The sequence below is a fragment of the Pseudoalteromonas piratica genome (assembly GCF_000788395.1).
In the GTDB taxonomy this organism is placed as follows: Bacteria; Pseudomonadota; Gammaproteobacteria; order Enterobacterales; family Alteromonadaceae; genus Pseudoalteromonas; species Pseudoalteromonas piratica.
The window spans coordinates 1,065,343-1,123,013 of record NZ_CP009888.1 but is presented as its reverse complement, the minus strand read 5'-3'; the positions used below and the strand labels follow the sequence as shown (position 1 = coordinate 1,123,013).

At 37.5% G+C, this 57,671-nt stretch carries 47 protein-coding genes and 1 tRNA gene (2 of these 48 only partly in view); 4 read left to right on the top strand and 44 right to left on the bottom strand.

The window, feature by feature from the left end; translation table 11 throughout:
- Positions 1 to 460, bottom strand: partial view of a DUF4214 domain-containing protein gene (locus OM33_RS21975; protein ID WP_081991010.1) — the 5' end (the start) only. Its footprint begins 4,106 nt before the window's first position; 460 of the gene's 4,566 nt are visible here — the first part of the coding sequence; it begins with the start codon at positions 458 to 460; its stop codon lies beyond the left edge, outside the window.
- Between the two features lie 90 nt (positions 461 to 550).
- The gene (locus OM33_RS05100) at positions 551 to 7,183 is read right to left on the bottom strand and encodes a DUF4214 domain-containing protein (protein ID WP_038639569.1); all 6,633 of its coding nucleotides are present in this window, start codon (positions 7,181 to 7,183) and stop codon (positions 551 to 553) included.
- Between the two features lie 437 nt (positions 7,184 to 7,620).
- Between OM33_RS05100 and OM33_RS05095 the strand changes: the two genes are divergently transcribed.
- Positions 7,621 to 9,042 (top strand): phosphomannomutase, encoded by a 1,422-nt coding sequence (locus OM33_RS05095; protein WP_038639566.1) that lies wholly within the window; start codon positions 7,621 to 7,623, stop codon positions 9,040 to 9,042.
- A 48-nt stretch (positions 9,043 to 9,090) separates the two neighbouring features.
- On the opposite strand, the gene wecB is transcribed toward OM33_RS05095, so the two are convergent.
- The 21 genes from wecB to gspG all read right to left on the bottom strand — a co-directional run bounded on the left by wecB (position 9,091) and on the right by gspG (position 31,769).
- The gene (gene wecB, locus OM33_RS05090; protein ID WP_038639563.1) at positions 9,091 to 10,203 is read right to left on the bottom strand and encodes a non-hydrolyzing UDP-N-acetylglucosamine 2-epimerase; all 1,113 of its coding nucleotides are present in this window, start codon (positions 10,201 to 10,203) and stop codon (positions 9,091 to 9,093) included.
- Between the two features lie 8 nt (positions 10,204 to 10,211).
- On the bottom strand, positions 10,212 to 11,450 hold the full coding sequence (wecC, locus tag OM33_RS05085; RefSeq protein ID WP_038639561.1) for a UDP-N-acetyl-D-mannosamine dehydrogenase: 1,239 nt from the start codon (positions 11,448 to 11,450) through the stop codon (positions 10,212 to 10,214).
- Positions 11,451 to 11,559: 109 nt separating this feature from the next.
- The gene (locus OM33_RS05080) at positions 11,560 to 13,269 is read right to left on the bottom strand and encodes a tetratricopeptide repeat protein (RefSeq protein ID WP_038639558.1); all 1,710 of its coding nucleotides are present in this window, start codon (positions 13,267 to 13,269) and stop codon (positions 11,560 to 11,562) included.
- Between the two features lie 9 nt (positions 13,270 to 13,278).
- Entirely contained in the window at positions 13,279 to 15,144 is a 1,866-nt protein-coding gene (locus OM33_RS05075) for a polysaccharide biosynthesis protein (protein WP_052140899.1), read from the bottom strand.
- Between the two features lie 117 nt (positions 15,145 to 15,261).
- On the bottom strand, positions 15,262 to 16,440 hold the full coding sequence (locus OM33_RS05070; RefSeq protein WP_038639553.1) for a DegT/DnrJ/EryC1/StrS family aminotransferase: 1,179 nt from the start codon (positions 16,438 to 16,440) through the stop codon (positions 15,262 to 15,264).
- The gene (locus OM33_RS05065; protein WP_038639549.1) at positions 16,433 to 17,089 is read right to left on the bottom strand and encodes an HAD family hydrolase; all 657 of its coding nucleotides are present in this window, start codon (positions 17,087 to 17,089) and stop codon (positions 16,433 to 16,435) included. The genes OM33_RS05070 and OM33_RS05065 overlap by 8 nt, the downstream gene beginning before the upstream one ends.
- Positions 17,076 to 18,041, bottom strand: coding sequence for an ATP-grasp domain-containing protein (locus tag OM33_RS05060; protein ID WP_038639546.1), 966 nt, complete (start codon positions 18,039 to 18,041; stop codon positions 17,076 to 17,078). The genes OM33_RS05065 and OM33_RS05060 overlap by 14 nt, the downstream gene beginning before the upstream one ends.
- The gene (locus tag OM33_RS05055; RefSeq protein WP_038639543.1) at positions 18,031 to 18,630 is read right to left on the bottom strand and encodes a sugar transferase; all 600 of its coding nucleotides are present in this window, start codon (positions 18,628 to 18,630) and stop codon (positions 18,031 to 18,033) included. Before OM33_RS05055 ends, OM33_RS05060 begins: the two co-directional genes overlap by 11 nt.
- A complete protein-coding gene (locus tag OM33_RS05050) occupies positions 18,627 to 19,844 on the bottom strand; it encodes a glycosyltransferase family 4 protein (RefSeq protein ID WP_038639540.1) in 1,218 nt (405 codons plus the stop codon). Before OM33_RS05050 ends, OM33_RS05055 begins: the two co-directional genes overlap by 4 nt.
- 122 nt (positions 19,845 to 19,966) lie before the next feature.
- Positions 19,967 to 21,520: a hypothetical protein gene (locus tag OM33_RS05045; RefSeq protein WP_038639538.1), complete on the bottom strand. Its 1,554-nt coding sequence runs from the start codon at positions 21,518 to 21,520 to the stop codon at positions 19,967 to 19,969.
- A gap of 320 nt (positions 21,521 to 21,840) precedes the next feature.
- Entirely contained in the window at positions 21,841 to 23,928 is a 2,088-nt protein-coding gene (locus tag OM33_RS05040; RefSeq protein WP_038639535.1) for a secretin N-terminal domain-containing protein, read from the bottom strand.
- A 15-nt stretch (positions 23,929 to 23,943) separates the two neighbouring features.
- Positions 23,944 to 24,444 carry a hypothetical protein gene (locus OM33_RS05035; RefSeq protein WP_038639532.1) on the bottom strand — a complete coding sequence of 167 codons (501 nt, stop codon included), beginning with the start codon at positions 24,442 to 24,444 and terminating at the stop codon, positions 23,944 to 23,946.
- Positions 24,437 to 24,973: a hypothetical protein gene (locus tag OM33_RS05030; protein WP_199922506.1), complete on the bottom strand. Its 537-nt coding sequence runs from the start codon at positions 24,971 to 24,973 to the stop codon at positions 24,437 to 24,439. Before OM33_RS05030 ends, OM33_RS05035 begins: the two co-directional genes overlap by 8 nt.
- 1 nt (position 24,974) lies before the next feature.
- Positions 24,975 to 26,117, bottom strand: coding sequence for a hypothetical protein (locus OM33_RS05025; protein ID WP_038639527.1), 1,143 nt, complete (start codon positions 26,115 to 26,117; stop codon positions 24,975 to 24,977).
- Positions 26,118 to 27,011 carry a type II secretion system minor pseudopilin gene (locus OM33_RS05020; RefSeq protein WP_038639524.1) on the bottom strand — a complete coding sequence of 298 codons (894 nt, stop codon included), beginning with the start codon at positions 27,009 to 27,011 and terminating at the stop codon, positions 26,118 to 26,120. It lies immediately after the preceding gene.
- Positions 27,008 to 27,715, bottom strand: coding sequence for a type II secretion system protein (locus tag OM33_RS05015; protein ID WP_038639520.1), 708 nt, complete (start codon positions 27,713 to 27,715; stop codon positions 27,008 to 27,010). Before OM33_RS05015 ends, OM33_RS05020 begins: the two co-directional genes overlap by 4 nt.
- The gene (locus tag OM33_RS05010) at positions 27,697 to 28,107 is read right to left on the bottom strand and encodes a prepilin-type N-terminal cleavage/methylation domain-containing protein (RefSeq protein WP_038639517.1); all 411 of its coding nucleotides are present in this window, start codon (positions 28,105 to 28,107) and stop codon (positions 27,697 to 27,699) included. The genes OM33_RS05015 and OM33_RS05010 overlap by 19 nt, the downstream gene beginning before the upstream one ends.
- Complete coding sequence (locus OM33_RS05005; protein ID WP_038639514.1) at positions 28,094 to 28,492, bottom strand: prepilin-type N-terminal cleavage/methylation domain-containing protein; 399 nt, start codon at positions 28,490 to 28,492, stop codon at positions 28,094 to 28,096. The genes OM33_RS05010 and OM33_RS05005 overlap by 14 nt, the downstream gene beginning before the upstream one ends.
- Positions 28,479 to 29,675, bottom strand: a complete 1,197-nt coding sequence (locus OM33_RS05000; RefSeq protein WP_052140898.1) for a type II secretion system F family protein — start codon at positions 29,673 to 29,675, stop codon at positions 28,479 to 28,481. The genes OM33_RS05005 and OM33_RS05000 overlap by 14 nt, the downstream gene beginning before the upstream one ends.
- Before the next feature lie 9 nt (positions 29,676 to 29,684).
- Positions 29,685 to 31,349, bottom strand: a complete 1,665-nt coding sequence (locus tag OM33_RS04995) for a GspE/PulE family protein (protein ID WP_038639508.1) — start codon at positions 31,347 to 31,349, stop codon at positions 29,685 to 29,687.
- Between the two features lie 9 nt (positions 31,350 to 31,358).
- A complete protein-coding gene (gene gspG, locus OM33_RS04990) occupies positions 31,359 to 31,769 on the bottom strand; it encodes a type II secretion system major pseudopilin GspG (protein ID WP_038639505.1) in 411 nt (136 codons plus the stop codon).
- A gap of 152 nt (positions 31,770 to 31,921) precedes the next feature.
- On the opposite strand from gspG, the gene OM33_RS04985 reads away from it, so the two are divergent.
- Together OM33_RS04985 and OM33_RS04980 are read left to right on the top strand one after the other, a co-directional pair.
- Positions 31,922 to 33,139 carry a lipopolysaccharide biosynthesis protein gene (locus OM33_RS04985; RefSeq protein ID WP_038639501.1) on the top strand — a complete coding sequence of 406 codons (1,218 nt, stop codon included), beginning with the start codon at positions 31,922 to 31,924 and terminating at the stop codon, positions 33,137 to 33,139.
- Positions 33,129 to 34,274, top strand: a complete 1,146-nt coding sequence (locus tag OM33_RS04980) for a glycosyltransferase (RefSeq protein WP_038639498.1) — start codon at positions 33,129 to 33,131, stop codon at positions 34,272 to 34,274. The genes OM33_RS04985 and OM33_RS04980 overlap by 11 nt, the downstream gene beginning before the upstream one ends.
- Before the next feature lie 198 nt (positions 34,275 to 34,472).
- Here the strand turns inward: OM33_RS04980 and OM33_RS04975 are convergent, their stop codons facing one another.
- The 12 genes from OM33_RS04975 to OM33_RS22320 all read right to left on the bottom strand — a co-directional run bounded on the left by OM33_RS04975 (position 34,473) and on the right by OM33_RS22320 (position 47,914).
- On the bottom strand, positions 34,473 to 35,777 hold the full coding sequence (locus tag OM33_RS04975) for an oligosaccharide repeat unit polymerase (protein ID WP_081991008.1): 1,305 nt from the start codon (positions 35,775 to 35,777) through the stop codon (positions 34,473 to 34,475).
- Positions 35,778 to 35,782: 5 nt separating this feature from the next.
- On the bottom strand, positions 35,783 to 36,694 hold the full coding sequence (locus tag OM33_RS04970) for a Wzz/FepE/Etk N-terminal domain-containing protein (RefSeq protein WP_038639493.1): 912 nt from the start codon (positions 36,692 to 36,694) through the stop codon (positions 35,783 to 35,785).
- A gap of 14 nt (positions 36,695 to 36,708) precedes the next feature.
- Complete coding sequence (locus OM33_RS04965; protein ID WP_038639490.1) at positions 36,709 to 37,983, bottom strand: hypothetical protein; 1,275 nt, start codon at positions 37,981 to 37,983, stop codon at positions 36,709 to 36,711.
- Positions 37,984 to 37,992: 9 nt separating this feature from the next.
- Positions 37,993 to 39,057, bottom strand: a complete 1,065-nt coding sequence (locus OM33_RS04960; RefSeq protein WP_038639488.1) for a DegT/DnrJ/EryC1/StrS family aminotransferase — start codon at positions 39,055 to 39,057, stop codon at positions 37,993 to 37,995.
- A gap of 2 nt (positions 39,058 to 39,059) precedes the next feature.
- Positions 39,060 to 39,644 (bottom strand): acyltransferase, encoded by a 585-nt coding sequence (locus OM33_RS04955; protein ID WP_038639485.1) that lies wholly within the window; start codon positions 39,642 to 39,644, stop codon positions 39,060 to 39,062.
- Positions 39,644 to 40,591 (bottom strand): Gfo/Idh/MocA family oxidoreductase, encoded by a 948-nt coding sequence (locus OM33_RS04950; protein WP_038639483.1) that lies wholly within the window; start codon positions 40,589 to 40,591, stop codon positions 39,644 to 39,646. The genes OM33_RS04955 and OM33_RS04950 overlap by 1 nt, the downstream gene beginning before the upstream one ends.
- Positions 40,592 to 40,608: 17 nt before the next feature.
- Positions 40,609 to 41,913 (bottom strand): UDP-N-acetyl-D-glucosamine 6-dehydrogenase, encoded by a 1,305-nt coding sequence (gene wbpA, locus OM33_RS04945; protein ID WP_038639480.1) that lies wholly within the window; start codon positions 41,911 to 41,913, stop codon positions 40,609 to 40,611.
- A gap of 22 nt (positions 41,914 to 41,935) precedes the next feature.
- Complete coding sequence (locus tag OM33_RS04940; protein ID WP_038639477.1) at positions 41,936 to 43,057, bottom strand: glycosyltransferase family 4 protein; 1,122 nt, start codon at positions 43,055 to 43,057, stop codon at positions 41,936 to 41,938.
- 1 nt (position 43,058) lies between these two features.
- Entirely contained in the window at positions 43,059 to 45,713 is a 2,655-nt protein-coding gene (locus OM33_RS04935; RefSeq protein WP_038639474.1) for an SLBB domain-containing protein, read from the bottom strand.
- A 109-nt stretch (positions 45,714 to 45,822) separates the two neighbouring features.
- Complete coding sequence (locus OM33_RS04930) at positions 45,823 to 46,596, bottom strand: DUF481 domain-containing protein (RefSeq protein WP_038639471.1); 774 nt, start codon at positions 46,594 to 46,596, stop codon at positions 45,823 to 45,825.
- A gap of 9 nt (positions 46,597 to 46,605) precedes the next feature.
- Entirely contained in the window at positions 46,606 to 47,430 is an 825-nt protein-coding gene (locus OM33_RS04925) for a mechanosensitive ion channel domain-containing protein (RefSeq protein ID WP_038639468.1), read from the bottom strand.
- Between the two features lie 97 nt (positions 47,431 to 47,527).
- Positions 47,528 to 47,914 carry a YbaN family protein gene (locus OM33_RS22320; RefSeq protein ID WP_081991007.1) on the bottom strand — a complete coding sequence of 129 codons (387 nt, stop codon included), beginning with the start codon at positions 47,912 to 47,914 and terminating at the stop codon, positions 47,528 to 47,530.
- A 113-nt stretch (positions 47,915 to 48,027) separates the two neighbouring features.
- Between OM33_RS22320 and OM33_RS04920 the strand changes: the two genes are divergently transcribed.
- Positions 48,028 to 48,103, top strand: a tRNA-His gene (locus tag OM33_RS04920).
- 334 nt (positions 48,104 to 48,437) lie between these two features.
- Here OM33_RS04920 and lpxC read toward each other — a convergent pair.
- The 9 genes from lpxC to murD all read right to left on the bottom strand — a co-directional run.
- Positions 48,438 to 49,349, bottom strand: a complete 912-nt coding sequence (lpxC, locus tag OM33_RS04915) for a UDP-3-O-acyl-N-acetylglucosamine deacetylase (protein ID WP_038639465.1) — start codon at positions 49,347 to 49,349, stop codon at positions 48,438 to 48,440.
- Between the two features lie 91 nt (positions 49,350 to 49,440).
- Positions 49,441 to 50,664 carry a cell division protein FtsZ gene (ftsZ, locus tag OM33_RS04910; RefSeq protein WP_038639463.1) on the bottom strand — a complete coding sequence of 408 codons (1,224 nt, stop codon included), beginning with the start codon at positions 50,662 to 50,664 and terminating at the stop codon, positions 49,441 to 49,443.
- A 48-nt stretch (positions 50,665 to 50,712) separates the two neighbouring features.
- Positions 50,713 to 51,945, bottom strand: coding sequence for a cell division protein FtsA (gene ftsA, locus OM33_RS04905; protein ID WP_038639460.1), 1,233 nt, complete (start codon positions 51,943 to 51,945; stop codon positions 50,713 to 50,715).
- A 7-nt stretch (positions 51,946 to 51,952) separates the two neighbouring features.
- Complete coding sequence (locus OM33_RS04900) at positions 51,953 to 52,741, bottom strand: cell division protein FtsQ/DivIB (protein ID WP_038639455.1); 789 nt, start codon at positions 52,739 to 52,741, stop codon at positions 51,953 to 51,955.
- Positions 52,742 to 53,656: a D-alanine--D-alanine ligase gene (locus OM33_RS04895; protein WP_038639452.1), complete on the bottom strand. Its 915-nt coding sequence runs from the start codon at positions 53,654 to 53,656 to the stop codon at positions 52,742 to 52,744.
- A complete protein-coding gene (murC, locus tag OM33_RS04890; RefSeq protein ID WP_199922529.1) occupies positions 53,653 to 55,062 on the bottom strand; it encodes a UDP-N-acetylmuramate--L-alanine ligase in 1,410 nt (469 codons plus the stop codon). Before murC ends, OM33_RS04895 begins: the two co-directional genes overlap by 4 nt.
- Positions 55,063 to 55,095: 33 nt before the next feature.
- Positions 55,096 to 56,154, bottom strand: coding sequence for an undecaprenyldiphospho-muramoylpentapeptide beta-N-acetylglucosaminyltransferase (gene murG / locus OM33_RS04885; RefSeq protein ID WP_038639444.1), 1,059 nt, complete (start codon positions 56,152 to 56,154; stop codon positions 55,096 to 55,098).
- Positions 56,151 to 57,323 (bottom strand): cell division protein FtsW, encoded by a 1,173-nt coding sequence (ftsW, locus tag OM33_RS04880; protein WP_038639441.1) that lies wholly within the window; start codon positions 57,321 to 57,323, stop codon positions 56,151 to 56,153. Before ftsW ends, murG begins: the two co-directional genes overlap by 4 nt.
- On the bottom strand, positions 57,320 to 57,671 hold the 3' portion of the coding sequence (murD, locus tag OM33_RS04875) for a UDP-N-acetylmuramoyl-L-alanine--D-glutamate ligase (RefSeq protein WP_038639438.1). It continues 956 nt past the right edge of the window; only the last 352 of its 1,308 coding nucleotides appear in the window; its start codon lies beyond the right edge, outside the window — the gene reads right to left on this strand; its stop codon occupies positions 57,320 to 57,322. Before murD ends, ftsW begins: the two co-directional genes overlap by 4 nt.

The following is a 57,671-nucleotide window of genomic DNA, read 5'->3' as shown; positions in this document are numbered from 1 at the left end:
AAGATAGTGATACTATTTCTATAACGTCTTTCTCTCTGTCGTACAGAAACACATCAGCAAAACCATTTGAATCACCCGGTACAAGATTATCAAGCTTTGAAACAAACACGATATAGCGACCATTAGGCGATATTTGAGGGATTACATCATCCTCATGAAAAAAATCTGAGCCAACTTGTGCAATTGACTGTGTATGCTTTAAATGGACATCTCTTAAATATAGTTCGCAGGTACGGTCATACCTTGATTGGTTTGGCTTATGAATAAGCGTTTGGGCACATGACACAAAAACGTTATAGCGGCCATCATCAGATATTGCCCCACCTTTTGAGGACTCATTATTATATTCATAGTCAGTTTTTGTAACGAGCTTTTCTGCATACCATTGCGCAGAGGAAGGTAAAGAGATAACGAGCAAAAAAATCGCTATCGATATCCGTATCACTTTATTATCCGTCATAACTAATTAACTTTTAATCAGCACTTTATAATACTCCTGTTAGGCAACAGTTGAAACCCACAGATAAGTGGGTTTCAATCTTTTTTATTTCTAAAAACGATTACTGTATTCCACTGAATTAAATAGTGTATTGAGCAAACTAGCCTCATTATTACTCTCTAATAACGCTGCACCATCAGTTAATTCTTGCGCTGTAATCGTTCGCTCAAGTAGATAATGATACAACACCACCGTTTCAACCTTCGACGCGATCCGCGCTTTACCTTCAGACGATTCACTAAAACCAGATATCATAAGGCCTCTCGATGTCCCTGAATCTAACCGCCCTACCCAATAAGCCTTACCACCGGCATCAGCAGAGCGGCCAAGTATATTCAAGTAAACTTGCTCAACAAAGTCTTCGTTATTCAAGCTCCCGTAACGCGTTGCAAACTCACCACTGCCTGCAAATGCATTCGCTATCGTACTTAAGCTTGTGCCTGCATCATATCTTCCCTGCCAATAACTTAAGCCATTAAAATCCGGATTTCGTAAGAAGACTGAAAAATACAAACGTACTACTGGCTGTTTTATATTTATAAATTCATCTGATGAAAGTAACGCTTCTGCTACAACCCAATCACCTCGACTTGCTGCGCTGCCTACTGCACTTGCCTTCGTTACTAAGCCATCTACCGACCAATACTCTGATGATAAATCGCGGTAAGCTTGCCTTACAAACTCACTGTCATTATTCACTGGGTTATTGTTCGAAACCTCACTATCACTGCCTTCAACAAATTCCACAATATCAGGAATTTCATCACCGTCAGTATCAACTTTCATATCGATACTATTTTGATGGCGTAAGTAGTACGCACTATTACCTAACAGAGTTTTAACATACGACATTAAACCGTTTGCATCATTTTTATACCAAGTGGTATAGGTTGTCGCTTCACTGTCTGTTAATGCACGTTTATTCAAAATTAAGCTGAGTACTCTGACACGTTGCTCTGAGTCCTTTTCCGTCGCCGCATTCGTGCTATATTCTGCTGAGTTTATAAAGTTTAACATCAATTGTGCACGGCTTATCGTGTCTGCATCCAGGCGTCCCGACCAATAACTTAACCCATTTGCATCTGGTGCTCTACCAAGCACATTTTGATAAACCAAGGTCACAAATGCCTCACTGCTTAAATCATTACCATATCGATTTGTGAACTCCGTTGAGTTAACAAACCCCTCAACCATTTGTAGTTGACTTATACGGCTTGTACTTAAGCGTTCACGATAAAACACAACCCCTGTAAAATCTGCCTGTCTACCCAATACAGCTTTATAAGTACGACCTATAAAACCCATTAGTGCAAAATCTGAATTAGAATCGAGCAATAAATCATGATAAAGCTGAGCCGCTGTTGCATTGCCACCATTAACATCTGCTACCTTGAGGTCAATCTCAGTACTGCCCGCGCCTAAATCCTTTAAATAAGCAGTGGAAAAATAACGTTTGGACATCGTGTCTACATAAGCCTGCAACACTAAGTCTCGCTCTACATTTATAATATCATTATCTTTTATTTCTCTGTCTTTAGACTCCAACAATTCCAGTACCAATGGGCGTCCATCATTATCTGAGTCAGTCCAAGTATCTGAGTGGTTACTTTTGTTTAAACCAAGATATTGTTCTAAATCATCAGACCAGCCATCTCTGTCGGTATCACTATTCGTAAGGGGATAGCTATCATGACCATCCGGAACACCATCATCATCCGAATCAGACTTTGTTGGATTTGTTCCAAGCTCTAAATGCTCAATTCCATCAAGCAAGCCATCACCATCTGAATCCGGGTTATAAATACTAGTACCTAAGCTTCTCTCAAGAAAATCTGATAATCCATCCCCATCCGAGTCTAGATTTGGCGTTATTTGGACACGCTGAGACCAATTACTACATATATACTCATCACATGCTTTTAAATACACTGACACTGTATTTGTTATATTTGAAAGTTGAATGTTGAGACCACTTGTTGTTGCAGCTAGGACTCCATTTCCTCCATTGGGTGGCGCAATAAAAACCTTGTAATGTGTAGCGTCTGTTACTGCATTCCAAAATAATCCAATTTTTCCTGTCGCTTCTAACGCTTGAATTGAAGTAATTGAAGGACTACTAAGCGAGTAATGTAGGGATCTTTCTTTAACATCTGAATCAGTACAGAGCCCATTAGCAGAACAATAATTTACAAGTATCCTAAATGCACCCAAATGGTCATTTGAAATCAACGTTGAATAGCCAATTGATTCAGATTTCAGCTCAGATTTAGCAAGACTTTTTTCGAAAACTACTTCTTGCTTAACCTGAGAGAAAGCTTTAATTCTTACTAAATCAAAATCATCTCTTCTTAAATTTAGACGAAAATCAACCTTATTATCTTGATAAGCATACATTTTTTCTTGCGAGTATGTAGGTCTAATATGTGAAGCGGATAATGGCTCTCTAGCCTTAATAGAAAAATCATTAAACAGCACTCGACCATTATCATCTGATCCAAATTTAAAATATTTAAAATATTTGTCTAATTCAGCATCAACAACACCTTGATAAACCAACTCATCATCAACAAAAAGACTAAATTGACCATTTTCAAAATGAGTGATTTTTACCTTATGCCATGTCTCATGACGCAAACTAGTAATTGGTATAATCGTTTTATTCAAAATATTCAGATTAAATGAATCAACTAAATAACTATCTCCAGACAAAGAGCCACAATTATTTGAGTAATCTGTTGGTGGAGATACATATGCAATTTTAAATAATGTCGCCGATGACAAAGTTGTGAAATTTGGCATATCACTATTAATCGCAAATATATCATTACATCCTAGAGAAGAAATAGCAGAGATTGGAATATATAAATTAAAACCTATTTCAACCCCTTTACCAGTGTAAAACTTTTGGTTAACTCTCAAATTTTTAAATGAAAATGCATTATTTTTACCAGCATAGCTGTCATACTTAGCATTAACATTAGAAGGGGCTGCACTAGCCACATCTTCAATCCTATCTGTGTAAGCTGACAGACCTACCCCTTCGACCGAACTCACCTCAGAGCAAATTGCTGTACTATCGATACATTGTTTTACATCAAATTTAACTGTGGTGTTTTGATAGCTTGGTTTCAGTGATAAATGTATAGAGTGGCTATAATTATGCAATACTCTTTCTACCAAGCTTCCATCCTCTGGAGAGGTGTAAGAGACACGATATTCTAACCAGTCGATATTTCTAGTTGGCTTTAGTTTAACCACCTGAATTTCGTTATTTGAAGCAAACATTTCAGGAGGTGGTAACTCATTAGGGTAAGCTTCAAGATAAAAATACCTTGGCGAGGAAAAGACCTCACAAACATTGTTTGATGAACAACTTTCTACCCAAAAATAATATTTCTGGCCGCGAATAGGATTAGCAAAAAGGAAAGTTCCATTACCTTCTTCGGCAACACGCTGCTTTAACCCATCGGCTGATGTAGATACCAGCAGTTTATATGTGAAAGTATTATTTGGCCTGCTTATCTGAAGAGTAATTGCGTCACTATAATCGTTGTACCATAGGCCACTAATCACACCTAGATTAAATTTTGAGCCATCTGGTATTTTGCCCGAGTAAAAAAGCTGTGGCTCCCCCCATTCAGAGCACCCTTTAGCTGTGCAAGCACGAACAACATAATAAACCGAACGGTTATACTCTTGGTTTATTTCAAAGTTAGGGAGTGCTTGCTTTCCACGTGAATATGTAGTGCCAACAACACTAGAACGTTCACCTATTTCATAATAAGCAGCACCTGTAACAGACTGCACATTAACAGTTAATCGAACATCTTTGTCATTCTGACTAGGAGATATACTACTGATTGATGGTTTATTTGGTATTACATCTGATGAAGAAGTGCTACCTGTTACTACGTCACTTAATGGACCACAGCCAATATAATTACACCACTGTGCGCGAACATTTATTTGAGCCCCCTCTCTTAACCAATCAATAGAAAAATTAAGCTCTGAGCTTGTTGCATATATTGAACGATTTATTGTTTTAAATAAGACGAAGTCACCATGCTCATTCTCTGTAAAAACTTTTAAACTTTTAGACTGAACATTAGAAATATCGAGCGCTCTAAAATCTATTTTATTAAAATAATAGTCATTATCAGCCTCTAAAATTGGTACATCGGAGGGTGGTAACATGGTTTCAGAATTAAGGCGCATGACTTTAGTAATGACAACACTTTCAACATAATGTCCACCCTGCTTAGCACGCAACTGAAATTGCGTTTCAGTTCCCATATTTACTGGCACAATGTAAGCATTTTCAGTACTTTTTAATGCTCTCTTTTTGCTACCGTTAACAAATATTTCTACTTCACTAAAATCATACTCTGATAAATCCCATGTAAGTTTTGCTTGTGACGACGCTTCAATAAGCTCAACATTAAAGTTGAAATCAACCCCAAAACGCGATGTATCAACATTAAAAGCAACCTCAGATTCGTCACAACTCGCTTGATTACAAACCTCTAAACTGTAGTAAACAGTTGAGACTTCATGATGTAAAACATCTTTGAAAACATGAAACTCATTATTTCCATCATTTGTAAAAGAGTGGATTAGTTGTTTTTCAGAAAATGGCGCAAAACGCTTAAAAATTCGTGCTTCTGTGCCTGAATTGACATATCGAGCACTAATAACAGCACTTTTTCCACTTTGAACAATATGCAAATTGGCATTCGTCTCGCCATAAGAAGAAAGCACCAAAGACCCAGAGTATGTTTCAACTTCTTCGCCAAGCTCATTGAAGGCTTTAACGGTTAGCACCTTTATATCACTGGAAGTGTTTGGATATTTAGCAAAGTTTTTCCAAGCAAACTCTGTTGATGTTGTTGTAGCTAAAAGCTGCCCCTTGTGAATTATATGGTAATAGGCTGCGTCTTTAACACTTAACCAAGAAACATCTATTGCATCCCGCGTATAATCGTATTTTACATTTAGTTGGTTAAGTTGTTTCGTTACATCAATTTCAAGCCAATCAGAATATTCAACACACAAGTTAAATGCACATGGTTGCACCCTCATGTATACATAATTATTATTATTTCTAACATAGTAATTAGTTGAATTAACCCCAGATACAGAATTTAGAACATTACCATCATAATCAATACTTTGGATTTTATATTCAGTTACACCATCAATGGGATGCCATTGAAATTCATTACTGCCAATATAATCAATACTCGTGATATTGCTTGTTGGCAAAATGGCTTTATTTACAGTTACCTGGCCAGAGTTACAAATAAAATAACGATTACATTGCTTTACCGTTATTTCATAGTTATCGTCCGATTTGGGTTTAAAAGTATATTTGCTTTCAGATGGACGAACCCTAGTGATAAGTCGAGATTCTTGTTCTGATTCTTTTTTTACAAAAATTGCTGTATGTTGAGAGTTATGAGTGTCAAATTCAAGCTCTATCGCTCCAACTTTGCTAATCGAAACCAATGGTTGCGTGACATCTAAAACCGTCGTTTTTCTCATTTCAGTTAAATTAGTTCGCTCTAACAGCGAATATCCTGTCGAGTAAGACCTATTTGGACCTTGAAAAACAACACTATCTGAATAAAAAAGGGCCATGCGATTATTCACAGCTGACCATGTAGTATTACCGTTTAGAGACAACTCTTCTCGCGTGACTAAATCAAAATAATGGAGCTGCTTACTATACCCGTAAGGGGCATTTCCATAAGTATAATCTGTTTGATAAATTACAGCCGTTCCACTGAAATTTACATCCCTAATCTCTTCAATCCCAGATAAACTCGGAATAACATCAAAACCAGCTTCATATATGTCCTTTAAATAAATAAATTCCGAGTTTGACTGGAAGGAGATAACCTTACTTCCATCTCCTGACAATCTATACTTTAAAACGTTAGATTGTCCGGGGAAATGTTCAAGCCTGATAATATTTTCGGAGGATACGGTGTAATGGTAGAGGTAGCTATCTTCAATGAGCGGCTCAGCTGAATTGCCACTTAACAATAAATACTCACCATTATCGGATAAATCATGAATAGTTAGCTGAGAGAAATCTGCTAAAACTAATTCAATGTTATCAGTTGCAGTATTGTAAAAATAAAGCGCTAAAGTTGTAGACTGATTTTCCTCTAAAATATTCGTTGCGTTTGAAGAAAAATAAAAGCCCCCCCTTTTTAATACCCAAACATTTTCAATGCCTAAGTCTAACTGTTCACCATCAAAACCTATTACTCGGTTTAAAGCTTGGTTCGTAATGTCATAACTAAAAATATCATTTTTATTGTTGGTATCATCTAAAACAAAATCATCATCAGCAATAAAAAATAGCTTTTCATTATTTGGAGATAAATTCAGTCCAAATAATGAACCTGTTGCCTCATTTGGTAAAGTGAGTTCTTGAAAACTTGCTGCTCGTCGATCTCGCAAAAACAAAGAAGGTTTATATTTACCTAACTCAGAATCGTATTTTCCAGTAGTAAAGGCAACAAAATTACCATCATCGTTAGGTAGAGAATAACTTGATACGCTTTCTTGACTACCTTGAACAACATTAAAATATTCATGGATGCTTTGTTCTTGTGAACTGACCTGGAAAGCAATTGTTAAACAAAGTAGAAATGAATAAATTCCTTTTTTGAGCATCTGAATAACCCGTCCTAAAACTACACTTTTCGCTAATAAAACACGACATTATATATAAACACTCACAAAAGTTAAATATAAGCCGACGATTTTTAGTTAATACAACATGTTAGAACTATGTAATAGGACTTTTAACAACACCAAGTATTAATCGAACACGAGTAAAGGTCTAAAAACAAAATTTACTTAGATTGCAAAGGTAGTGAGTTTTTAAGTTTACACTCTCACAACATAATCAATTATCAAAAAAAATACCTACAATACAAAATATTAATTAAAAATGCTGCCATAAAAGCTGTCAATAATGATTTCAATAAATGATTCACCTAAAACCAATTATAAATTGATGCATAATATAGAAATACAAAGTATTTTATGTACTTTCTATTATCGGGCTAAACAATTTAATGTGAAAAAGAGCATATAAAGGAAAAAGATTGGATACTCTATTTACTAAAAACATAATTCAAGCTAGTCAAATTAGCTTTGGTACATCTGGCGCCCGCGGTTTAGTAACAAACTTTACACCCGAGGTTTGTGCAGCATTTGCGATATCATTTGCTCTCGTTATGCAACAAGAAAAAACCGTAAAAAAAATGGCTTTAGCCATTGATAACCGCCCTAGTAGTTATCAAATGGCACAAGCTATTAGCGAAGGGCTTAAACAACTCAATATTGAAACGCAATTTTATGGCGTAATTCCTACACCTGCTTTAGCTTATTATGCGATGCAAAATGATATGCCATCTATCATGGTTACAGGTAGTCATATTCCATTTGATCGTAATGGTTTAAAGTTTTATCGACCTGAAGGCGAAATTACAAAAGCTGATGAAACCGGAATATTGGCAATAAATACACCTATACTACCGATTAAATCACTACCGGATCTGAAAGTTCTAACGAGTGCAAAAAAGGCTTATATTCTGAGAAATACAGCAGCATTTGAAGGTGACGTATTGACAGGTAAGCGAATTGGTATTTACGAACATTCAAGTGCCGGTCGAGACTTATATCGTTTAATTTTCGAAGCTTTAGGAGCTGAGGTTATTTCATTAGGGCGAAGTGATGAATTCGTTCCTATTGATACAGAAGCGGTCTCTAATGAAGATAAACAAAGAGCTAAAGCATGGGTTAATGACTTTAATCTTGACGCTCTTTTCTCCACTGACGGTGATGGTGATCGCCCATTACTATCAGATGAAAATGGAGAATGGTTACGCGGTGATATTTTAGGCCTTCTTTGCTCAAAGATATTAGGAATCGAAGCGATTTCGACACCTGTAAGTTGTAATACAGGCATCGAAAAGAGTGCGCTATTTAAACGTGTAGAGCGAACCAAAATTGGCTCACCGTATGTAATTGAGCAATTTGACAGTCTTGAAAAAGAGTTTTCTTCCGTAGCAGGTTTTGAAGCCAATGGCGGATATTTACTCGCGAGCAAGATTAAGTTTAACGGAAATACAATTCTTCCTCTGGCAACTCGGGACGCGATTCTACCTGCATTGATCGTTTTGAGCGAATTAAAGAGCAATAGTATATCAAAGCAAGTTGAAGGTTTACCAAAACGTTTCACTGCCAGTGATCGTATTAAAGGCATTGAAAGAGAGCAAAGTTTAAAGCTTATCCAAAATATTAGCGACTCTCCATCAAAATGGTTAAACCAATTGGACATAGTCGGTGAGCTTGTAGATATAAATCAAACTGACGGTTTTCGAATGACATTTGCTGATAATTCAATTATTCATTTAAGGCCATCTGGTAATGCCCCTGAATTACGTTGTTATGTAGAAACAGACTGTCAATTAGATTCTGAAAAATTAGTAAGTAAAACTTTAGAAGCTATAAAAGCATTATAAAATTAATAAGAGGCTGATTTGCGAAATCAGCCTCTTTCTGACAAAAAGTTAGCCAATAAGTCCCTCTATAATACGTTGACAGCCTTTACCATCTCCATAAGGGTTATGGGCAAAGCTCATTTCATTGTATGCACTTTCAGAATCAATCAACTCTGAAACTGAGTCAACGATTAGATTTACATCTGTGCCAACAAGCTTAACCGTGCCTGCTTCTACAGCTTCTGGACGCTCTGTGGTTTCCCGCATTACTAACACAGGCTTACCTAGCGAAGGCGCTTCTTCTTGAATACCGCCTGAGTCAGTTAAAATAATATGCGCATTATCCATAAGATAAACAAACGGTAAATATTCTTGCGGCTCAATTAACATAACATTTGTATGTTCTGCTAGTAGACGATTTACCGGCTCTTGTACATTCGGATTTAAATGCACTGGGTATACAAAGTTGTGTTCTGGATATTTATCCGCAAGCGTTGCTATTGCTTGGCAAATACGCTCAAATCCACCACCGAAACTTTCACGACGATGACCCGTGATCAAGATATAAGGTTTAGTGTTAAAAGCTGAGAACTTGGTATCAAATTCCGCTTTTATATCCTCATTAGTAAGCACATCATTTTTAATATGTAATAATGCATCAATTACTGTGTTACCTGTAACTACAATATTTTCAGGTTTAACATGTTCACGCAGTAAGTTATTTGCAGACCCTTGTGTTGGTGCAAAGTGTTTTTCTGCAATAATGCCGGTAATTGTGCGGTTTGCCTCTTCAGGCCAAGGGCTATACAAGTTACCTGTGCGTAAACCGGCTTCCACATGACCGACCTTTGTTTGTTGATAAAACGCAGCTAACGATGTTGCTAGCGTTGTTGTTGTATCACCATGAACCAATACCCAATCTGGTTTAAATTCAGCAATAACAGGTTTTAAACCAAGTAAAATCTTACTCGTAATATCAGTAAGGTCTTGCCCTGGCTTCATGATATTTAAATCATAATCAGGTGTAATTTTAAATAGCTCAAGTACTTGATCAAGCATTTCACGGTGTTGCGCTGTTACACACACTTTGCTTTCAATTTCTGATTCGTTTTCAAGTGCTTTAACTAATGGCGCCATTTTTATCGCTTCAGGGCGCGTGCCAAAGACTGTTAATACTTTCATCATAACTCTTACACAATACCACGACTATCAATAACCACTTTTGTGGCCCATTTCTCAGCATCAACGTTTTTAAACTCTGAGTGATCAACTAAGATAGCCATTACCTTTGCCTCTTCAAAAGCTTGCTCTACTGAAACAAGCTTTGCATTAGACCCTTCAAATACATTAGGTAAAGCGTCAATATTAGGCTCTACTACAAGCACCTCAAGACCTTCATGTTTTGCTAACTTAACGGCAATATCAAGCGCTGGGCTTTCACGTAAATCATCAATATCAGCCTTAAACGCCAAGCCAAAACATGCAACTACAGGGCGTTTAAATTCATCTGCTTCTTTAATAATTTGGTTAAAAACGTATTCAGGTTTAGCATCGTTTACTAAACGCGCCTGCTTGATTAGCTTTGCTTCATCTGGCGCAGAGCTGACAATAAACCAAGGATCAACAGCAATACAGTGGCCACCCACACCTGGGCCTGGATTCAAAATATTTACACGAGGGTGACGATTAGCAAGTTTAATTAACTCCCACACATTGATATCTAACTTGTCACAAATAAGCGAAAGCTCGTTTGCAAATGCAATATTGACATCACGGAATGAGTTTTCAGTTAGTTTTGCCATTTCAGCAGTCCGAGCATTAGTGATTAAACACTCACCTTTAACGAATGTTTTATATAGCGCTACAGCTTTTTCTGAACAGGCAGGTGACATACCACCAATTACACGATCATTCTCAACGAGCTCGCGAAGTACATGGCCCGGTAAAACACGCTCAGGGCAATGAGCAATATTAATATCAGAAGTACTAGCGTTTTGCTGAGGGAAAGACAAATCAGGGCGCGCTTCAGCAAGCCATTTGGCCATTTCTTCGGTTGCACCAACAGGTGACGTCGACTCAAGAATAACTAAGTTACCCTTTTCTAATACTGGCGCAATGGTTCTTGCCGCCGACTGTATATAAGAAAGATCCGCTTTATAATCATCTTTAAAAGGCGTTGGTACTGCCACCATAAATGCATCGGCTTTTTCAGCAGTTAGAGTGGCTTTTAAATTACCGCTATTTACAACAGAACGTACAACAATATCTAAGTCAGGTTCTACAATATGAACATTACCTTCGTTAATTGTTTTAACAGCATGCTCGCTCACATCTAAACCAATCACTTTTAAACCACGCGAAGCAATGACTGCTGCAGTTGGTAAACCAATATAACCTAAACCAACCACCGATATTGTTTTGAATTCCATCTAATTTACCTTAATAAACTTTTAAGGCCGTAATAATACGTTAATCTGAGCAGAACGTCCTCTTGAAACCTAAAAAATATAGCGAAAATTATGACAAAATTTGTTAAGTTCAATACGGTTTCAATTGATTTGAAAGCCTTATTGCAGCCGCCTCAGATGGCGATAGAGCTAACGCTTTATTAACTAATTGCCTCGCATCTTTGTAACGTCCTTCTCGCGCATAAGAACGGCCTAATTCAACATAACTCTTTACATTCTGGGGGTTGTTGTTAATCGAAGCTATTAAAAATTTCTCAGCTTCGCTTGGATTACCTAATCGCATAAACGCCACACCAAAATTGAGCAAGATATTAGAACGAGTGTGCCTGTCTTTTATTTTTGGCAGGTAAAGCTGATAGATGCGCCCAGCTTCACGAATGTTATTTGTATCTATGTAAATCGCAATCACATTACTTAATAACTCCGGACTTATTGCTTCATTTTCAATAGACAGTTCAAATGCTTTTAAATACATTTCGGCAGCAGAGACTTTACTATCTTTGGAAATATAATATGTTGCTAAATTAGTATATAAACGACTACTACTAGGAAACATAGCAATTTCATTTTTATAGAATGCTTCTTTATCTTGCCATAAAGAAGCGCGCTGAAATGTTCCCACAGTTAATAATGTTAAAAGAATAAAACTCAAAAACATGATCGTTTGCGGTGCAACCCTATAATAAAGATTGAATCTTAATATGAGCAAGTAAACCGCATAAACTGATAGAGCATATATGGCAACACTAGGCAAATATATCCTGTGCTCAAAAGCTAAGTCACGAATAGGAATAATTGATGATTCAACTGACATGCTTATGTAAAAAAAAGCTACAAAAAATGTAACGAATGAGTGTCTTTTACGAATATACAAAGCGAACAAAATCACACAGCAGTGTGCCAATGCTGAAACACTCGTAACTAATGTAGAGAAGCTGTCAATTGTGTATGGATATTCTAATCTTAACTGCCATGGCACTATAGCTTTACTTACATAAATCCAGATAATCACAAATTGCTGTTTTAAATATGCCAAACGTGACAAATCTTGCGTTTCTCTTGTCGCTTTATCAAGAGAAGTTAATAAATTTGGTTCAAATAATAAGCATGTAAATATAAGCAAACTAACACTAAAAAGTATTAGCCACCATATCTTGGTTTTGATTTTTCTTATTAAAAAAAGCTCACATGCAACCAAAACAAATGGAATGGTCACTGTGTTTTGTTTAGAGAATAACGCCAAGCAAAAACACAATAAAAACAGAGATAGATAAAGGAGCTTTCGACTGTTAGCTAATCTGAAACGCAAGTAAAACAAAACGCTTAAGATATAAAAAAGCGCTGCAAATAATGCAGCCCTTTGCACAATATAAATAACAGCTTGGCTATTTATAGGATGCAACGCATATAATGCTGACACTATTAAACTGAAATATACAAGACCTTTATCACTAGATTCAAAATTTATGGAACGAGTAACTTGATAAATTAAAAAGTATACAGAGATGCTCGTAAGAACGTGAGTTAAGATGTTTGTGATATGGAACCCAAACACCTCTAAACCACTTACAAGATAATTTAACTTAAATGAAAGATAAGTAATGAAGCGAAAACCATATACTTCTAAAATACTTATCAATTCACCATTTTGGATGATTAAGTTTTGGGAAATTGACTCAAAATCATCTAAATAAAATGGCGCGGCAAGTGCAGGATAATAAGCTATAAAAACAAGGATAGCTATTAATGCTAACAAGAATCCATTTTGATTTTTTGTCACAGCTTTTCCCTAAGATACGAGTGTTAAATCAGTTTTTTTATTTTTTATTGACCATACCAAATCACAAATACCATCCGTTGGCGTGAAGCCGGTAGGGGCTTCAAGTAAAATATCTCTGATAGCTTGTTGATCATATTCATGAGTAGCTACATCTAAGCGGTCTATCAATACCTTTAGCTCGGACCAATCAAGAAAGACCTCTAGCGCAGACATAATTTGTTGATGCTCTGTGCCTAAAACATTCTCACCTATGAGCAATTCTTCATATAATTTTTCACCTGGCCTTAAACCTGTGCATACAATTTCAATGGTTTTATCCCCAGTATTATTATCATCACGAACTTCCATTCCTGACAAATGGACCATTTTAGTTGCTAAGTCTTTAATTTTTACAGGCTGTCCCATATCTAAAACAAAAACATCTCCGCCCTTAGCCATAGAGCCAGCTTGAATAACGAGCTGTGCAGCTTCAGGTATAGTCATAAAAAAGCGAGTAATCTCAGGGTGTGTCAATGTGATTGGCCCTCCCTGTTTTATTTGACGTTTAAACAGCGGGACTACAGAACCAGAGGAACCCAAAACATTACCAAATCTAACCATACTAAAACAGGTTTCGCTTTGTTCGTTTTGTAGCGCTTGCAAAGTTAATTCTGCCATCCGTTTACTTGCACCCATAACGTTTGTTGGCCTAACAGCCTTGTCTGTAGAAACCAATATAAAATTTGATACTTTTGTTTCAATTGCTGCTTGAGCTGCAAACAAGGTACCAAAAATATTATTGCGTACGCCTTCTGCGACATTATTTTCAACAAGTGGCATGTGCTTATAGGCTGCTGCATGATACACCGTATCTACACTAAAAGTACGCATAATAGTTACTAACCTTTTTTTATGCTGAATAGAACCAAGCAATGGAATAATTTCAACACTTAAAGCATTATTAACAGCCAACTCTTTTAATTCTTTATCTATCGAATATAAAGCATATTCGGTTAATTCAAACAGCACTATTTTTTGGGGAGATAGCTTTAAGATCTGACGGCATAATTCTGAGCCAATTGACCCACCAGCGCCTGTGACCATGACAACTTTATTGCTGATATTTGTCCGCATAAGTTCATGGTTAGGTGTAACAGATTGGCGCCCAAGGAGGTCTTCTACATCAATATCCTTTAATTCAAACCCAGTGTGGCTCCTATCTATTATTTCTGTTAAAGGAGGGACTGTCTTAACTTCAACAGGGAATGATTCAAGTTTATCTAAAATTTTCTTTTTCTGCTTTGCTACAACACTCGGCATGGCCAGTAGAATTTTAGAAACCTCCTCGTCTTTAATTAGCTTTTCAATACTATCTGAAGAGTAAACTTTGACACCCACTACATTAGTACCAATTTTACTTAAATCGTCATCAACTAAGGCAATAACTTTATATTCATCTCCATTTTCTAAGTACTTAACTAATTGGCATCCTGCAGAACCCGCCCCGTAAACAATAACAATTTCCTTAACCGTTAAATGCAAACGGCTAAATACAGCTCTAGAAATTACCCTTATCCCCCCCGTGAAAGCCAAGCATAAAGCCAAATAAATAAGTACCGAAATATGTTCAATATTATATGACAAGATAGTTGCAAGGGAGATATAAATGGCTGCAGACAAAACACATCCTAAAGAAACAGCCCAAACTGTTTCAGTACTTGCATATCTCAGTACAGCACGGTAGAGGCCTAATTTAACAAAAACAAGCGCACTACTAGCCCAAAGTAATACAAAGAAAAAGATTGATGAATTCTGTAAAACAAGCAAGCTGTCGTTTACATAATAGAGAGACAAAATGAAAGAAATGTAGAATGATACTGAATCCAGTATCAACATAAAAAATCGCTTTATGTTTCGAGGTAATTTACTCGCTTCGTTCCACACTAAACTTAAATTCCTATATTTTACAAACTACGCAGCAGTATACGAAAAACATCATAGTTATTAAAGTTATTAACTGTTACTCGCAGTATCTAGCACACTTTTTATTGTACTTGCCATCATTTCGACTTCGGATCTTTCTAATGTTGGGTGTACCAAAAACATTAAACTAATTTCACCTAATAATTTAGCGTTTGGTAACCTACGTTTTGGTTTAAATTTGGTATTATCAAATGCTTTTTCTAAATAAACTTCCGAGCAACTTCCCTGAAAGCATGGCACACCAAGCTTATTTATTTCTTCAACAATCCGATCTCGACTCCAGCCCGGCTTTAGCTGCTCCTGCACTACATAACAGTAATGTTTATATGCAGCATGGGAAAGGTGATTTGCTACCTCAACTCGCCTGATACAGGCAACGTCTGAAACAGCTTCATCTATTATTTGCGCATTTTCAAGTCGCTTCGATGTCCAACCCGGCATCTCATGTAACTGAATACGGCCAATAACAGCTTGCATTTCTGTCATACGCCAATTTGTTCCAAATGATTCGTGTAGCCACCTGAAACCTGGCGGGTGAGATTTATTATATACGGCGTCAAAGCTTTTGCCATGGTCTTTATAGCTCCACATTTTCGACCATAAATCAGAGTCATTGGTCGTGACCATTCCTCCTTCTCCACCAGTAGTCATAATTTTATCTTGGCAGAATGACCAAGCACCAATATGCCCTATAGAACCTACCGAACGTCCCTTATACTTTGCTCCATGCGCCTGCGCACAATCCTCAATAACAAATATATTATGCTCTTGAGCTAAAGCCATGATTTCATCCATTTCTGCTGGCATACCCGCTAAATGAACAACAATAATGGCTTTTGTTCTTTCAGTGATAACCGCTTTAATTGTCTCTGCTGTAATATTCTGAGAATTTAGATCTACATCAGCAAAAATAGGTGTAGCCCCAACAGAAACGATACTTGAAGCTGACGCTAAAAATGTTCTTGGTGTTGTAATAACCTCATCATCGTCGCTTATACCGAGTGCAATTAAAGCTAAATCTAATGCTAATGTGCCATTAGCTACGGCAACAGCATGCTCAACACCAACCCACTGTGCAAACTCTTTTTCGAATTGACGGCCTTCAGTACCAGTCCAATAATTAACTTTATTTGATAGTAGAACGTTCGCTACAGCTTCTGCTTCTTTTTTTGAAAAACTAGGCCAAGGAGAAAATTTTGAATTAATCATTTTTTAAAAGCTCTTGTAAGTCGTTAACCCATATTTTTGGCATAAATTCAGGCTCAATTGAAATAGATTGGGAGTGTATGTTTTGACCATTATCTCGAACACCAATGCTAGTCCACCCTAAACGATTTGGTGTCACAAAATCTTTCTTAACATTATCGCCAACATAAATAAATTTTTTGGCTTTAGCATGCTTGCACATAATTGCGCTGAATCTTTTCTCTCCAGGCTTAACTTCCCCCCACTCCTCAGATACATAACTATCTAAATGCTCGAGCCCGAGAGCAGAAATTTTACTTCGTTGAGAAACAGAACGACCATCAGTTAAAATTGATATTCCATGTACTAATGGTTCTAGATTTAACATAAATGCTTTCGTTTGAGACGATAATTTAATATTTGGATAATGAAGGCGATAAAGCCATAATAAAGATTGCTTCGATGATTCTGGCAATGAAAGTTGAACGCAAATTTCTTCAAGTACATCTTTTCCAGAGGCTAGCAACTCTTGAAAATCGAGTGATAAATTTGACTTATACAATGAGTTTACAGTTTTGACTACATGCTTGAATCCTGACAAACGATAGTCAGCCTCTTTATATAAGGTATCATCTAAGTCAAAAACCCAATGTACGTGTTTATTTATAAGCACGCGATATCACCTTTGCATCATAACGCAACATTAAAAGTTCTGATTCCCAATTATCATAAAACTCAACCTCTTCTTTGAGAATATACTCTTGAACCAGCCAACAAGCATATGTCCCATTAGCAGCATCTGTTAGAGGATATCCACCACCAAACCTTGGGTTTATCTCGAGCCCTTTAACTGATTTAGTCTCTTCATTTACGAAAACTTGAACCGTGATACATCCTAATGCATCTTTCAAACCTGTTAAACGCTCAAGCAGATAGTCATAAACAAAATTCTTCTTGGTAATTCCTTTACTAACCTCACCACCTCTCACTTCCAATCGTTTTCGCGGTACTAAACACTTCAATTTACCTGATTTATCAAAATAAACGTCTACGGTATATTCTGAATATGATTTAGGAATCAATTCCATAAACATATTTTTGGGGTCATTAAGAAGCTCAGTGGTTAACTCTTCTTTTGAGTTCAAAGCCATTGCACCAATGCTACAACTTCCATCATAAGGCTTCACAAAACATGGGAATTTTAAGTTGTGCTTGTCCAGTATTTCAGGCTGCGATACAGCTAATTGTTCAAATAATGCAACAGTCTGTCGTTTATCTCTACACTGCGAGATTAATGATGTATTAGAAATAATTACATTTGTCCCAATTTCCAAAAATCGTTCTCTCGCATTAGACAAAACTAATAACTCTGTATCAATCGTTGGTATTAACAATTTAATACTGTATTGGCGACAAATATCCAGCAACGTATCTATGTAGTTTTTATCTGTAGCTTTTGGCACTGAAAAATAGCCGTCAGCAATCTGGCATGCACTAGAAAGTTCCGGACACATATCTGAGCAAAAAACTTTTCCTGCGACAGAAAGATCTCTTAAACTCTTTTGAAATGATTCGACTAATTCAACTCGTCTTCCAGCAGAAGAAATTAAAATATTATTCGTCATCTTTAGTCCCTTCAAATTTGGGCATTGTTACATGCTCTTCAGAGCTTATACCTTCTCTCACAAATACCTTTTTAATCGTTAAGAATAAAATTTTTATATCCAACCAAAAATTTTGATTTTCTACATACCATACATCAAGCTCAAATTTTTCCTCCCAACTAATTGCATTGCGACCATTAACCTGCGCCCAACCTGTAATGCCAGGTCTCACATTGTGTCTTTTAGCTTGTTTTTCACTATAAAGAGGTAGGTACTCTGGTAACAAAGGGCGAGGCCCAACCAAGCTCATTTTACCCAACAAAACACAAAACAAACCTGGTAATTCGTCTAGACTAGTTGATCTTAAAATTCTTCCAAAAGAGGTAAGCCTATCAGCATCACGAAGCGGCTTTCCATGAGTATCAGTCACATCTAACATACTGCGAAATTTGTACATGCTAAACAACTCACCATTTAGACCAGGTCTTTGCTGTCTAAATAGAACTGGTCTACCTAGCTTAGTAGCAACTAGTAAAGCTGTTACAATAATAATTGGACTTAATACTAGTAATGCAAATAAAGAAACAACGATATCGAAAACACGCTTCATTTTTTATCCATTTTTTCAAGCACTGTTACAAATTCCCTAGCTAATTGATTACGGTCAAATTTATTCTTTGCTAACCTAATCGCATTTGATGCCATTTTATCGATATTATCATTGTCTCGTAATGATATTAATGCATCAGCAAAAGCATCAGGGTCGTCTGGACGAATTGCTATACCGCATTCAAACTCTGTTATTAAATCAGCGACCCAACCAGGATAGTTATTTACAACAGGTAGGCCCGCTGATAAGTAGTCAAAAAACTTGTTTGGCGACGTTCCATAATAAAAAGCTGGAATGTTTTCTAAAGTTTGCAATCCGCAGTCAGCACGAGACATTAATTGTGCAAGCTTAGCTTTTTCGACAGGCTCAAGAAATACGATATTATCAAGCTGCAATTCCTTTGCATTAGAAACCAATTGAGCTTTTAATTTCCCATGGCCAATTAAAACAAGTTTAATGTTTTTTATTTCTCGATTCTTTAAAACCTTAGCGGCCTTCAACACATTGTGTAAACCATTAGCGATCCCATGTGTTCCGGTAAAAACTGCAACAAAGTCTCTATCTTCTATACCTTCAGGCTGCCATACATCATCACTACACTGAAAAATTTCTAAGTCGCACCCGTTCGGTATTAGAGTAACACTGTCTTCTTTCGGTTTATGTTTCAAAATACCGCGCCTAATTCCAGGTGACAATGCTATACATTGATCTGAAGATTTATACGCAGACCATTCTAATACTTTCATCAAAGCCAATATAAATGGGTTTGTAATTACTCCCATTGCTTTTGGTAATTCAGGCCAAAGGTCACGAACTTCAAATACAAATGGTTTACGTCTAAATAGTTTTGCAATAATACCTGGAACTGCGGCTGTTAGTGGAGTAGATGTTGCAAACAGTACATCATATTTTTCAGTGAAGATTAATTTTGAACTTTGTAATGCATATTTAAAAAATACTTTAGCACGTGCAATAAAGGACATTTCATTGGAATAATCTAAAGCAAACTCAATAATATTAATCCCTTTATATACCCCTCTTCTCACTCCATCAGTAAACTCATTCGTTAAACCAGTTTTACTCTGTCCATAAGATCCACAAACCATAGTCACTTCGTGACCAGACTCAATCAATTTTTGTGCCATTTGATACGAGCGGATCCCTGCGGCACCTTGTGGTGTTGAAAAGTGTTGATGAAAATATAAAACCCGCATTTGATAACTCCCTTAATTGAACCGCGCATTTTACACCAACTCAGTATCTTAAAGGAACTTATTTGAATATAAAAAAAAGCACCCTAAGGTGCTTTTTTAATGGTTTAGAAAACTAATTTAAATTAGTTTCTCCATTTACGATCTAGGTTACCGTCTTGGTAGTAAACGTCAAGAGTAGTACGACCATCTGGACCTTTAGTCATGCCAGAAACCTGTACTTTATCTTCTTTAGCAGTTACTACGAAAGTTAATGTAACTTTAGCATTTGCGTTCACAGTTGCGCCAGCAGCTTCTAGAGCTGTTTGGATTTCAGCGTGACCAATAGTACGTACAGTTTCACCAGCTACTGAGCCAAGCTTAACTGCTTTGTAAGTCATACCTTCAATTACTACGTCAACTTCAACATCAGCTGCATCGCCAGATTCGTTAGCAATTTCAACCCAAGAGAAGAAACCAGAAGTTGATGGGTTAAGCGTGAATGAAGCAACTTTAGAAGTTGAACCATTGATACCTACGTTGTAAAGGTCAGCACCTTCGATAGAAACGCTTGCTAAACCATCGTTTGAACCGCCATCAGTGAAGTTAATCACAGCTTTAGCTGAAACAGTGTGTGGAGCTAGAGTGTCAGTACCAGTTGTACCATCAACATCATATACTAATTCAGTAGTACCTGAAGCGAAACCACCTGTAGACGTGTAAGTACGTAGCTCTGGAGAGTCAGTTACAGTGCTTAGTGCGCCACCGTTAAATGTAGGAGCATCTTCAGCAGTCCACTCTGATGTATCAGTGAAAGTATAAACTACTGTATCAGTCGCATCAAAAGTGATGAAATCATCAAGAGAAGCAGAGTTTGAAATGATGTAAGTAGCAGATGAAAGAGTACCAGTAACATCATTAGCTACTGCTTCTTCACCGTCAGCTGTAGGAACAGTTGTTTGTTCTACATATGTCTTACGATCTTGTGCAACATCGATCTTAGCTGTTAAATCAGTAAGAGACGCAGGATCTAGACCAAACTGGTTAGAGAATTCAAGAACACAAGTGTTACCAACTGTTGCACCTGGAAGTGAATCGCCTACAACGTCAGTTGCAGTAACTTCAACACATGCTGAGCTAGTCCAAGTACCACCTGGAGCTGTTAATGTAAGGTCACCTAAGTCACTGTTTACACCTGGAGAAGTACCTGTCGTACCAGCTTCAACTAGAGCTAGGATAGAGCCCGCAGGAATACCAGTTGCACCAGCATTTGCAATACGAACCTTAACTTCAGCAACACCATTTGTAGTATCTACTGCTGAAATACGAACACCGTATACAGAACCTTCAGAACCAGCAATTGTTGTACCAGTACCATCAGCTAAAACTAATTCAAAATCTGCGCCTTTTAAAAGAGCTGTTGAACCAAAGTTGAAAGTGATTTTATCACCATCGTTTAAGTCGATGTCAGTTTTGTATACTAGAGCAGCATTGTTTTCACCGATAGTGCCGTTATCTTCAAACTGATAATCACCAGAAAGAGCAGCTAGTTTCTCAGAAGAAACTTCCCAAGAAGGGTAATCAGCAGCATTTTTAACTTCTACATATGGACCTGTTGTAGGAGCTGTTGCTAGCGCTGCACCTGATACCATTGCACCAGCAATAGCACTTGCTAGGATAGATTTTTTTCCTAGTTTCATTTTTATATCTCCGTTTAAATATATATATATTTTTACTGTGGTTTCCCACATTTGATAACAAGGATAACACCATTGCTAACTTTGTTACCATACGTTACCCCAAAACATCAGATGATGGCGTGCACTACCAACGACTATGGGGCAACCATCCTTCCATCAAAAAGATAGAGTTCTGACCAGACAAAAGGTTAGCTATAATAAAAGTAAATAGCAACTAATTTTTAGTAAATTCACTTACTAAGCTATTATTCCAACCCTCTGGGATTATCTTTAGTTAATATAGTATTTGTAATCCACGCGTTTTATAACATTATCTTAACTTACTGTACAGACAAAAACTCGAACTCATCATTAAATAGCCCTTTTAATTCAGCTATATCGCCTTCTTGGTATAGTACTTTTGGCGTAATTAAAATTACAAGTTCGGTGCGAACCTTTGAATCTGAGCCTTTCACAAACAAATTACCCAAGATAGGAATATCTCCTAAAAATGGCACTTTAGATTCATTATTACTATTATTTTCACTAATTAATCCACCAAGAACGATTGTTTGGCCACTTTTCGCAGATACAAAAGTTTTAATCGAACGGTTTAAAATAATTGGTGAATTAATACCTGGTATTTTATCTTCACCAGCTTCGGAAACCTCTTGAGAGACCTCTAAAGACACTAACCCCTGAGCATTAATATTAGGTGTAACATTTAAAATTACACCTGTATTACGGTATTGAATTTGCTGCTGAATATTATCTGGGTTTTCTATAGAGTTTGTTTGACCAACAACAATTGGAATTTCGGACCCTACATTTATGTTGGCAGACTCACCATCACGAACAACTAATCGTGGACTGGATAATATTTCTACTTGATTGTCTGTTTCTAACATACTAATCGCAACATTATAATTCGCACCTGAAAGCGCCCAAGCGATACCGGCTGGATTACTTCCTAATCCAGCCGTGCCCAAAGAATAGTTACCGTTTTCAACAAACCATTCAACTCCATGTTTAAATTCTTCCGTTAATGTTACCTCTACAATTCTGGTTTCCAGTAGTACTTGCAAAGGAGGTCTATCTAACTGTTTAATTATAGGGAGAAGTGCTTGGTAACGAGCTGGCTCAGTATAAAAAATTAACGCATTCCGTTTATCATCAGCCACTACCGCCATATCATTTACAATTGTAGAGCTAACCTCTTGCTGTTTAGAACGTTGATTGGAATTATTAGATGAGCCAGAAGCACGACTATTTCTAGCCTGATTTCGCTGTGATGCAGACTGAAATTGTGTACCTCCAGACAAATTAGAGCTATTACTATTAATCCCTTTCACACTGGCCTCTGCACTTATCAATTGACCAATTGCTTCACTTAACTCGGTTGCTCTAGTGTATTGCGGAAAATACGAAAGGTAGCTTTTCTCAGCCGCTGCTTCAGGGATATCTAATTTATCAGCCCAATACTTGATTCTCTCTACAATCGTCTTTTCAGAACTATGAATAATAACAGCCTTTAACCTATCCATTAAAGCAATGTTATATAGTTTAGTATTTCCTGCACCTTCTCCACTAAATCCTTCCGTAGTTAATATTTCAGAAACCGTTTTTTTAAATTCTTCCGGGCTCAAATATGTTAGCTTTCTCATGGCTATGTGGCGGCCATTAGCTGCTGGCACATCAAGTAATCGTATAATCCCCATAGCACGGGCAACTTCAGTTGGAACACCATGTAAGATTACTGCATTAGCTCGGTTGTAGGCACGTGAATTAGCAGACGTCAAATCCATCAAAATCGTCTGTAAATCACGTCCATTAACAAATTTTAGTGGTACAATCTGATAAACTTTTTCACCACCCGCAGGAATATCAGATACATCTCTTCCCAACCCAATAGCATAATCTTTCTTTACCGCCTGTTTATCGAGATGAAATAAATAAAAGAGCCCATCGTTATATTTAATTGCTATATTTCGATCTGCTAGAGTTTGCTTTACTACATCAAAGACTTGCTGCTGACTTACTTTCTCATTGAGATTGAGCGTTACATTAGTTTGCTTTGACTCATCTTTGTTATAGAGGTAGTTGGTATTTAACAAGCTAGAAAATGCGTAATTCACAAATTCACTAATTGGCATGTTTTTAGCTGCAAAATTTAAATTAGCTTGCTTCGAAAATTGTGGATAACTTTGACTGCTTGCAACAGCTGAAATATCAGATTGAATTGATTCTAAGCTCTGATACTGTTCCATTTTTGGAACTTCTTTATTTAATGTATTTAGGTCTATAGCTTGAGGAGAACTCGCACCACCTTCAAATACAGACTTTTGTACACTCATTTCGTTAGGCGTTGACATACAAGCCGAAAGTGCAAAAACACTTGCCAACAGGCTAACATCTCTATGGTTAAACATTTTATTCCTCATAAATTAGCGCACAAAATCAAATAATTTCAACGAAACTTTTTTATTGCCACTTTCTAGAACAAGTTCGTTATTGGAAATATTACTAACAGCAAACTCATCAATTTTATCTTGCAGGTTCAAAGTATTTATCATGCTATAACTCGTTTTTTTATTCTCAACTTTCACAACTGCCTGCCACTTATTTTTGTTATAGCTTGTCGAAAACAAAGTCACTATAAAGTCACCAACACGTTTACTATCCGATCTATTCTGTGCTTGTTTTTGAATTGGTTTAGGTTTGTTTTTGTTACCACTTTCCTGTTTCTTTTTTGGCATTTGTACTATTGGTAAGAGCGGTTCAATTTTATATTTCCGTTCGCCTTTAATTGATATCACACTTTCAACTTCATTAACTTTTGCAACTTTTTCATCTATCTCTAGTTGCCTGTTTAAAGATAATAAATCGGAGACAATATAAAAAAACAAACCACAAAAAACAGTGATTACAATATAATATTTATTCACTTGGCTTCCTTCTAGACCAGCCTGAAACCGTCACTGATACCTGTAAGTACATCGCATTTCGCGATAAATTAAACTGTTCTACTCTTAAAAGTTTCTCTTGTTTTTCTAATTGAGATAGGAAAGACTCAACTTTCTCCCGGTTTTCTGTGAAAACTATTTGAAAGCTCGCCTTATTTAATAAGCCGTCATCAGTAGAACCTCTTGAAACAGAGCGCTTTATCGAAATACCATGCGCTTTCGCTAAGGATTCGACATAACTTCGAACCGCTAAGCTCAGTGAATCCGTATCTGTTTCATCAAATAATAACGCTCTCACCTTATCTTCTTTGGCTTTAATCCCTATTAATTTTGACTTTATCTGTTCATGCAATTCAATAACTTTACTTGGATCCCTGTAACTTTGTTTTGTATGCATTAAATCGCTAACAGTCTCTTCTTTCCAAGCATGCCACGGTATCACTATAAATTTTAAAAAGACCAGTGTAATAATCACCAAACCAGCAAGTTTTAATTTTTCGTGTTGATTCATGTCAGATAACATCGTTGACCTCAGAATCTCTTACTTTAAACTCAACCGTAAAGCGCTCAAAATTGCCGTTTACTTTACGAACATCATTTTGCAATTTCGCATTTGCAACTTCAGCCTGACTTTTTAATGTAGCGATATATTCAGATGCAGATAAGGCTTCTAAAACCACAATAATTTTATCTTGAGTAATACTCATTCTCCTGAAATTAACATTCTCGCCTTGAATTGTTTTAGACAGTACACTCACAATATAATTAATATCTGGATAACGATTAAATTCATTAATTTGTTGATTCAACAATACAACTTGATTTGCGACATCCTGATACTCAACTAACAACTCTCCAATTTCAGTACGACTTGTTGCTAGTTTTTCTTCAGCACTTGAAAGTTGCAAGTTTAATAATGCACTCAATACAACAGCATAGATAATCCATGAAGCAATTACTCCCCCTAACAGCTTGTAAAAAAATGCAATTGAAAGCTGACTTCCTTCATTCGCACGCTTTTTAGAAACATAAAACCCAGGTAAAGAGTTTAATGTTAAACGCTTGATATTTTTTTTAATCAGCTCCGTAAAGTTAGGCTCATACACTTCTTTTATTTCAGAACCAAATGGAGCTCCGAGAGAAAAAGCGTATTGAGCGTCACTAGTCAAGCTCATAGAAGACTGTATCGAATTTAGGCTAGTATTATTTGCTAACACGTAATAGCTATCTTGAGCCCTGTTTATCTTAAACAACTCGTGTTCAGCATTTTGATTCAATGTAAATAGAACAAACTCAGGAATACAAAAAAGGTGATTGTCACCCAATTTCTTTTCGAATGTCCAAAATACAACTCTAACCTGACCATTCGATTCTGGAAATTTATAATAAACGACGTTCATTACCGATAGATCAAACGTTGTTTCTTTGTATAGTTTGATTGCTTGCACTAACTCTTTTGAGCTTGTAATAGGAAATGATTTTACTTTTTCTTTAACTTCATTACGCGTTAATAAGCGAATACTAAAGACATTTAATAATCGTGACTTTTTTTGTGAAAATCTTTCACCTGTCAAATTGATTAAACCATCATCTCTTGATACGTAAATCAAGCTTTCAAAAACGCTTTGACATTTTTTAATTATTTTTTGAATCATTTAATCTTCTATTCTAAATACTTGAACAGGCATTAACTGAGTACTTCGGCGATTGATTACAAAAGAATGCATTCTAGTGCCGGACTCAGTAGAGTATCTTATTTTAACCCTCAATATGGGGCTGAATGATAACCTAATGCTTTCTGTTTCCGCAAATTGAGTGATTTGTAAAAACGAGTTGCGATTTAAATTGCCCGCATTTCTTAAACCCAATAAAGCCGTAACGATGTCTTCATTGAACATTCCACGTAACACACTTTCATTTGCAGAAAGTAAATTTAAATAGTTTACGCCGTAAGATGTTAAATTTGGACGAATTTTCTCATACAACACATTGTCCATTCCGCAAATATATTGCAGTTCAGAAACCGATTCAAAAGGCGCATTCCGTGGAAAGTTGTCCAACCCTAAAGTTTTATAATAAAAACTTTCTTCACCACTCAACCGTTTTAAGTCATCAGCATCCACCCAGTCAAGAGCACAATCTAGAATGCGAGTTACGCGTCCTCTATCAATCCCCAACCCAGAAAGCATAAAGCCAAAATGTTCACTATTGAATGGAGTGACAGATAAGCGACCAGCCTCATCGCTAAAATGAACCTCTACCTTATCGGTCAACTTTTGCCATTGATGATTGTTTTGCCATCTAACTGGCTGCAACCCTAAAGCTTGTTTTTCACTATTACTCACTTGGGATACGTGCTGATCTGATAACAAATAAATTAACTTGCTTTCAAGCGAAAGGAACTCCAAAGAGTAATCTGAATAATTTTTTAATGTTTGTGCGCTTGCTGTAAGCACCTTAGTTTGAAATATAATGCTTAGTACAAGTGTAATCAGAAGCAATGAGGTGATTAACATAGATATAAGAGCTACACCTTTATCTCTTTTCATATATTATTAACCTCAAAAGAACCTAGGTTTATATTATATTTCATATGCTCAAATGAGATTGGGCCTTGTATTAATCTCGAGTCACGCCCCTGATTTTTAATATTAAATGCTATATATATAGGTAATTGGCTTTCAATTTCTGCATCAAAATTTTCAAATTCGAGAGGGTGTTCTGTATTCCTACCACCTAACAGTTCCGAAATTGATGCACTTGCGTAATATGAAAAGTTAATGCTATCTGCTGTGAGCAGGTATTCTTTGCGATGAGGTAATAACAACTCAGCTTTTAGAGGGAAGTTAATATTTGGATTAGTATCAATATTATACTCTCTATAGATTAATACTTGACGGCCACTATCAGAATCAGTCTCGACACTCAATTCTGCGAGTAGTAGTTGATCTAGCTCATAAAAAGACGTATTTGAAACAAATCTCAGTTTATTAGGAAGCCCCTTAAAATAAGGCCTTTGCACCCCTTTCTTTTGTACTGAATATAACGTCATACCTGAAAAAACTTTTTCTAAGTTTATGAGATCTATAGACTCAAAATTGTCTGCACTTAACCTAGTTGATAACTTTTCAAAGTTATCAATGTACATGGTGTAAGCATATCCCGCTAAACTAAAAGTCATAGAAAGAATTACCAATGAAATCAATACTTCTATAAGAGTAAAACCTTTACTTTTCATGTAAATGCCACCCATACAGAAACCTTTTCAATCCTCGTTTTATCTTCACTCGATATTTTTAATTCAATATCAACCAAGGCCAGTTCAAATGCCGACACATTATTAAACTGAAGACTATTAGATCCCGACATTTTTTTCGTAGCCTTTTTTAATACCTTATACTGAACATCAAAGTCTGCGAATTGAAATGAGCCACCTTCCTGACCTTTTTTCTTTATTAATTCAAACTTAGTTTGATTAACAATATAGGGCATAGATCCAGATAACTTATCATAAAATTCAGCACGCTCTAGTTGTTGAATAGACGATTGATATGAAATAGAAGAGGTCGCAATGACCATAAACAAAATTAAAGCTGCGATTAGCACTTCAATTAAAGTTAGTCCTTGCTGGTTAATCTGTCGCACTTAAGCTCCTTGGAAATGCAACCTGGGTATCATTAACGACTAGATAAGTACTCTTTGTAAATCCACGCTTGTTATAAAAAAATTGAGTCTCTTCAAATTCTATATAATTAAACTTATATGAGATAGCTTCGCTCGGTAGCATTGCATTTTTGAGTGTAATTCGATTGTTCAATACATTACCGTCTAGTCCTTGCCATTCAATAGATTTTTTTGCTGCGTAGATAAGAACAGTATTTAATTGTTTTATCTCCTGACTCTTTTTTTGTTTTTCATATGTGTTGAGTAAATTAGGAGCAACAAGTGCTGATACGAGTATAATAATCACCAGAACAATTAGTATCTCAATTAATGTAAAACCTACTTGCTTTACTTTAAAGCCCAACATCTTGAACACTTATAATACTCATTAACATGACAACAACTATCGACCCTACGATTAAGCCCATTATCATTATCAACAGCGGTTCCAAAAGAGATGTAAACTTGTTCACTGCTTGCTCAAATTCAGTCCTTGTACGGCTTGTAATTTCCTTGAATACAGAAACTAAATCACCACTCTCTTCACCAACCTCTAACAAACCTAACTGCACATCATCTAATATGTGTGTATTCTCCAAAGAATTCACTAATGAACCTCCAGATTTAACTTTTACTAAAGAAGCATATAGCTTTTTCTGGTTACTCGAAAAAGACATGCTGTTGACTGATAACTCTAGAGCTCGCTCAAGTAGCACTCCATTTTCTAAGCACAATTCCATAGAACCACTAAACTTCAAACTTTCCACTTGAGCCGAAAAACGTTTGATAGCAGGTGCAGTCAACATAAACGTTTCGATAAAGCGATTGACCGACTCATTTTGTTTCGCCATTGAAATCAAAATAAAAACGAATAAAGGCACACCTATAATAAGTAAAAACTGATACTGCAAAACAAAACTAGTAACTGAAAGTAATATTTCTGTATACACAGGTAGCTCTTTCGCATCTTCAAACATCACACTCATCCTAGGTATGATAAAGTTAAAAATAAATAAAATAGCGAAAAAACAAAATCCCAATATCATCATTGGGTAAGCTGTAGCTTGTTTAACTTTCTTAGCTAGCTCGGCTCTAAACTTTAAATCATTTGCTAACCCTTGCATTACTATCGACAAATTACCACTTTCTTCTCCAACGCGAATCAAATTGATGTACAGCGCATCAAATTGTTTTGTATCTTCCAAAGCTAATGAAAGTAATTTACCATTTTTAACATCAGCTAAGATCGTATCTACCAAGTGAATTACATTGGGCTTATTGGCTGTTTTTTTTAGTAAATTCAGAGCCTTATCAATCTTCAGCTTATTTTTCAGTAGCATTGACAATTGATTCGTAAAAAACTCTAACTCATCTGTGGAAAGCCTTTTACTTCGTTTGTTTGATACATTTGATTCAGAGAATGGTTTAATCTTTACTACAGTTATTTGATCATTTGCCAGAACCGTAATTGCTTGCTTTTTATCTTCTGCATCTACGGTACCTTTAACTTTTCCGCCTGAGCCACCGTAGCCTATGTATTCGAATTTCACAATAAAACCTTATCCACAAACTCGTTGAATTTCTTCGATTGTAGTTTGCCCTTGAATAACTTTGTAAAGTCCATCTTCCATTAAAGTACGAACGCCTTCGCGATGCATTTTTTTATGAGCCTTGGCAATAAAATCATCTGATTTAGGCATAGCACTAATTGCATCATCGCAACGCAAGTATTCAACAATTGCCAAACGACCTTTAAAACCTGTGAAATTACACTGTTTACAACCAACTGCCTTTTTCAAGTTAACTGTATTTAGGCCCCATTGTTTCGCTTTTTCTGTTAGCCCGTAGGTCTCACTAAGAATCAGATCCTTATTATCATCACAACAATGAGTGCACAACTTGCGTGCTAATCGTTGAGCGACAATCGAAACCAATGCAGCATTTAAAAGAAATTCATCAACACCTAGATCAAGTAATCTTGTGTAGGAGCTTGGCGCATCATTAGTATGCACGGTCGAAAACACTAAGTGCCCTGTAAGCGCTGACTGCAAGGCTACATTTGCAGTTTCTTGATCTCGAATCTCACCTAGCATAATGATATCGGGATCCTGACGCACAATGCTTCTCAACCCTTTAGCAAAGGTATAACCAATATCCGAGTTAACGTGAATTTGATTAATACCCTCAAGTTGATATTCTACTGGGTCTTCTAGCGTGATTATTTTTACATCATCCGAGTTTAATTTACTCAGAAATGAATACAGTGATGTTGTTTTACCACTCCCCGTAGGACCGGTTAAAAGGACTACTCCAGCAGTTTTCTGAATATCTTCCTCTAAAAATGCTTTAATATCAGGAGACAGACCTATAGATTCAATATCATAACTAACAGACTCTTTTACAAGAAAACGCATTACTATGCTTTCACCTTCTGCTAGCGGCAATGCAGAGACCCGAATATCTAGTTCTTTACCAGCAACTCTGAGTGAGATTTTTCCATCTTGGGGTCGTCTCTTTTCTGCAATATCCATTTCTGAGAGAATTTTGATGCGTGAGATTACAGGTAATTGAATATGATGAGGTAATACTTCAACGGTTTTCAACACACCATCAACACGAAACCTCACCCGTGCATTTCCATTATAAGGCTCTATATGCAAATCAGACGCACCTGCTTGCATCGCACGGCTAAATAGTGAATTAACTAAATTTACTATTGGCGCTTCTGAAGCTATTTCCTTTAATTTCTCAACTTCGTTATCACCGATTAATTGGCCGTTTGTTGTTTCAAGCACTAACAAACTTTCAACTTCTCTAAAAACAGCGTCACTACATAATAGCTGCTTCAACACTAAACCATGATTAATACAATATTGATAAATATCGTTGGAAAATGCCTGACTTGTTAAACAATATAATTCTGGAGCATCGAACGAAAGACAAAAGTGTTTTTCATCCTTTAATAAGCTAGAAAGTTCCGAGGGTAATTCTGGTAATGCACTTTTATCAATCGAGTCAAGAAAGTCAGTAACGTCATCAGATGGTAAATATGAAGCATTTAAAAAAGCAGCTACAATTTCAACTATTTTTTCTTCAGAAACTATACCGAGATTAACCGCAGCTACTTCGGGTCGAACACCATATTGGTTAACAAAAATACTGAGTTTATTTATATCATCTTCAGATAATTTCGCTTTGTCAGCTAAAAAGTCATTAAATTCCATTGTACAAACTTAAAAATAAATATCTGCGCTGTCGCCTTCACCACCAGGAGAACCATCTTGCCCGAATGAATATAAATCATACTTTCGACCTTCTGTACCAGGATTAGCATACTGATATTCATTACCCCACGGATCTAATGGGACATCTTTTGGTAAATAAGGACCATCCCAATTTTTGTGGTCAGATTCACGCAGCGCTTTTAACGACTTCGGATAAGAGCCTACATCTAAACGATATGTATCAAGTGCACTCGACAACATATTGATTTGTGTTTCAGCAGTTTTTACTCGTGAAGAGTCAACTTTTCCCATTAATTCAGGACCGACCAATGATGCCAACAGGCCTAGAATAATCATTACAATTAACAATTCTATTAGTGTAAATCCCAAGGACTTTTTACGGAGAGTTTTTTGAGGCATTTAAGCTCCTAACTGAGTAACATATTACTTTATTTATTCTAGGGAACAGTTATTATATTGATTCTTTAATGTTGTTCAATGATTAACTTGTAAGCGAGTTTATATTCATTTATCGAGCAGCATGTTATTTTCCAAGATGTAGTTCACAATAAATGCTAAAGAAATTAGTCATAGATATTAGTAAAATAGTAAATGGTACCGTTATAGCCCAATTATTACCTCTAATAGCACTGCCTTTTTTTGCTCGTTTATATTCACCAGAAGCTTTCGCTAACTTTGCACTATTTTTTGCAAGCAGTGCGATTGGTTCTATTATTTTAAGCCTTAGGACCGAAACCGGCATAATTAGTTCAACTTCAGAAGAAGAATTAGCGCAAAATACCTTATTGGCTTTAATATTCACTGCAGTACTATTTGTTTTTGCCGCTTTGGGTGTTTTTGCACTACAACTTTTTTTTCAACTACCAAACTTTGTATTCCCAGCTTTATTTACATCTTTTCTTTTGGCGCTCTTTAATATTCATCAAAATGTTCTTGTATGGCATGAGTCATTTGGTGAGGCATCAAAGTTGATAATCATTAAAAGTGTGCTAGTTGTCACTCTCACACTACTTTTTTCGTTTGAATATAATGGGCAAGTTTGGGGGTTCGCATTAGCAAACTTGCTTATAACAGCTGCCGTTATGAAGCCACTATTGAAGATTTCTAGGAATACCAAAGCATCTTCAGTAAAGACAAGTCTTATAAAAAATAAAAATAATATTTTCTATTTAGCTCCTCACACTCTTTACAATAACTTTATTTTACAAGGGCCTATTTATATATTGAGCATTTACTTTCCTGCTACACAGGTAGGGCAATACTCAATGGCAAATAGACTTATTGCAGCACCAATTAGTTTCATTTCGAGCGCATGTAACAAAGTCCTGTTTAAAAAATTTAGTACATTAGAGCATCAAAAGAATACCAAAACTCAGCAATTTTTAATGAAAAAACTAACATTGAGTTTATTTTTTCTATTGGGTCTATTTTTTTCGATTCTATACCTTTTTGGTGAGTCTCTGATTACCTACATATTGGGTCCAAATTGGTTATCTACTTACCCAATAATAGTTGCTCTTTTGCCTTGGCTACTACTTCGTTCAATTGCAGGGGCTTTTGCTTTCATAACAATTTTAAAAGAAAAACAAAAAAACGCATTATTATTTGAGCTTGTTTATGGGTTCGTGTCATTGTCAATTCTTTATACACAAAGCCAATACAATAATCTATTACATACGGTTTCTGCTTTTGCGATAACTGGTGCTATTTTTGTTTCGATTCAGCTTGCCTGGTATTTTTCACTTTTAAGGCATACAAATGAAACATAAAAAACAACATATACTGGTACTTCCTATCAACTACCCTAGTGATGCCAATCCAATTGCAGGTACATTCTTTAAGGAGCAGGTTAAGGCAATTGCTTCAGCAGGGTATAAAGTTGGGGTTCTTTCATTTAATGCTCTACCTTTAAAAAAATGGTCTCAATGTCACTCAAAAATTGAAAATAGCAAAGGCATTATAATTGATCAAACATGCTTCCCATCTTTGCCAAAGTTGATTTCTGTTAATCACAAAATACGTACTTATTTTGTTAAAAAAAAGATAAAACGATACATAAATAAGAATGGTCACCCTGACTTAATTCATGTCCATGTACATTCATCTGCCGAAGCCGCGATTTGGGCGAAACAGCGGTTTGGTATCCCCTATGTGATAACAGAGCATTACTCACACTTTGCCAACAATCAATTAAATTCATATCAACTAAAATATGCAAAGCGAGCGTTCCAATATGCAAATGAGAGGCTTTGTGTTAGCCAATCATTGGGAAACACTTTAACCGAATTATTTCAGCTGAGCTTTAAATGTATTCCTAATATACTTGATCCTCGCTTTAAACTTGATAACAAGCTAATTTCTAGTACACCTTATTTACTGAGTGTGGGCTCTCTTAGCAAAGTAAAAAACCATCAATTATTATTGAAAGCATTTTCACGTATTAGTCAAGAAAGGCCAGAATTAAATCTTATTATTGCTGGGGAAGGCCCCTTAAAAAAGGACCTTATATCACTCAGTCATGAACTAGGCATTTCAAAGCGCGTAAAGTTCATAGGTAATAAAACTAAATCTGAGTTGACCAAGTTAATGAGTGGAGCCATTCGATTTTGTTTGCCAAGTAATTATGAAACATTTGGTGTTGTATTAATTGAATCAATGGCTTGTGGCACCCCGGTTATTGCAACAAACGTAGGTGGGATTCCTGAAATAGTAGACTCTTCTGAGTTAGGAATCCTTTGTAACGATGATGTTGAAAGCTACAGTATGGCTATTTTGAATTCGCTCAGTACATCTTATGATAATTCTAAAATATCCTACACTACGATAAATAATTATGGTAAAGAATCATTTTTAAAGAAAATAGAAGCGGTTTATTCAAATCTAATTGTTAAAACAGAGCCTTAAAATACCTTTCTCGAGTAAAAATCATGTAATTTTATTGTACATAGCCCCAGTTATATTGGTTAACTAGGGCTGGCATATTTACTTAATCTTCACCGGTTTTGATAACACTAACTTCATCGGTATTATCGCTTTCACTAACTCAGCCCTCCCCCTGAAAAGCTAGACTCTTTTTACTTCAATTTCCTTAACAATCAATAGCTACTGAGGTTTACTTTCATTTTTAAGCTCAAAATTAGTCATTTGTGATAGACTCTGAGTTTTTTCCTTTTTCAGGCACAAATGGTATACCAAAAACAACAACATCCAAACTACAGGTGCACGAAGGATAGATGATGGGACATTAATGAGTAACAAAAAATACCCAGCAAACAGTAGAAAGAATTTATCATTTCTATTTTTCAATATATTTTTACACATCATAAAAAATATAAACGCAAATAATAAAGGTGCAATAAAACCGAAAGCTAGTGTGCTCTCAATTATAAATGAGTGAGGGTTTTTAGATATCAAGCTATTGTCAAATTTTGTATTGGTATAAAAGCGTTCATAATTTCCACTTCCATACGGAAAAATAGCTCTATCGATATTCTCAAAAAAATATTGATACGAGTTAAGCCTTAAACTGCTGCTACTGCTGCCCGTAGTTTTAGTTATATCTCTAATAGCAATTATTCTATTGATATTACGTGCAAAAAACACTTCTGATTCGTTTTCTGCTTTTACAGGTTCTAAGTTTTGAATAGCTACAAATGAAGCTGTAAGCAAGAATAAGACTGACGTAGTTGCAATAAGAAATTTTACATACTGCTTACGGTAAACTAAAAAAAACAAAAAATAACTAAAAAATAAAATTACGGCTAAACGTGATAGCGTAAGTAATAAAATCACCAAAGTAATGCCTACTAACACTATTTTTGCATGTTTTTTGCCAAGCCTATAAGCCTGCCAATGTAACATTGAAAAGAACAACATACACATTACAGCCAAATTATTAGGGTTACCTGAAGGACCTCGAACTAAAGCGATACCATGTGGCGTATTTTCGTCTTCAGCCCAAATGGTCGGTACCACGCCTAAATTACCCAGAAACTGTAAAATAGATAGAAGTACTAATGCAATATAAAGACAAAAAAACCAATTAAAGAATTGAGAAAAAGAAATGTTGCTATATGTAACAACGTAATAGGTAATTATAAAAATTAAGAGTATGTGCAAGCTATAAAATGCATCTTTTAATTGTTCCGCATTATGAAAAAATAAAACAGTTACAAAAACAGCTACGCAATATAACAATAAGGCAAAAGTTATTGACTGTTCAGCTAAAGAAGCGCCAACTTTGGGGAATAAATATAGACATAAAATTAAGATACATGGCATTAAAAGGTTCATCAAAGACAAAGCAGGAACGACTAAATGAACCTTATTACCAAATACTAGACCAATACTATAAAGAGATGCAAAAACTAGTATTAATCTAGCAAGAGAAATATAACGTAACAGCATAAACGTTAAGTATGTGCACGTACTAAATAAAACACCACGCTAAGGAACCCGCCTAAGAAAGTGATAAAAATACAAATCAACGCTCGTTTAGGCTCACTTTTAAGTTCTGGTAAGTAAGGTGGATCAATAATCTGAAGTGCGTAATCTGTCTTGCTCATGACAAGCATTTTAGATTGGATTTGCTCCTCCATTAAACTCGAAAAGACACTCTTAGCATTGCTCAGTTTAGTATCTTGAATAATGCTTTCAAGGCTTAAAATACTTTTTTCCGCTTCCATTAATTTTTTATTTCTCATCCATGTATTTATTCTCGCTACATAGAGTTCTAGCCACTCTTTACTTAAATTAGGTGAGTAATGTTTCATTGAAAGGCTGAGCATAGACTTATCCTCGATAAAGTTTACCGACAACCTCTCCATAAACCTTTCGTAAAGCTCTTGCTCACTAGGCTCAACTTTCCCCCACTTTGTCGGCCCTCGAACCCATTTCTTTTCTTCATAACTATAGACTTCGGGGTCTAAGATTAGGTCATTCGATGCTTTATCCCAACCAACTGCGGCTATCAGTGGTACTTCCAGGTTATTCTCATTAATAAAATCTAAAATAAAATTTCTAGATTTTAATGTTTCAATAGTAATTAATAGCTCATTAGCGCCAGCATCTCCCAAATTAACCCCCGTTAAAGAAGCTAATCCACCCAGACTAGATGCTAACTTAGCCATACCACCTTCAGCCTGCCCAGAGTTAGGGACCAATAAGGTCTCTGATTTATAAATATTCGGTAGTGAAAGAGCATAAAACACTGAAAAAACGGAAAAAACAAATGAAACCAGTAAAATTTTGTATTTATTCTTAAAAACAGGAGCAATAAATTCCGCAAGCGAAATATTCTGTAAATCTAAGCTTTTATGTTGCATGTACTTCTAATTCTCTACATTTGTGTTGCAGTTAAACAAACTAACTCGGCAAAACCATTTTCAAAATAATCAGGCATACTTGCCAGCTCATGTGTAGCACGCGTTGGTCCAAGCCCCATATATAAATCGACCACTTTTTGCTCCAACGGAAATTTATTACATTGCTTTTGATACTGTCCCTTAATATAAGAATCCTGAGAAAGCGGGTAAAAGCCAGCAAATAAGGTCCCAGATAAATTATAGGGTTCATACCCTAATTTTATTGCTCCTGGGTTATCCTCATGGTAACGGTATCGATAAATTCCATTGTTACCATCCGAATAATTTTTCATTCTCATTGCGTCAAATTCTTGATCAGGTTCAACATAAATTACATTTTTAAACTGTGATATAAATCCATCATAAAGTGAGTCGAAATAAATATACTCATCTTGTAGGTTGGTATAAGAGTCCCGAAAAGAAACAAGCCACAATACAAATCTGTGTGCATGGGAGCTATCTAACGCAATACCTTTAACAGGTTTAGGCGTTAACTGATCACTTAAAGTTGTGTGACCTGCATAAATATAGTCTTGATACTCGTCCCACTGCCCAGGTTGGTATAGCCAACCATTAGATGTATTTACCACTTCAGATTCAAATACACGTAATGTATCTTTTTGAATATCTAGAGCTGCAATATAGTTTTCTTCTTTAACAAACTTATTTAATTTCAGTAAGTCTGCTGCAATAGCAAATGTAAAGAACTCTTCATCAATGGTTGCTAATTTATACTTTGGTTCATAATCTTTTGATTCGAGTTTCCAAATAATACGTTCTTTTAAACCAATCGTATTTATCCCCCAAATACCAATTGGTCTAAAAAACCAAAAATCCGTTAGATAATCAGCTATAACACCATGTAAATGCTGATGAACATTAGTCCAATGTCCACTTTCTTTCGATAAAACTAGATATTGGCTAAGTAAGTACCAAAACTGAAGTTGTCTTAAGCGATTAACATCAAGAGCATTTTCTATTTCCAATGAATACCTTATATAGAAATCATCAAATTCTTGAATTTTTTGTTCATCTTTCTTAGCAAAAGCATAGTGAAGCGGAACCATTAGCATATGCCCTGCATCATAGTTATACTCCGGCAACCATAAATCTGCCAGCATATATTCTGAAACAGTTTGCGGCCAAATTGATTCAATTCTCGCTTTATTATTTTGTTCCTGATTAGGCTTTGAATCCTCACAACCACCTAATAGCACTAATGCAAAAAAAACAAGTAAAACCTTTACCATTCCATACTCCTACAAGTAAGGGTGCATCGGCAAACTAAAAACTTGCCTTGCTAGTCGCTCTGCAACTGGAAAATCTCCATGACTATAGCCCAAACCTTTAAATGCCGTTTGTTCATGCATACACGTACCATAATAAATCATGGTTGGGATACCTTGGGCTTTATATTCTGCCATTATCGCATCGCGGTTTTCATCAACAAGGGTATACTGCGCCCAAGAGCTTAAGTAACCCGTTGGTACATGTGGTGTGTTAAAACGCACAGAGAGTTCCGCTGTATACTTTTCTGCAGCTTTATTTCGCTTCACTAATTCAGTGGGAAACTCAGCTAATTTTTCTAATAAAATCGCAGCTTGAATGGTGTCTAAACGACTGTTCATACCAATGCGGACATTGTCATACTTATCGCTTCCCTTACCGTGTACTCGGTAAGAGCGTAATAATTCTGCAAGGTCATCATCATTGGTAAACAGTGCTCCACCATCGCCATAACAACCTAATGGTTTTGCAGGGAAGAAACTAGTCGTGGCGATATCGCCAAAACTGCCCGCCTTTTGTCCATTAATTTCACCACCAAAACCCTGTGCCGCATCTTCAATAAGTTTTAAACCAAACTTTTTAGCAATGCGCTCTAATTCTGGGTAGTTTGCCGGTAAGCCAAACAAATCAACTGCGATTATCGCTTTGGGTGTGAGCAGGCCTTCGGCAATCACTTTTTCAATTTGACGTTCTAAGTCTTGCGGGCAAATATTAAATGTTGCCTCATCAGAGTCAACAAATACTGGGGTTGCACCAGCAAACGCAATTACTTCTGCGGTCGCAAAGAAGGTAAAAGTAGGACAAAAAACTGCATCACCCGATTTGATATCAAGTGCCATCATGGTAAGTTGCAGCGCATCAGTACCGTTAGCACAGGTGATTGCATGCTTAACACCTACATACTCTGCAAGCTGTCGCTCTAACTCTTGCACTTCTGGTCCCATTATATATTTGCCATGTTCCAGCACAGTTCGAATGCGAGAATCTATTTTGTCTTGAAGGTGCTTATATTGCGCTTGTAAATCGATAAACTGCATTATTAATCCATCTCTACTGATAGCTGACCATCTTTTAAACAATACTTGTCGCCAGTGTTCTCACACACCGTTTGACCATTCCCTGTTAACGGCAGTGATAACTGCTCGCCATATTTACTTATCCAACCAATTTGTTTTGCTGGAACGCCTACCATTAAAGCAAATGGCGGCACATCTTTATTAATAACAGCACCTGCGCCAACCAGTGCATATTCACCAATGGTAACGCCACACACTACCGTGCAATTGGCCCCTAAGGTGGCACCTTTTTTCACCAAAGTATCTCGGTATTCCGTTTTGCGTTCGATAAACGAACGCGGATTATACACGTTGGTAAACACCATACTTGGTCCACAAAATACGTCGTCTTCTAAGTGAACATTATCGTAAACCGACACATTATTTTGAATTTTTACATTATTGCCAATGGTGACTTTATTACCGACAAACACATTCTGACCAAGTGAGCAGCCTTGCCCAATTTGAGCACCACCACACACATGCACAAAGTGCCAAACTCGAGTGTTGTCGCCAATTAATGCGCCATCATCAACAATGGCGCTATCATGTACTGTATAGTTACTCATTAGATTAATTCTTTAGCAAACGGGTGAACTTCCGCTTCAGATTCAATATGCACTTTACCTTTTCGAATTCCTTCAACGGTTTGCACACAATGACGCGCATCCTCAATACCATAACCACGTCCAGCTAGAATTTCTTGGTAACTCACAGTATGTAAGTCAGTAAAGCCGCCTGAGAATTCCAGTTCATTACCATCGCAAGTAATTGAACGGAATGTTGGTTGCTTTCCTTTTACCGAATCTGGTAAATCACTAGCATCAATCGATAAGAACCAACGAACACGAGCTTTTTCATATTCTAAATAGCCAGATGCTTTATCTTCATTCATAAAATGAAGGTCATTGCGTTGCAAATCACCAAAAATAAAGTGCAGCATATCGAAGAAATGAACACCAATATTAGTTGCTACACCAAACGATTTACGCGGGTCGCCTTTCCAACTTTCCATATACCACTTACCACGTGATGTAATGTAAGTCAGCTCTACTTCATGCTTTTCATCTGAACTTGCCTTCGCTACTTGCTCTTTTAAGTCTAAAATCGCTTGATGATGGCGCAGTTGTAAAATGTTGTATACTTTACGGCCCGTTTCTTTTTCAACTAACGCTAAATCGTCGAGTTGCTCAACCGTTGGTACTAACGGTTTTTCACAAATGACATCACAGCCTAAACGCAGACCCGCTGTAATGTGAGAATGGTGTAAGTAGTTTGGTGAACACACCGACACATAATCGAGCTGGGTATTTGCATCTCGTTTCAATGTGTGGGCAAAGTCATAAAAGCGCTCAAACTCAGTAAACATTTCACTTTGAGGTGAAATGCTATCAATAATGCCAACCGAATCATTAATATCAAAACACACCGATAAATGGTTTTCTGTTTCTTTAATCGCTTTCATATGACGTGGTGCGATGTAACCTGATGCACCAATAAGGGCAAAATTCTTCACTGAAAATCCTCTTCAATCTAGGCTTTGATAATGTGGTCCGCAGGCGCTCTATACTTGCCTCGCGTGTCTACCAATAACTGGGCGTTTTCTTTGATTAAGCTGTAGTCAAACTTATCGTGATCTGTTGCTAACACGATAGCGTCAAACTCTGCTACTGACGCAGGTGTCAACTCAACCGAAGACAAATTAAAGTTATGCTCGCGCATTTTAGGGAAAACCGGTACGTGAGGGTCTGAATACGCCACTCCAGCCCCTTTGGCTTCAATTAATTCCATAATTTCAACTGATGGCGATTCACGCATATCATCAACATTCTTTTTATAAGCAATTCCTAGCACTAATATCTTACTGCCTTTTAATGCTTTACCGTGCTGATTTAAGCCATCCATCAACTTATTTACAACATATTCAGGCATCGCCGTGTTCACTTCACCAGATAACTCAATAAAACGTGTATGTAAACCATACTCACGTGCTTTCCAGGTTAAATAAAATGGGTCAATTGGAATACAGTGGCCACCTAAACCAGGGCCTGGATAATACGGTGTAAAACCAAATGGCTTGGTTGCTGCGGCATCCACCACTTCGAATATATCTATGCCCATACGATCTGCTACGATCTTCATTTCATTAACAAGGCCAATATTGACAGCACGGTGAATGTTTTCTAACAATTTAGTCATCTCAGCAGCTTTAGTTGAACTCACTGGCACAACCTGATCAATTGCAGGTGAATATAATGCAATACCCACTTCGGCACAGGCTGCAGTGTGACCACCGCACACTTTAGGTATAGTGCGAGTTTCAAAATCTGGGTTACCTGGGTCCTCACGCTCTGGAGAGTAGATTAAGAAAAAGTCTTCACCAACGGTAAAGCCTCGCTCTTCAACGCGTGGGAGCAACTCTTCTTCAGTAGTACCTGGATAGGTTGTACTCTCCAGAGATAACACTTGCCCTTTTCTAAAGTATGGCGCGAGCGCTTCGGTTGTATCAATAACAAAACTTAAATCTGGCTCACGGTACTTATTAAGTGGGGTTGGTACACACAGAATTAGCGCATCGCATTCAGATGCTCTTGAAAAGTCAGTAGTTGCATCAAAGCCATTTGCCAACGCCTGCTGAATAGAAGAAGGTGAGATGTGCTCGATATAGCTTTGGCCACTTAATAACGCATCGACTTTAGTCTGGTCAATATCAATGCCTAAGACATTGAAACCTATATCACTATAACGAAGCAGTAAAGGCAAGCCTACGTAACCCAACCCGACAATACCAATCTTTGCCGTTTTATTCGCAAATTTTTTAACTAATTCATTTTTCATAAATAATCTTAATAAAGCTCTATTACTTCAATATTTTTTGATAAAACTCTAATAGTCCAGAGATTTGGCTCTGCCAATTAAATTGAGTTTCTACTGATTGTCTGCCAAATACTCCATACTCACGTAAAACATGATGATCATTTAACATTTCATTAATTACATCACTTATCTTGGCAGGTTCTGTAGGTTCAACAGTACGCCCAGATTGAGTATGTTGTACGATTTCATCATACAACTCGAAGTTAGAAGAAAGAATAGGTAACCCTGAAGCCATATACTCAAACATTTTCACCGGAAAGGCGAGTTCATAGTCACCCGTTGGTTGTAGTAAAACCAAGCCTAAATGACTATTTTTTAAGATTTCAACTACTTGGTCTCGATTTTGCCAACCGTAATATTCAACTTTAGGCCAAGCTTCATGACCTTCAATTTCTGACAGTAATGATGTGGGAAAGCAAGGCCCCACTAAATGCAACTTTACATTTCCCTTTACATTAATCAAAGCATCAAGCATCTGAAAGATGCCGCGATCTTTGGTTATCCCTCCAACGTAAACCAAATTTAACGGTTTTCCTTGTTCAATAGCTAAATCTATTGGCGTGTAAAACTCCTCTAAACAGGGGTAATTCCTTACTTCAATTGTTTTTCTAGAGTCAAAACGCCCAGCAATATGAGGAGTCACTGTAACAATACCTGATAGTATTTTAGATGAAATATTCTCACAAAGTCTTACGATATAAGAAATAGGATATGCAAAAACCTTTGGCAACCAAGGCTTCCTGAGAACTTGACTAGGAACATCTTCGTGCACATCATATATCACTTTTTTTCCGCAAAGCCTCAACCCCCAGCCAACAAACATTAACTCAGGATCATGGAAATGATATATATCTGCTTTTTCTTTTAAAGCAGCTCGAAAAACTTTAAATCCGCTAACAAAGAATCGGTAAGCCAAAGAGCTTGGTTTTCCGATGTCTTTGATTTCAACATTGTTGACTTTTTCACTACCCTTACCATCAGCAACAATCAAAACGACATGTTTAAGGAATCTTGCTAAGGAACTACACTCTTTAACAAAAACACGTGTATCTGTTCTCTTATGCACAGTTGTCAAGTGAGCAACTTTTAAACTACTTAGCCTCATTTTAAAGTGCCGAGATAGCTGCAGCAGCTAAACCAAGTTGGTAAACAATTTGAGTTGCAGTACTCCACAATGTAAGTTGGTTCATATATTCAGCATCTAGTGGAACAACAATTGTATCGCCTGGTTCCAGTCGATTCTTAGAATTGTTAACTGCAAACCAACTTGATTCACCAGGAATATACACAGAGCCATTTGCTTTAATAACATAAATTCGATCTTCATCAGCTCGTTGCTTTAAGCCACCGCTGTATTCTAAATAATCTTCGACCCTTAAGTTTTCGCTATATAGGTGAGAAGTCGATACATTAACCTCGCCAATTACACTTACTGTGCTCTGTTTAGCAGGAATATAAAGTGCATCGCCTTTTTCCAATTCTAAGGAAACTGCACCTGACTGAATTTTCGGTAAATCTATAACTAAGCGACCAAGTGCTTGTACTTTCGCCAAGTCTTTGAGTAGCTTATCGGTATCTTCATAACTCAAGGACGCGTCTGTAACTGAGTTTGAAAAGCTTTTTGATGCGATTTCTCGACGTAAATCATCTGAAAGTTTTTGTAATTGAGCTTTTTCTTTTGTTCGGATTGATTGTCGAGTAAATATAGCACCATTTTTAGCAGCAAAATCTGTCAAACCACCCGCTCGTTCCAAAACAAGCTCTAATGTTTCACCTCGCTTGATTGAATAAGTTCCAGGAAAGCGGACTTCACCAAAAAGTGAAACTGTTCGTTCTTCTGACCAATTTGGTGTTGCAAAAATATTTACAGAATCTTTACTGTATAATTTAGCCTCAGTAGGGGCTTTAATTACTTCATCCAGATTTACTGTAATATGTTCTACAGTTGTTGAATTACCTTTATTAACACGAGTAATTTCTGCATTTTGCATATAAGCAGATTCAAGTAAACCACCAGCAGCATCAATCGCAAGCTTGACATTTGAATCTTTAACTAAAGGATAAACACCTGGGTAACGAACACGACCGTTAATTGCAATAAGTGCAGTATCCTCAAACGCAGACGCTTGTTTTTGTAATTTAAGAATAACGGGGGATAGCAGTTTATGCCGACTAAATACTGAATACTCAGCTTCTTCAAGCTTATCAACCTGACCTGTCAACAGCTTCGTCAAGTTATCAAGTTGGTCATCAACCTCAAGGTCATAATCTATATATTCTTCGCCTATAAATTCAGAAAACTTACGATTTTCAAATTTTTGCCACTGTTCTACTTTTGCTTGATGCGCAATTTCTTTTTCACTTAAGGCTAGATCAGTTAACAGGCGCTTTTCCTCTGCTAACTCTTCAAAACGACTAAATACAATAATAATATCACGAGGCTTAAGTTCTATATTGTTATTTTCTTGATTTTCTATAGCCTTAACTAGAGAAAATTGTAGTAACTCTATATCGCCACGGATATTTTTTTCGCGCACAATCAGAGAATAGTCAAAATCAGCAATAGGTAACACATCAGACTTTAATGACGAGATTAAGTCTGAAATGCGATCGCCTTTTTGCCACTGGTAATTACCTGGGTGTGATACTGCCCCCATAATAGTCACAGCATTTTCTAACTCTTCACTCGAACCTTGTACCTTAATTACATCGCCATCATGGGGTTGATAACTAATTTCACTTTTTGAGAAATCTCTAGTTAAAACCGTTTTAAAACTATTGCCAGCGTAACGCTCAATAACCGTTTTTTGCGGGAAAGCTTCTGCTTTAAAACCTCCTGCCAAACGAATTAAATCATCAGCAGTTTCATTTTTCTTTAATTCAAAAATTGCTGGACGTTTCACTAAGCCTGAAACAGTTACTTGCTTACCCACCGATGGAATAAACACAACGTCGCCAGATTGCAATACGATATCATTCGAACTATCACCTTTAGTTAACAGGTCGTATAAATCGAGCGCGGCAACTACTTTACCCGCTCGTTTTACCTGAATGTTACGTAGTGAGCCTATTTCAGTAATACCACCGCTAACAAAAAGTGCATGCGTAACCGAGGCAAGCGATGACACACTATAAGCGCCAGGCTTATAGGCTTCACCTAATACTAAAATACGCATCGAGCGAAGACGCCCCATAGAAACAAAGGCTTGAACGCCAATAATTTCTTGTTCGATTTTAGCTTTTACAAGCGCCTTAACTTCTGAGAACTTTAAACCTGCAACATTCACAGGGCTTAATTTTGGAATCGTTAAGCGGCCTTCACGGTCCACTTCAACTTCAAAGCTATCGCTTTCTTTACCATAAAAATTAATTTGAAACTCATCACCAGGGCCAATGATATAGGAATCAGGGATCGCTGCATTTTCGCTTGGCATAAACGACATAGGTTCGCCAGCAAACAACTCATAGCCAAATGGTTTTAACTCTTCCATTTGCGGTTTGAACTTTTCTTCTTCCGTTTTCTCTTCTTCTTCAGAGCGCGGTTGCACTAATAAGGATTCGTCTTGCAACGCTTCTTCAACTTGTTTGCTTGATTTGTCAAGTTGATTAAGGTCGATACCATACTGTTTAGCAAGGGCTTTTTGCTGCGACTTGGGCAGTTTTTTAAATTGCTCAATTTGCTGAGGAGTTGGAGTCATCGCCATCGATGGCTGAGTAAGTGAAACAACTAACAAGCAAAGAAAAAGCTTAAGATAACGCACAGGATCCCTTTAAAATTTAAGTTCAAATTCAACCCACAATTCTACCTGAGTTCATAGGCAAAAAAAAAGAGCGTTAAACGCTCTTTTACAATTTAGTTATGGCGATACGTTAAAAGCTATAAACTAAAGTAAGTACAGTTTCAGTATCCGTATTAACTTTGTCAGCATCAACTTCCGAGTTATGGGTCACATTAAAACCCACTTTCATTTGTAATGAACCATTAATTTTAGTTAGCAACGCCGTCTCAGAGATACTTTTAGTATTAGTACTACCTGATTCCACCTTCACTCTTTGAGTAAATTTAGCATTATCGCTAATCTTCCAGCTAAAGTCCGCTTTTGCAAGAGCAATAAACTCATCATCGCGCTCACCAGCTTTAGGGCGGCCATCTTTGAAAAACTCTTCATTTTTTTCTGAATATTGGAAATACTTATAACCAGGACCAAAATCAAATCCTAAAGTCATATCCGATTCATCAATTAAACGAAAACCATAACCGCCTGAAAGTACTGTTTCGTGACGATAAGCGCCAAAATAATCGCTATCATGCGTTAAGCCAACGAACAAATGAGCATGTTTTTCCTGAAGGTTATAGTTTGCTTGAATAGCAGCACCATATTTTTCATTTGTACGTTGCGTCTCTTTTAAACCACTTTCTAAAGTAACTTCGTCTTCTTTGTATAACGCATTGATTTTATATTCATTTGTCCAGCGACCAATATCATGTTTTGCATTAGCGCCAAACTTAAAGGTTGTCGTTTCGGTGTTACCACTAGTGATAATAGCACCTAATTCACTGCTTGCTTCCCACTCTTTTTCTTCTGCAATAGCAGCATTTGTCAGTGTTAATGCAACTAAAGATGCTAAATATTTTAATTTCATTGTTAAAACCTACTTCTCACTAATTTTATTTAAATGAACATCCATTTGTGGGAATGGAATAGAAATATCCGCTTCATCAAGCGCTAACTTAAAGTTTTCTTGCAAGTAAAAATAAACCGCCCAGTAATCTTCAGTTTTTGCCCATGATCGCGTAACAAAGTTAACACTTGAATCCCCCAGCGAATGCACACCAATGAAAAACGCAGGGTCATTTAGTACTTTGTCATTTGATTTGATCACCTTTTCAAGTACTTCACGTGTTTCTTTTAGACACGCGTCATAGCTAACGCCAACCATAATATCAACACGGCGAGTAGCCTGACGGCTATAGTTTACAATTGCACCACCCATAATTGCTGAGTTTGGCACAATAATGGTTTTGTTATCTGGAGTTAATAATTCTGTAGAAAAAATTTCTATTTTAGAAACGCTACCTGAATGACCAGCAGCATCAATAAACTCACCTGATTTAAATGGACGCAAAATAATGATCAACACGCCCGATGCAAAGTTAGACAATGAACCTTGCAATGCTAAACCAACTGCTAAGCCAGCTGCACCGAGTATTGCGATAAATGATGTTGTCTCAATACCTACTTGTGAAAGTGCCATTAAAACAGTTGCAGCAAACACTAAAGCATAAACAATATTGGCTAAGAATGAACCAACGGCTTTATCTACTTTTCTTTTTTCAATCGCTTTTTTAGTCAGCTTTTCAGCCATTTTCGCGATGCGTATGCCCACTAGGAGAATAACAATCGCAACAATTGCTTGTACTGCATAATGCAAAAGCATATCTGAGTTTTCGGTTAACCAATTAACTGCAGAATCCATAAGTATTCCATCCTTTGTTGTTGATTTAGGTAATTTTTAGAATTATAAAGATTTTTAGATTTATCGTCACTTTATTTAAGTTTTTCATCACACAAATTTAGTTTATGCGTGGTTGAGATGGACGAGTCCAAATAAATAGTAGTACACATGCGATAGTTACTCCGACAATCGCTTTTAACCAGGTAGCAAAGGAAAGAAAAACCAAAGGATATGAAACGAGCAATAGCATTGAGCTAGTCGCAATTATTTTTACCTTTAGTCGAATCACACCATACTTATCCCAATCACTAATTAAATGACCAAACAAGTGATGATTCAGCAGCCAGTTGTGTAATCGAGTGGAAGACTTGGAAAAGCAAAAAGCCGACAGCAAAACAAAAGGGGTTGTAGGTAACAAAGGCAAAAATATACCAATAACGCCCAACATCAAACTTAATAAACCAATAACTAGCCAAAATGAACGCAATACAGTTGCTTTTACCACCAGTAAACCATGAGAAACAATTTATTTAGCAAAAGCATAACATAAGTCTTCCCATAGCTAGATTTTTTATGTATTATGCGCGCCACACCAAATAAGGTGTTTCAAATTTTGTGGCGGCTGTAGCTCAGTTGGTAGAGCCCTGGATTGTGATTCCGGTTGTCGCGAGTTCAAGTCTCGTCAGTCGCCCCACTCCTTCTAAAAACCTTTTGAAAACATACAATAACTCACATTTATTCGCTTAAAGTACTTGTGCTTATTTTCTTGCGCACTAACACATTATCTGTTTTTCTCGAGCGTTCCCTTTTTCAAGCTAATGCCAGCGTCTTTAAAATTTTTTAGGTTCTTACTTAAAGCACTGATACCACAAAACGTTAAATGTCTTGCTTATTCTTTGCTAGCAACTTTAGCAATTTCAAGGTATTTCGCTTTCCTGAATGCTCGTACATGACGACACTAGGCAACATTTGTTAGGCATAAAAAAACGCGACTTGAGTCGCGTTTTTAAAGTTTATCTTTTAACTAGTTAAGCTTTTGCGGTTTCTAAACCAGGTGCAGCCATAGTAACAGACTCTTCAAAAGACGCCCATTCCCATGCAGTTTCAGTTGCCATCAACTTGCGCAGCAGCTTGTTATTAAGATCATGTCCAGATTTATAAGCAGTCACTTTCCCCAATAAATTATGACCTGTCATAAACAAATCACCAACACAGTCTAAGATTTTATGTTTAACAAACTCATCAGGGTAACGTAAACCGTCGGGGTTAAGCACTTTAAAGTCATCAAGAACAACGGCGTTGTCCATGCTGCCACCTAATGCTAAGTTATTTGCATGCATGTATTCAATATCACGCATAAAACCAAACGTGCGCGCACGACTGATTTGTTCGATAAAGTTTTTAGCAGTGATATCTAAACCGATACGCTGGCGACTTTCATTAATTGCAGGGTGGTTAAATGCAATTTCAAAGTCGATATGGAAACCGTCGTAAGGTTCAATTTCAGCCCATTTATCGCCATCTTCTACACGCACTTTTTCAGTAATGCGAATAAATCGTTTAGCAACATTTTGCTCTTCAATACCCGCTTTTTGAATAAGGTAGATAAAAGGTAGTGAACTGCCATCCATAATTGGCACTTCTGGACTGTCTAATTCAACAATTAGGTTATCCAACCCAAGCGCTGCGATAGCGGCAATTAAATGCTCGGTAGTTGATAAGCGGACACCGTCTTTATTGATTAAGCATGTACATAATTGAGTATCGCCCACAGCTTCAGGTGTTGTTTCAAAATCAACAACAGGATCAAGGTCTACACGGCGAAATACAATACCCGTATTCGCACTAGCAGGTCGGAGAGTGATAGAAACCTTTTCACCTTTGTGTAATCCAACACCTACTGCACTGACTTTTTCAGTTATGGTACGCTGCTTTATCATAGGCTATCCACTTATTCGTAAAAATTGGGCGGCGATCTTACCACAGATAAGACCAGCTGCCAAATTATGTTTATTTTTCAAACAACCTTAATTAGTCTGCTTGATTTCGTAAGAAAGTCGGTACATCAAAGTAGTCAGCTTTATCTTGCTTCTTATCTGTTGACGCGCTTTCTTTGACCTCAGTTTTCGCTTGAGGTTCAATTGCTTCTGGCGATTCAACATTGCCTGATTGAGCAAAGCTAGGTACAAAGACACCAGGTGTAGCTGTGTTGCTTGGCTTTGAGCTATTCGCTTGATTCGTATCAGAACCTGCTACTTTTTGAAAATCAGTACCAACAATACCAAACTGAGGTTTACGCTCACCACCTAAGCCAGTAGCCACGACTGTTACGCGTAACTCTTCAGACATATCAGGGTCGATTACCGCACCAACCACTACCGTCGCATTTTCAGATGCAAGCGCTTTAACATGGTTACCTACTGTTTCGAACTCTTCGATTGCAATGTCCATGCCCGCAGTAATGTTAACGAGAATGCCTTTAGCACCTGTTAAATCAACGTCTTCAAGTAATGGGCTTGAAATTGCCGCTTCAGCTGCTTCCTGTGCACGATCTGGGCCCTTAGCAGAAGCCGTACCCATCATTGCAGTACCCATTGCAGACATTACGGTGCGAACGTCTGCAAAGTCCACATTAATTAGACCAGAGCGTGTAATTAATTCAGCAATACCTTGTACAGCACCAAACAATACGTCATTGGCTTTTGCGAATGCATCTAATAATGTCGTACCTTTTCCTAATACTTTAAGCAATTTATTGTTAGGAATTGTAATCAGTGAGTCCACATGTTGAGAAAGCTCATTGATACCTTCTTCCGCAGCAGCTGCACGCTTTTTGCCTTCAAATTCAAATGGGCGTGTAACAACAGCAACAGTTAGAATACCCATTTCTTTGGCGATTCTTGCTACCACTGGCGCTGCACCGGTACCTGTACCACCACCCATACCAGCAGCAATAAAGATCATATCCGCACCTTCAAGGCCATTGCGAATCGTCTCTGCATCTTCTTCCGCAGAATCACGACCCACTTCAGGATTGGCACCAGCACCTAAACCTTGCGTAATTTGCGTTCCCAACTGCACAGTAACATCAGCAGATGACTTACGTAATGCCTGTGCATCAGTATTGGCTGCAATGAACTTAACGCCTTCAATTTGTTTCTTAACCATGTGCTCAACAGCGTTACCACCGCCACCGCCGACACCGATTACTTTAATTACGGCTTCTTCGCCGTGCTGTTCCATTAAATCAAACATGTTTAACTCTCCGACTAACTACCCAGTGAACAATCACTGAGTAAAAGCTTAAAACTCCCCTTGAAACCATTTTGTTAAACGGCTCCACCAATTCCCATTACCAGATTCTGTGGTGCGGTTGCTCTGGCTATGTTGCATCGTTCTACCGTACTGCAACAACCCAACTGACGTAGCAAATGATGGATCATTTACATAATCAGTAAGCCCAGCGATCCCTACTGGTTGACCAACGCGCACTGGCATTTGGAAAATTTCTTCTGCTACTTCAATAACACCTTGCATTTTGGCTGTACCGCCTGTTAACACGATGCCTGCAGCTATTTGTTCTTCTAATCCAGAACGGCGAATTTCTGTCATCGCCAGTTCAAAAATTTCTCTCATGCGCGGCTCAACAACTTCCGATAATGTGTGACGCGACATGATGCGTGCAGGTCTTCCGCCTACACTCGGTACTTCAATACTATCTTCTTGGCTTGCCAAGCGACTTAGGGCACTGGCATATTGTACTTTAATTGCCTCTGCATGCGAGATCGGTGTACGAAATATTTTCGCGATATCACCGGTAACTTGATTTCCCGCAACAGGTAACACTGCAGAATGACGCAGTGACCCCTGAGTATAAATTGTGATATCCATGGTACCACCACCGATATCAACAACGGCTACACCTAATTCGCGCTCATCTTCGGTTAACACCGAATCGCCAGAAGCAAGGGCAGAAAAAATAAACTGGTCAACACGCAAACCGCAGCGCTCAACACACTTTTCAATATTTTTAGCCATATCATTAGAGCAAGTAATAATATGAGCTCGCGCTTCCATTCGCACACCACTCATACCAAGTGGATTACGAATACCTTCTTGCATATCAACAGTATATTCTTGCGGTAAGGCATGCAGCATTTTACGTTCAGCTGAGATAGGCACTGATTTTGCGATGTGGATAACATTATCGATGTCATCATGGGTGATTTCAGTATTATTGATGGCAACCACACCATTTTCATTTTGACACTCAATGTGTTTACCCGAAATACCAAGGTAGACAGAACTAATACGGCAATCTGCCATTAACTCTGCTTCGTCTAATGCTCGTTGAATCGACTCAGACACCAAGTTGAGGTCGTTAACCCCCCCTTTATCCATGCCCTTTGCGTTTTGACTACCAACGCCAACAATACTCAACTGATTATCAGGTGTTATTTCCCCAACAACAGCAACAACTTTAGATGTACCAACATCTAAGCCGATTATGAGATTACGTTCAACTGCCTTGGTCATACCCTAGTTATACCTTATTATTGTTAGTTTGCTGTTCGGTGGGCTGCAGCCAACTCACAGCCAATCCCGTATCATACCTTAAATCTATCGACTCTACCTCTTTATCCGACGAGTTTTTTATTTCCGGATACAAATCGATAAATCGCTGAACTCGGAGCGCAATATCTTTGCGTCCAAGGTTGAGCTTTACACCACTTTTAAGCCATAGACGCCATGAAAAACGCTCAGATAATGCCAAACTACTCAGCTCTATTTCATTCAGCGCCAATAACTCTTTAAAGGTTTTAAATGTCTTCCACGCTTCGTTTTCACTGCCCTCTGGACCATACAGCATGGGTAACTTATTAAAAAACTGTTCTGCTGGTGCTTGAAAAATATCACCATGAGTATTTAACAATAAATCTTGGTTCCAAATAGCCACAGCCTGATGTTCAGTTACATAAACGCGCAATGTATCTGGCCATTGTTTGCGTACTGAGACACTAGCCACCCAGGGCAACTCAAGTAGCTTTTCTTGCACTTGATTAACATCAACATCAAAAAAAGTCCTTACCTTCAATGACTTGATTTTTCCAACGATATCCTGCTCATTTGTATATACAGGATTGCCATGCACCAAAACTTTGCTTAATTTGCTGTTTTTTTCTGTCGCCAAATATTCAGTTAATGTATCGACGCCTTGCCAAGTAGCAAACAATGTTAGACAAAAGAAACTCACACCCATAAGTAAAGACCAATTGGTTACAGCAACCAATCGTTTTACGTAATCAATCAATGTGAGTAACTTTGCTTTCATTTATAACGTCGAGTCCAAAATCTCTAAAACTAACTCACCAAAACTGCGACCTGAATCTTTAGCGGCCATAGGCACTAACGATTTTTCGGTCATACCTGGTACCGTATTGACTTCTAAAAGGTAAAATTGACCATTTTCATCACGCATAGCATCTACACGCCCCCAATCTTTGGCACCGACTAAGGCAAACGCTTGCGTAGCAATGCGTTGCAAATATTCCGTTTCCGAAGGCGCTAAATCTGCAGGGCAATGATAGCTTGTCGTAGTAGACTTATATTTTGCTTCGTAATCATAAAAACCACGTGGAGTACGCATTTCTATAACGGATAATGCCTGATCATTTAACATGCTCACAGTGTATTCTGAGCCAGTGATCCACTGCTCTAACAGCACTTCATCATCAAAAGTAAACGCATTTTCAAGGGCACTGTTTAACTCTTCTGCACTGTTTGCTTTAGCCATACCTATACTCGAGCCCTCATGGCTCGGTTTAACCATCACAGCACCAAACTCAGCAATAATTGCTTCTGTATTAAAGTCTTCACCTTTTTTAACGGTTGTAAATTTTGCTGTTGGTAAATCATTTGCCACAAAAAGCTGTTTGCAACGCACTTTATCCATCGCTAACGCACTGCCTAACACACCACTTCCGGTATAAGGCAAGCCCATAAATTCAAGCGCACCTTGAATTGTACCGTCTTCACCACCACGGCCATGAAGTGCGATGAACACGCGGTCAATCCCCAACGTTTTAAGTTCTGTAAGCTCTTGCTCTTTTGGATCAAATGCAATCGCATCAACGCCATTAGCTAGCAAAGCGTTTAAAATAGCACTGCCAGAGTTTAGTGAAACTTCTCTTTCGGCCGAATTGCCACCTAATAAAACGGCGACTTTACCATACTGCTTTTGGCTCATTGTGCTACCTGCTTTAACTTTGTGATGTTCATTTCAGTTTCTGCAATTTGTTTAACCAACTGACCAATATTGCCAGCTCCTTGGGTTAACACTAAGTCATTATCTTTTAATACTTCTGCCAGTGCTGGAAAAAGCTCCTGTGGCGAAGCAATATACCTAGGCTCTTTACCGCGCTGCCTCAAGCTTCGGCATAAACTTTTACTATCAGCGCCGACAATTGGTTCCTCACCTGCGGCATACACTTCTAACAGCAACAATTCATCTACTTGATTTAGTACGTCAACAAATTCCTCATAGAGGTCGCGAGTACGTGTGAAACGATGGGGCTGATAGGCCATTACTAAACGTTTATCTGGCCAACCTTGTTTTGCCGCTTTAATTGTTGCTGCAACTTCTGATGGGTGATGACCATAATCATCAACTAACATCACGCTACCAGCCTCGTTGTTAAATTCACCATAATGCTGAAAACGTCGACCGATCCCTTCAAACTCTCTAAGCGCAGCTTTAATTGCACTTTCATCAACACCTTCTTCATAAGCAACAGCAATCGCTGCAGTTGCATTTAGAGCATTATGTTTACCTGGTAAGTTTAAAGTGATCGCAAGTGATTCCCCATTTGGTAATACCACGTCAAATGCACTACTACTTGCCGTTTGAGAAAAGTTAAGTAGTTGATAATCTGCATCCTCTGATTCACCATACGATACATATTTTCGGCTAAAGCGTGGCAATAATTCTCTTACTACAGGGTCGTCTATACAAGCTACGGCTAAGCCATAAAAAGGGAGGTTATGGATAAATTCAATGTAGGTGTCTTTCATGTTTTCAAAGTCACCTTGATACGTATCCATATGATCCGCTTCGATATTAGTGATAATACTGATCATGGGATTCAAGTGTAAAAAGCTTGCGTCACTCTCATCTGCTTCAGCAATCAAATACTGACCACTACCCAATTTTGCATTCGTACCGGCACTATTTAATAAGCCGCCAATAACAAACGTTGGGTCAAGTTCAGCCTTAGCAAAAATACTTGCAACTAAACTTGTGGTCGTGGTTTTACCGTGTGTTCCAGCAACCGCTATACCCTGTCTAAAACGCATCAATTCAGCGAGCATCTCAGCACGTCGAACAATAGGGATATGCTTTTCTTTAGCACATATAATCTCTGGATTAGTCTCATCAATCGCACTTGAAACGACTACAACATCGGCATTTTCAACATTTTTTTCCTGATGACCAATAAACACCTTTGCACCCGCCTTGGTCAAACGCTCGGTCATGGCACCGCGGTTAATGTCGGAACCCGTAATTGAATATCCTAAATGCAACAATACTTCCGCAATGCCACCCATACCTGCACCACCAATCCCGATAAAATGGATAGTGTTAATACGTCTCATGGCAGGTAAATTATCTTTTTTCAATGTGCTACTCTACTTACTAAATTCGATACATAAATTTGCAACATCGCGTGTTGCATCTAATTTGGCAGCCGCTTTTGCTTTTTCTGCCATTTCTATTACTAATGCTTTATCTGTGACATAAGGCTTGAGTAATTCAACCAAAGACTCTTTTGTCATATTCTTTTGCTGTATTAGCAAAGCTGCATTTTGCTTTACTAAATAATTAGCATTGGCAGTTTGGTGATCATCCACAGCGAAAGGAAAAGGCACAAATATCGCCATTTTTCCTGCTGCAGCAATTTCACTTACAGTAAGCGCTCCTGCACGGCAAACAACTATATCAGCCCACGCATATGCCTTATCCATATCGTGAATAAATTCGTTCACTTCGGCATTTAAGTCCAGCTTTTCATAACGTGTTGTAACTTCCGCTAAATGGCCTTTACCTGTTTGGTGGCGAATTGCCAAATTGCTTTCGCTTGCAAGTTGCTTAAACACTTCAGGCAACTCATCATTAAATACTTTTGCACCCAGCGAACCACCAACTACCAACACGTTGCATTGCGCATTAATTTTTTCAACCTGCATATTGGCAACGCTGCTGCGTACAGGGTTACCTATTATTTTGCAGTTATCACTTTCAAATGCAGACGGAAATGCTGCCATTACTTGATTTGCGATTTTAGCCAGCAGTTTATTGCTCAGCCCTGCTACGGCATTTTGTTCATGAATAAGTAAAGGTATACCTAACAATTTAGCAGCAACACCTGCAGGGCCCGTTACATAACCACCCATGCCCAATAATACATCTGGCTTTTCTTGCTTCATCACTTTACGCGCTTGCCAAATGGCCTTAATCACCATAAAAGGCGCTTTCAATAAACGCATCAATCCGTTACCTCTAACGCCTTTTACGTCAATATAACGAATTGCGATATTATGGCGCGGTACAACATCCGCTTCCATTCTATCAGCGGTGCCAAGCCAAACTACCTGCCACCCTTGTTCTTTCAAATAATCAGCAACAGCAATTCCAGGGAAAATATGCCCGCCAGTGCCACCTGCGACAATCATTATTTTCTTACTCATGATTTTCGTCCTCGTGTTGTGGCCTGTTTTGTTGCCATTTTCACCTCAAAATCCACTCTCAATAAAATACCTGCAGCCACGGTCATCACTAACAAACTAGAGCCACCATATGATACAAATGGCAGGGTTAACCCCTTGGTTGGTAAAATCCCCGCACTCGCACCAACGTTAACCATACTTTGAAAGGCAAACCAAATGGCAATACCTAAGGCCAAATAACCTTCATACTCTTTACCAGCTTTTAGCGCATTAAAACCAATATTGAGTGCTCTGAAAATCAGTACAAATAACACAGTCAATACACTGAATACACCAATAAAACCGGTCTCTTCAGCTAAAATTGCAAAAATAAAATCTGTATGAGCTTCTGGTAAGTACTGTAGCTTTTGTACGCTGTTACCCAAACCTTGGCCAAACCAATCGCCACGGCTATATGCCATTAACGATTGCACCAACTGATACCCTTTACCGAATGGGTCATCCCATGGGTCCATAAACCCTGTAATACGTGCACGGCGATAGGGAGAACTCGCGATGAGTAAAATCACTAAGCCTACACCTGTCATCATTAACGCAAAGAACTGCCATAGACGTGCGCCAGCTAAAAATAGCAAACCAATTGTAGTAACAAACATAACGACCACTGTACCTAGGTCTGGCTGCATTAAAATTAAGAAGGCATATACCATAAAAACAGCGAGCGGCTTGATAAAGCCTTTTAAGTTTTCTTGCACTTCTGACTTTTTACGCACTAAGTAACCCGCTAAGTAACAAAAGAAGAATAACTTTGCCACTTCAGAAACTTGAATATTAATTGGCCCCACGCCAATCCAACGTGTCGAGCCATTTACTTCTCGACCAATAATCAATACAGCGATTAACATTGGAATGCCCGCGAGCAACAAGGGGAGGTTCGCCTTTTTCCAAAAGCTCATTGGCAAGCTTGTCGAAAACAACAGCAAGGTTAAACTTAAAACCAAATAAACGACATGACGAATGGTAAAATGAAACGGATTATCAAACATCCGTATCGCGGTAGGCATAGAGGCACTAGTCACCATAATAAAACCAACACCTACTAAAATAACCATGCAGTAAATCAGTGGTACATCGTAAAGGTTATTTGAACGCACATGAAATTGTGCTTTTAAGAGCTCTAATGCCTTCATGCGTTTACCACCTTGCGCACAAGCTCACTAAACACTTCGCCGCGATGCTCAAAGCTTTTAAACATATCAAAGCTTGCACAGGCAGGCGCTAGCAGCACAATATCACCTGAAACAGCGCTTTCTTTTGCTTCTTTTACAGCTATTTCGAGTGATTCAACTTGTTTGCTATTTTCACTTAAAGCGGCGATTTTCTCTTTATCTTCACCAAAGGTAATTAACTGTTTTACATAGCTCGAAATTTCAGATTTTAGTGGCGAAAAATCAGCACCTTTACCCACACCACCAGCGAGTAAAATGATATTTTTGCCATTTGCTAAGCTCATCAATGCTGCTTGAGTTGCGCCGACA

Coding starts and splice junctions, on each gene's coding strand:
- OM33_RS05100 (WP_038639569.1), bottom strand. CDS start 7,183: ATGCTCAAAAAAGGAATTTATTCATTTCTACTTTGTTTAACAATTGCT.
- wecB (WP_038639563.1), bottom strand. CDS start 10,203: ATGAAAGTATTAACAGTCTTTGGCACGCGCCCTGAAGCGATAAAAATG.
- wecC (WP_038639561.1), bottom strand. CDS start 11,450: ATGGAATTCAAAACAATATCGGTGGTTGGTTTAGGTTATATTGGTTTA.
- OM33_RS05075 (WP_052140899.1), bottom strand. CDS start 15,144: ATGTTGATACTGGATTCAGTATCATTCTACATTTCTTTCATTTTGTCT.
- OM33_RS05070 (WP_038639553.1), bottom strand. CDS start 16,440: ATGATTAATTCAAAATTTTCTCCTTGGCCTAGTTTTTCAAAAAAAGAA.
- OM33_RS05060 (WP_038639546.1), bottom strand. CDS start 18,041: ATGACGAATAATATTTTAATTTCTTCTGCTGGAAGACGAGTTGAATTA.
- OM33_RS05055 (WP_038639543.1), bottom strand. CDS start 18,630: ATGAAGCGTGTTTTCGATATCGTTGTTTCTTTATTTGCATTACTAGTA.
- OM33_RS05050 (WP_038639540.1), bottom strand. CDS start 19,844: ATGCGGGTTTTATATTTTCATCAACACTTTTCAACACCACAAGGTGCC.
- OM33_RS05045 (WP_038639538.1), bottom strand. CDS start 21,520: ATGAAACTAGGAAAAAAATCTATCCTAGCAAGTGCTATTGCTGGTGCA.
- OM33_RS05040 (WP_038639535.1), bottom strand. CDS start 23,928: ATGTTTAACCATAGAGATGTTAGCCTGTTGGCAAGTGTTTTTGCACTT.
- OM33_RS05030 (WP_199922506.1), bottom strand. CDS start 24,973: ATGAATCAACACGAAAAATTAAAACTTGCTGGTTTGGTGATTATTACA.
- OM33_RS05025 (WP_038639527.1), bottom strand. CDS start 26,117: ATGATTCAAAAAATAATTAAAAAATGTCAAAGCGTTTTTGAAAGCTTG.
- OM33_RS05020 (WP_038639524.1), bottom strand. CDS start 27,011: ATGAAAAGAGATAAAGGTGTAGCTCTTATATCTATGTTAATCACCTCA.
- OM33_RS05015 (WP_038639520.1), bottom strand. CDS start 27,715: ATGGGTGGCATTTACATGAAAAGTAAAGGTTTTACTCTTATAGAAGTA.
- OM33_RS05005 (WP_038639514.1), bottom strand. CDS start 28,492: ATGTTGGGCTTTAAAGTAAAGCAAGTAGGTTTTACATTAATTGAGATA.
- OM33_RS04995 (WP_038639508.1), bottom strand. CDS start 31,349: ATGGAATTTAATGACTTTTTAGCTGACAAAGCGAAATTATCTGAAGAT.
- gspG (WP_038639505.1), bottom strand. CDS start 31,769: ATGCCTCAAAAAACTCTCCGTAAAAAGTCCTTGGGATTTACACTAATA.
- OM33_RS04985 (WP_038639501.1), top strand. CDS start 31,922: ATGCTAAAGAAATTAGTCATAGATATTAGTAAAATAGTAAATGGTACC.
- OM33_RS04980 (WP_038639498.1), top strand. CDS start 33,129: ATGAAACATAAAAAACAACATATACTGGTACTTCCTATCAACTACCCT.
- OM33_RS04975 (WP_081991008.1), bottom strand. CDS start 35,777: ATGCTGTTACGTTATATTTCTCTTGCTAGATTAATACTAGTTTTTGCA.
- OM33_RS04970 (WP_038639493.1), bottom strand. CDS start 36,694: ATGCAACATAAAAGCTTAGATTTACAGAATATTTCGCTTGCGGAATTT.
- OM33_RS04965 (WP_038639490.1), bottom strand. CDS start 37,983: ATGGTAAAGGTTTTACTTGTTTTTTTTGCATTAGTGCTATTAGGTGGT.
- OM33_RS04960 (WP_038639488.1), bottom strand. CDS start 39,057: ATGCAGTTTATCGATTTACAAGCGCAATATAAGCACCTTCAAGACAAA.
- OM33_RS04955 (WP_038639485.1), bottom strand. CDS start 39,644: ATGAGTAACTATACAGTACATGATAGCGCCATTGTTGATGATGGCGCA.
- wbpA (WP_038639480.1), bottom strand. CDS start 41,913: ATGAAAAATGAATTAGTTAAAAAATTTGCGAATAAAACGGCAAAGATT.
- OM33_RS04940 (WP_038639477.1), bottom strand. CDS start 43,057: ATGAGGCTAAGTAGTTTAAAAGTTGCTCACTTGACAACTGTGCATAAG.
- OM33_RS04930 (WP_038639471.1), bottom strand. CDS start 46,596: ATGAAATTAAAATATTTAGCATCTTTAGTTGCATTAACACTGACAAAT.
- OM33_RS04925 (WP_038639468.1), bottom strand. CDS start 47,430: ATGGATTCTGCAGTTAATTGGTTAACCGAAAACTCAGATATGCTTTTG.
- lpxC (WP_038639465.1), bottom strand. CDS start 49,349: ATGATAAAGCAGCGTACCATAACTGAAAAAGTCAGTGCAGTAGGTGTT.
- ftsZ (WP_038639463.1), bottom strand. CDS start 50,664: ATGTTTGATTTAATGGAACAGCACGGCGAAGAAGCCGTAATTAAAGTA.
- ftsA (WP_038639460.1), bottom strand. CDS start 51,945: ATGACCAAGGCAGTTGAACGTAATCTCATAATCGGCTTAGATGTTGGT.
- OM33_RS04900 (WP_038639455.1), bottom strand. CDS start 52,741: ATGAAAGCAAAGTTACTCACATTGATTGATTACGTAAAACGATTGGTT.
- OM33_RS04895 (WP_038639452.1), bottom strand. CDS start 53,656: ATGAGCCAAAAGCAGTATGGTAAAGTCGCCGTTTTATTAGGTGGCAAT.
- murC (WP_199922529.1), bottom strand. CDS start 55,062: ATGAGACGTATTAACACTATCCATTTTATCGGGATTGGTGGTGCAGGT.
- murG (WP_038639444.1), bottom strand. CDS start 56,154: ATGAGTAAGAAAATAATGATTGTCGCAGGTGGCACTGGCGGGCATATT.
- ftsW (WP_038639441.1), bottom strand. CDS start 57,323: ATGAAGGCATTAGAGCTCTTAAAAGCACAATTTCATGTGCGTTCAAAT.